The organism is Streptomyces sp. NPDC005070, assembly GCF_053600395.1.
Map to the genome: position 1 here is coordinate 1 of NZ_JBSFZS010000052.1, position 57,260 is coordinate 57,260.

Below are 57,260 nucleotides of genomic sequence, written 5' to 3' on the forward strand. Positions count from 1 at the left end.
GCCCGGGGCGGGCGGGGCCCCCGGGGCCGGTGCCGTCGTGTACGGCGACCGCGGCTGGTGTCGCCCGACAGGGAGCGGGTTCGGTGCCGCTCGGCGCGGCTGATTCCCGCCGACGTCTCTTTGGTATCCATTGACCTGCTCATGCCAGAGCCTTCACCATGAGCGCCACACCCGCACCAGACACGTCACCTTGAGCCACTCCCCAGCTCCACTCCCCCACAATTCCGGAGATCCCGGAATTTTCCGGAGAAACAAGGAGACTTCATGCGATTTCGCCCACGTGGCAGTGGCGGCGCCGACGGCAGGAGCAGAGGCGGCCGTCGCGGCGCCGCCCTCGCCGTCCTCGCGGCCCTCGCTCTCGCGGCTCCCCTGACGGCCACCGCCACCGACGCCACGGCGAGCGGGGCCAGGGCCCTCGCGCCCTCGTCCGACGACATCAGGCAGTACGAGATCCACCAGGGCTCGACCTCCGCGTCCCGGACGCAGATCCAGCGGTCGGGCGTCACCGTGGACGAGGCCGACGAGGAGACCGTCGTCGTCTCCGGCCGCGCCGACCAGATCGCCACGCTGCGCCGGCAGGGCTACGACGTCACTCCGCTCGGCTCGGCGCCCAACCGCTCGTCCGCCGGCGACGTACGGCTGTTCGACTTCCCGACGGCGGACTCGAAGTACCACAACTACGCCGAGATGAACACGGAGATCGACCAGCGGCTCGCCGCCTACCCGGGCATCATGAGCAAGCGGGTGATCGGCAAGTCCTACCAGGGCCGGGACATCGTCGCCATCAAGGTCAGCGACAACGTGGCGACCGACGAGAGCGAACCCGAGGTCCTGCTGACCTTCCACCAGCACGCCCGCGAGCACCTGACCGTGGAGATGGCGCTGTATCTGCTGCGCGAGCTCGGGGCCGGCTACGGCAGCGACTCCCGGGTCACGAGCATGGTGAACAACCGCGAGATCTGGATCGTCCCGGACCTCAACCCGGACGGTGGCGAGTACGACATCGCGAGCGGCTCGTACCGATCGTGGCGCAAGAACCGCCAGCCCAACTCCGGCTCCTCGTACGTCGGTACGGACCTGAACCGGAACTGGAACTACAAGTGGGGCTGCTGCGGCGGCTCTTCGTCCTCCAAGTCCTCCGAGACCTACCGCGGCGCGTCGGCCGAGTCGGCACCCGAGGTGAAGGTGGTCGCCGACTTCGTACGCGGCCGGGTCGTCGGCGGCAAGCAGCAGATCACCGCGGGAATCGACTTCCACACCTACAGCGAGCTGGTGCTCTGGCCGTTCGGGTACACCACCGCCGACACCGCGACGGGGATGACGGCGGACGACGCCGCCGCGTTCAAGGCCATCGGCCAGAAGATGGCCGCCAGCAACGGGTACACGGCCGAGCAGGCCAGTGATCTGTACATCACGGACGGCTCGATCGACGACTACCTCTGGGGCACCCAGAAGATCTTCGACTACACGTTCGAGATGTACCCGACGTCCAGCTCCGGCGGCGGCTTCTACCCGCCCGACGAGGTCATCGAGCGGGAGACCTCCCGCAACCGGGACGCGGTGCTCCAGCTCCTGGAGAACGCCGACTGCATGTACCGGTCCATCGGCAAGGCCGCCCAGTACTGCTCCTAGGGGGAACACCTCCGGCCTGACCGGCCGGAGCCGGGGATCCGCGTGCCCCACCTGACCGGGTGCGCGGATCCCCGTACCCCTTACGGCTTCTCGGCCTTGTCCTTCACTTCGGACTCGGACTCGACCTCGGCGGCCGTCTCGACCTCGACCTCGGTCTGGGCTTCGACCTCGGGGTCGGCCACTGCCTCGGGGTCGTCCTCGCCGTCCTCGAAATAGGCGTCCAGGACGGCGTCGAGCTGCTCCTCCCACTCCTTGAAGCGTGCTCGGGCGTTCGCCTCTATCTCGATCGGATACCACCGGCGTTCCGGCGTGTGCACCGTGATGGTGAACCGCTTGCCGAAACGCGGCGACTCCGTCTCGACGGCGCCGATCTCGTCCCAGCGGAACTCCGCCTCCTGGTCGTCCAGGCACAGCCGGACACCACTGTGGTCGGCTCTGATCGAGGCACGCCGGTCGGAGGCCTCGAAGACGGGACCGTCCGGGGCGGGACCGCTCTCCTCCGCGGACTCGGCCTCCTCCACGGACTCGGCCTCCTCCGGGATCTCGGCGGCGGGCGCCTCGTCGGAGACCGCGTCGTCGGAGACGGCCTCGTCGGAGACGGCCTCGTCGGAGACTGCCTCGTCGGAGACGTGCTCCTCCGCGGCGGCCTCCTCGGCCTCCTCGGTCTCCACGACCGCGTCCGTCGGCTCCGCCGGTACGGGTGACGTAAGCCCGGGGATGTACGCCGGGTTCACCGCGGCGGCGTCCAGGGGCTGGCTCTTCGAACCTATGCGCTGCTCCACAGCGGGAAGTATGGTCGAAGATCCTGTGCGGGGCACAGCCAGGCCCGAATTGGCGATGCCACTGTTACACGAAGAGACTCATCACGGCGGCCACGGCGAACCCGGCGACGGACAGCACCGATTCCAGGACGGTCCAGGTCCTCAGAGTGTCGCGCTCGCTGATGCCGAAGTACTTGGCCACCATCCAGAAGCCGCCGTCGTTGACGTGCGAGGCGAAGATCGAACCCGCCGAGATCGCCATGATGACCAGGGCGACGAAGGCCTGCGAGTGGTGGCCCTCGGTGAGCAGCGGCGCGACGATGCCGGCGGTGGTGACGATCGCGACGGTCGCCGAGCCCTGGGCCACCCGCAGGACCAGCGAGATCAGATAGGCCAGGACGATCACCGGGAGGCCGACGTCGTTGAAGGTGTCCGACAGGGCCTGGGCGACCCCGCTGGCCTTCAGTACGGCACCGAAGACGCCGCCCGCGCCGACCACGAGCAGGATGTTGCCGACCGGCTTGAGGGACGAAGTCGACACCTTCTCCAGGGACTTGCGGGACCAGCCGCGCCGGATGCCGAGCAGGTAGTAGGCGAGGACCAGGGCGATGGTGAGGGCGACGAACGGACTGCCGAAGAACGCGACGACCGAGCGGAGGGTGGAGGGGTCGAGGGCGATCGAGGAGAAGGTGGCCGCGAGGATCAGCACCAGCGGCGTACCGATGATGCCGAGGACGGTACCGAGCGGAACCGGCTCCTCCCGGGGCTCCACGCCCGATGCCCGCTGCTCCTCGACGACGGCCGACCTGGCCTCGGCGGCCGCCTCGACCATGTCCTGCGGTACGGGGACGAAGAGGCGCCTGCCGATCCAGGCGGAGTAGACCCAGGCGGCGAGCACGGCGGGGACGCCGCAGACGATGCCCATGAGGACGACCCAGCCGAGCTGGACGTGCAGCAGTCCCGCGGCGGCGACCGGGCCGGGGTGCGGCGGCAGGAAGGCGTGGGTCATCGACAGACCGGCGAGCAGCGGCAGGCAGTAGAGGAGGATCGACTTGCCCGACCGTTTGGCGGCGGCGTAGACGAGCGGCGCGAGGACGAAGATGCCGACGTCGAAGAAGACGGGGATGCCGAAGATCAGGCCGGTCAGGCCCATGGCGAGCGGCGCCCGCTTCTCCCCGAAGAGCCCGAGCAGCCGGGAGGCCAATACCTCGGCGCCACCGCTGACTTCGAGGATCGCCCCGAGCATCGTGCCGAGGCCGATGATGATCGCGACATGGCCGAGGATGCCGCCCATGCCCGACTCGACGACCGAGACGGCGTCGGACCTCTGGACCGTGCCGAACAGTTCCGTGACGGAGAGTCCGGCGGCGAGGCCGACGGCTATGGAGACGGCGAGCAGGGCGACGAACGGCTGGAGCCGGACCTTGATGATCAGGAAGAGAAGGAGCGCGATGCCGAGGGCGGCGACCGTGAGCAGTCCGGCCGTGCCGTCGAGGAGGAGCAGGAGACCGCCGGTGTGCGGTGGTGTCTCCGGGGCCGGGGCTGTCGCTGCGAGCGGGTACGACGACATGTCGGGGAGCCTCTTTTTCGTCAGTCCGTGGGGGCTTTCGGGCAGAGCGGATCGCGGTGCGGCTCCCCGGGGATGGCGGGGTGCCGCACCGTGACGTCGTACGGGGTGCGGGAGTCGCGCGGGTCGCGCGGGTCGCGCGGGTCGCGCCGGCTGTGCGGGTCGCGCGGGTCGCGCCGGCTGTGCGGGTTACGCGGTCGCGCGGGAGTCGCGCGGGCGTGGGCCCGGAGGGGGCGTCAGCCGAGGACGGCGAGTACGTCGATCTCGACGAGGAGTCCGGCCGGCAGGCCGACGTAGACCGTCGTGCGGGCGGCGGGGGGCGCGGTGAGGCCCTGCTCCTCGAAGTACTGGTTGTAGATCTCGTTCATCTCGGCGAAGTGGCCGGTGTCCGTGAGGTAGACGCGGATCATCATCGCGTCGTCCCAGGCGGCGCCGCCCTCTTCGAGGATGGCCTTGACGTTGGCGAGCGTCTGGAGGGTCTGCTCGCGCAGGGTGGGACCGGCGGGCGTCGGGGGCCTGCCCTCCTCGGCGGGCAGGAAGCCGACCTGTCCGGCGACCTGGAGGATGTTCCCCTTCCGCACGCCGTGCGAGAACGCGGCGGGCGGGGTGGTGTGGGTCGCGGGGGTGAGGGCGATCTTGTCGGTCATGCGGTGATCATTCCTTCGGTTCTTCCTTCGTGGGGGCTTTGCCGGAGTAGTCGCGGCTGATGGCGTCGGCCGTACGGCGTACCAGCGGGAGCAGGGCGAGGAGTTCCTCGGCGGTGACGACGACGTTGGGCGCGGAGACCGACATGGCGGCGGCGACGCGTCCGTCGGCGCCGCGGACGGGTGCCGCGACGCAGTTGATGGATTCCTCGTGGCCGCCGAGGTCGGTGGCCCAGCCCTGTTCGCGCACCATCGCCAGTTCCTTGAGGAAGGCGGGGGCGTTCGGCGTCGAACGGGCCGTGTACATCGGATAGTCGAGCTTGTCGGCGACGGAGCGGCGCTCGGCCTCGGGCAGGTCGGCGAGGAGGAGTTTGGCGACCGCGGCGACGGTGATGGCGACGGGTTTCCCGATCCGCGAGTACATGCGCACCGGGTAGCGGCTCTCCACCTTGTCGATGTAGAGCACCTCGTTCTCCTCGTACACGGCGAGGTGGACGGTGTGTCCGCAGCTCTCGTTGAGGCGGACGAGGTGGGGGTGGGCGATCTCGCGGACGTCGAGGTTCTCGACGGCCTCCTGGGCGAGGGCGAAGAGACGGGCGCCGAGCCGGTAGCGCTGGTCGGACTGGCGGTACACCAGGCCGTGTTCGTTCAGGGTGCGCAGCAGGCGCAGGGCCGTGGACTTGTGGACGCCGAGGCGGTCGGCGACCTGGCCGAGATCGGCGGGGCCCTCGGCGAGCAGCGGCAGGATGCTCAGCGCTCGGTCGACGGTCTGGCTCATGGCGTACGTACCTCCTCGGCGGCCCGTGCGTCGGCTTCGGTCCAGCCGGGGCCGAGACGAAGTGTCTCCCAGGCACGGTCGTCGAGAGCCGCCAGCCGGTCGGCGAGCCCCCGGGCGGGCGGCTCGGCGAGGTCGCCCGGGACGGTGAGGGCGGCGGCGGCCGTCAGATGGCCGTGCCGCAGGCGGTCACGGGCGGGAAGGCCGCGCAGGGTGGCGGAGAGGAATCCGGCGGCGAAGGCGTCACCGGCGCCGACGGCCGCGACGACGTCGACGCCGAGGGCCCGGACGAAGGTGGCGGTGCCGATGGCGTCCCCGGTCCCCTCGGGCCCCTCCTTGTCGGACTTGTCGAACACGACGGCTCCGCCGCTGCCGTACTTGACGACCAGGACGTCCGGTTCGGGCAGCGCCTCGCGGATCGCGCGCGCTCCGCGCAGTCCCCAGGCGTCGCGGGCCTCGTCGTCGCCGACGAAGACGAGGTCGGCGCGGCGCGCGAGGTCGAGCAGGACGCGCGGCCCCTCGGGGTGGCCGCGCCACAGGCCCGGGCGGTGGTTGACGTCGAAGGAGACGAGGGGACGGCCGGTCCGGGGGGCGGTCAGCTCGCGCATCAGGTCGAGACAGCCTTCGGAGAGCGCGGCGGTGATGCCGGACAGATGGAGCACGCGTCCGGAGCGGGCGGCGGCCAGGTCCGTGTTCCGTGCCGTCATGGCCGAGGCGGCGGACCCGGCCCGGTAGTAGGCGACTTCGTGGGCGTCGGTCGCCCGGTCGCCCGCGGTGCGGAAGTAGACGCCGGTGGGCCGGCCGGGGTCCCGGCGCACGGCGGAGGTGTCGACGCCGTACGCGGTGATCGCCTCGACCAGGTGGTCGCCGAACCCGTCGGCGCCGACCCGGCCGACCCAGCGGGCGGAGTGACCGGCGCGGGCGAGGACGCAGGCCACGTTCGACTCGGCTCCGCCGATCCCCCGCTCGAACGACGGCACGTCGGCGAGGCGACCGGGGCGCGTGGGCAGGAAGGTGACCATGGACTCGCCGAGCGCCACCACGTCGACGGTGCCGGTGCCGGTGCCTCCGACGACCGTGCCGGTTCCGGCGTCGGTCTCGGTGCCTGCGTCGGGGGACACGGCACCCTCGGGTCCGTTGCTGCTCACGGTGGTCGGGACTCCTCGCTCTGGCGGCCCCCGGCGGCGAACGGCACCGTTGACCCTGCGTCGGCTGGGATGTTAGACAGCAGTGAACGACATACGCAATGAGCGTTGCACATGATGCAACACGATCGAACAGGCCCAGGAGGCCCCATGAGCGCCGACACCGCCGCCGCACCGCTGGCCGCACTCGCGGCGGAGCGCGTCGACCACCGTTTCAAGGGCCTGCCGCCGGACGCCGGCGGCCTGAGCGTCGGCGAACTGGCCGCCCAGCGCCGCAACCTCTTCACGGACGGCTTCACCACCCCCGTCCTCGCCCTCTCCGCCGAGCGACTGACCCACAACCTCGAACTCATGGAGACGTACGCCGACCGGCACGGCCTCGCCTTCGCCCCGCACGGCAAGACGTCCATGGCGCCCCAGCTCTTCTGGCGGCAGATCGAGCACGGCGCCTGGGGCATCACCCTCGCGGTCCCCCACCAGGTGCGGGTGGCCCGGGAGTTCGGCATCGACCGGATCTTCCTCGCGAACGAACTCGTCGACCCCGCGGCCCTGCGCTGGATCGCCGCCGAACTCGCGGAGGACCCGGACTTCCGGTTCGTCTGCTACGTCGACTCGGTGCGCGGGGTGGAACTGATGGACGCCGCGCTGCGCGGGAGCGCCCGCCCGGTGGACGTCGTCGTCGAACTCGCCGCGGGCGCGGGCGCCCGTACCGGCGCGCGGACGGAGGAGGACTGCGCGGCCGTCGCCGACGCCGTCGCGGCGGCCGGGACGCTCCGGCTGGCCGGCGTCGCCGGGTACGAGGGCGAGGTGCCGGACGCGAACCCCGAGCGGGTGCACGCCTGGCTGCGGCGGCTGACCGCGCTGGCGGCGGCCTTCGACGGCGCCGGGCGGTTCAAGGACGTCGACACGATCGTCGTCAGCGCGGGCGGCAGCGCCTGGTTCGACGCGGTCGCCGACGTCTTCGCCGGGATCCCCGAACTCTCGCTGCCCGCCCTGAAGCTGCTGCGTTCGGGCGCGTACGTCTCGCACGACGACGGCCACTACCGAAGGCTCACCCCCTTCACCCGCGTCCCGCGGGAGGGCGCCCTGCACCCGGCCTTCCGTCTCTGGTCGCAGGTCGTCTCGCGACCCTCCCCCGAGCAGGCCTTCACCAACGCCGGCAAGCGGGACGCGGCCCACGACCTCGATCTGCCCGTCGCCCAGGTCGTGCGCCGCGGCGCGGCCGAGCGTCCGGCGGACGGCATCGAGGTGAGCCGGCTTTCCGACCAGCACACCTGGCTGCGCACGGACCCGGGAGCGGACCTGGAGGTCGGCGACTGGGTCGGCATGGGCCTGTCCCATCCGTGCACGTCCTTCGACAAGTGGCAGCTCATCCCGCTGGTCGAGGCGGACGGCACGGTCGTCGACTACATCCGTACGTTCTTCTAGAGATCCGTCCCCTACGACACGGGAGTCGCCCCATGGACCACGCCGACCTGGTCTTCCAGGACGTCGACGTCGCCGACGGCAGCGGCGCGCCGACGTATCGCGCGGACGTGGCCGTCAAGAACGGGCGGATCGCCGCGATCGTCAAGGAGGCCGCGGCGGCCGGCTGCCAGCGGCCGCGCGGCACAAGGGAACTGGACGCCGAAGGTCTGGTCCTGGCGCCCGGCTTCATCGACATGCACGCGCACAGCGATCTCGCGTTGCTGCGGGACCCGGACCACAGCGCGAAGGCCGCCCAGGGCGTGACGCTCGAAGTCATCGGCCAGGACGGCCTGTCGTACGCGCCGGTCGACGACCGTACGCTCGCCGAGGTCCGCCGGACGATCACCGGCTGGAACGGCGACGGTGACGACATCGACTTCGACTGGCGTTCGGTGGGCGAGTACCTGGACCGGCTCGACCACGGATTCGACGGCGAGGGCATCGCGGTCAACGCCGCCTACCTCGTCCCCCAGGGCACCGTCCGCATGCTCGCCGTCGGCTGGGAGGACCGCGAGGCCACGCCCCGGGAGCTGGACCGGATGCGGCAGTTGGTGGCGGACGGGCTGCGTCAGGGCGCGGTCGGCATGTCCTCGGGACTGACGTACACGCCGGGGATGTACGCGCGGGACGCCGAACTCACCGCGCTGTGCCGGGTGGTGGCGGAGCACGGCGGGTACTACTGCCCGCACCACCGCTCGTACGGGGCGGGCGCCCTGGAGGCGTACGAGGAGATGGTGGCCCTCACCCGTGAGGCCGGCTGCCCGCTCCATCTCGCGCACGCCACCATGAACTTCGGGGTGAACGAGGGGAAGGCGCCGGAGCTCCTCGCCCTGCTGGACAAGGCGCTGGCACGGGGCGCGGACATCACCCTCGACACCTATCCGTACACCCCGGGGTGCACCACCCTCGCGGCGATGCTGCCGAGCTGGGCGGGCGAGGGCGGCCCGGAGGCGGTGCTCGCCCGGCTGCGGGACGACGACACCGCCGAACGGGTTCGGCACCACATGGAGGTCGTGGGCGCGGACGGCTGCCACGGCGTGCCCATCGCGTGGGACACGATCGAGATCTCGGGGGTGAACGACCCCGGGCTCGGTTCGTACGTCGGCCGGACCGTCCGGGAGTCGGCCGACCTGCGCGGCGAGGAACCCTGGACCACCGCCCGGCGGCTGCTGGTCGAGGACCGGCTCGGCCCCACGATCCTCCAGCACGTCGGTCACGAGGAGAACGTCCGGGCGATCATGCGCCACCCCGTGCACACCGGCGGCTCGGACGGCATCCTGCACGGCACCAAACCGCATCCGCGCGCCTACGGCACCTTCCCGCACTACCTCGGCCGGTACGTGCGGGAGTTGGGCGTCCTGACGCTGGAGGAGTGCGTCGCCCATCTCACCGGCAGGCCCGCCGCCCGGCTGCGGCTGCCCGACCGCGGTCTCGTCCGCGAGGGGTACCGCGCCGACCTGGTCCTCTTCGACCCGGCGACGGTCGCGGCGGGCTCGACCTTCGCGGCGCCGCGCACCCTGCCCACCGGTGTCCCGCACGTCCTGATCGACGGGCGTTTCGTCGTCGAGGACGGGCGCCGGACGGATGTGCTGGCGGGACGGGCGGTCCGCCGGACGGCGTGACCGCCCGCCCTCCCGCGGTGTTACGGCTTGGGCAGGACACACCCGCTCAGGCTCAGGTCGAGCTTGTTGCCCGTCGTGAAGCAGGCCGGGATCTGGTAGGTCTCCTCGGCGTAGTTGATGCCCTGGCGGACGGTGACGGTGCCGTTCGCGTCGACCTCGCAGGGGTTGTTCACCGTGCAGCGTTCGCCGTCCTCGTTGCCGGTGTTGTTGACGGCGACGACCTTGCCGGTGGACTGGTCGACGACCGGCGAGCCCGAGGTGCCGCCGATGGTCTGGCAGGCGGAGGTGTAGCGGACCGAGTCCTTCCAGGTCCAGCCCCCCTCCTTGAGGCGGTACACGAACCCGTCGATGCTGCAGCTGTAGAGACGCTTCCAGTAACCGGAGGCCACGGTGATGGCGGTACCGGCGGTGGGGTGCGTGTTCTGCACCGTCAGGGCGCTGATGCCGTACGAGTTCCTGATGGTCGCGTAGGTGCTGGTGAGCTGGTAGATCGTGATGTCCGTGTCGGTCATGGTCGAGTAGGCGACCTTGCTCGCGCGCAGCGTCGCGACCCTGGTGCCCGCCGAGTTCAGCAGACCGAAGGTCCGGCTGGACGACTGGCCGACGATCACCTCACCGGGATCCGGGAAGCCGGTCTCCAGGCAGTGGCCGTTGGAGAGCACGAGCGCCGGGTCGGTGTCCGCCGAGTTGGGGAAGCGGACGACCGAGCCGGAGCAGTTGCTGAGCGCGACGGTCCCGGCGAGGCTGACGGCCTGGAGGGTGGGCGCCGCCCGGGTGCCGGCCGTGGTGACGGAGGCCTGCACGCGCGCGGGAGCCGCGTGGGACGCGGGTGCGGCGTGGGGAGCGGGTGCCGCGACCGCGGGTGCCGCGCCCGCCCCGGACAGCACCAGGGCGAACAGCGCGGCGACGAGAGGCTTTCTCATGTGGGGGTCCCCTCTTGCGACTTGGGACGGCCGAAGGTCGTCCGGCCGCCTTCCGCTGGCCGGAGGTCTTCCGGCCAGTTGTTGTCATGCGCATTGTGATGCGAGAGGGAAAAGTGAACAAGGAGCGCTTTCCGGCCTAAGAGCCGGAAACGGCGTACGTGCTCTCGGCGGCGTGCCTGTCTTCGGTGGCGTCCGTGCCCCCGGCGGCGTACGTGTCCTCGGCGCGGCGGAAGAGGACTGCACCGCTCACGGCGACCCGGCGGCTAGCCCCAGCCGTGTCCGTGGCCGTGACCGTGACCGCGCCCCGTGGCGCTCGTCGTCGACGGGGTCGGGACCGGGGCCGAGGTCGTGGGCGCGGGCGCCGTGGACGCGCTCGCGCTCGGGCTCACGGAGGGGCTCGCGGACGCGGACGCGCTCCGGGAGGCCGCGCTCGCGGACGCGAGGGCCGAGGCGGACGCCGAAGGGGCGGCCGGCGCCGCGGGCGCGGTGGTGACCGACGGCGGCGCCGAGGAGGCGGCCGGTTCCGCGGGCCCGGTCGCCAGGCGCACGGGCCCGGACGTCGACGCCGGCGCGCCGTCGCCGGACCCGTCGGCCGCGCCGGAGTCGAGGGCGCCCACGGCGACGACACCGAGGACGACGGCGACGGCCGCGCCCCCGGCCACGGCGACGCGCCGGTTGTTCCGGGCCCGCCTGCGGTGCCGCGACCGCTCCCGCCGCCCGGCAGGACCGCCGCCGATGACGGGCAGAACGCTCGTGTCGTCGCCGTCCGTGTACGCCTTCCGCCAGCCGTGCGCCTCGGCGGGATCGGCGTACGTCTCGTAGGCCAAAGGCGTCTCCCCGTCGCTCTGCGGGAGGTACACCGTCGGCCGGGCTTCGGGCTCTCCGGACTGCCAGGACATGATCGCGCATTGTAGGGACCACCTGGGGGTCGGACGCAGCCGGAGGACAAAGATGCCGGAACCGACCCGTCTCGCGTGGTGAAAAACACCCCCCGGCGCGCGGCGGGCGGCCGTAAGCTCACGGCATGCAGGTGATCCAGTCCACGAAGCTCGCCAACGTCTGCTACGAGATCCGGGGTCCGGTTCTCGAGGAAGCGATGCGGCTCGAAGCGGCCGGTCATCGCATCCTCAAGCTCAACACGGGCAACCCGGCCGCCTTCGGGTTCGAGTGCCCGCCGGAGATCCTCGAGGACATCCTCCGCAACGTCTCCTCGGCGCACGGCTACGGCGACGCCAAGGGCCTGCTCGCCGCCCGTCGCGCCGTCGTCATGCACAACCAGACCCTCGGCATCGAGACGGACGTCGATCACGTCTTCATCGGCAACGGCGTCTCCGAGCTCATCGTGATGGCGATGCAGGCGCTGCTGGACGACGGCGACGAGGTGCTCGTACCGGCGCCGGACTACCCCCTGTGGACCGCCGCGGTCTCCCTGTCCGGCGGCACGGCCGTGCACTACCGCTGCGACGAGCAGTCCGACTGGATGCCGGACCTCGCGGACGTGGAGCGGAAGATCACCGACCGCACCAAGGCGATCGTCATCATCAACCCGAACAACCCGACGGGCGCGGTCTACGACGACGCGATGCTCCGGGGGCTGACGGACATCGCCCGGCGGCACAACCTGCTGGTCTGCTCCGACGAGATCTACGACAAGATCCTCTACGACGGCGCCACGCACACCGCGACCGCCAAGATCGCCCCCGACCTGCTCACCCTCACCTTCAACGGCATGTCGAAGGCGTACCGGGTGGCCGGCTACCGCGTCGGATGGATGTCCGTCTCGGGGCCGCGCGCGCACGCCGCGTCCTACATCGAGGGTCTGACGATCCTCGCGAACATGCGGCTGTGCGCGAACATGCCGGGACAGCACGGCGTGGTGGCGGCGCTCAGCGGACGCCAGACGATCGACGACCTGGTCCTGCCGGGCGGGCGCCTGAAGGAACAGCGGGACATCGCGCACGAGCTGCTGACGCAGATCCCGGGCGTGACCTGCGTGAAGCCGAAGGGGGCGCTGTATCTCTTCCCGCGCCTCGACCCGAAGGTCTTCAAGGTCAAGGACGACCGGCAGATGGTGCTCGACCTGCTGCGCAGCGAGAAGATCATGGTCGTGCAGGGGACGGGCTTCAACTGGCCCGAACCGGACCACTTCCGGGTGGTGACCCTGCCGACGGTCGCGGATCTGACGGACGCGGTGACCCGGATCGGCTCGTTCCTGGACGGCTACAGCCAGCCGTGACGCCCGCCGGGACGCGCCCCACGCTCACCCTGCGTAGGCGCCGCGCCCCAATATGCGAACCAGCTCAACTTTAGACGAAATCCAAGCTAGGATGGCTTCCTGTCAGGCACAGGAGGCCATTCCATGTACGAACCGATCCGCTCGAAGTCGGTCCACACGACGGTCGGCGCCCCCTCCTCCGACTTCCCCCACCGGTCGCGCGAGGAGGAGCTGGACATCCAGCTCGCCGGCCACCTGGCGGCACTGCTCGCCGTCACGGACGAGATCCGCGCGCTCACCCCGTCCGCCGACCTGGACGCGGGTGCCGAACGGCTCACCGAGCAGGTCACCCGGCTGCGCGGCGGCGCCCCGCTCCGCGCGCAGGCCGCCCCGGCCGCCCCGGAGCCCGAGGAGTCCCACCTCGTGACCCTCCACCGGCGGGCCCACGCACTGGCGGGCCGTGCCCTGGTCGTCGCCGCCTCCCGCGCCGACACCGCCGCGGCGATCCTCTCCGCCGAGCGCATGGACGCCCACGCCTCCGCCACCGAACCGCGCGAGCTGGCGACCCGCTGAGACCCCCGGCTCCCCGCCGAACCTCAGGCCTCCGGGCCGAACCTCCGGCCTCCGCGCCGACCCCTCGGGCCCCGGCCCGAGGCCCCGTACGGCCCCGGTCCGCGCGTCTTCGAAGTGACGCGCGGACCGGGTGCCACACCCACCCCCTCCACCCGCGCAGGGCCCCCTGCCGCCCGGGTAGCGGCGGCCCCTCCTCCGGTTGCGTACCGGGACCCGGTGGTCACCCCGTGTTCACCCCCGGGGACGGGGAACGTTGGATTCCGAGGTGCACGCTCCAGGCGTGAGACGCATCGCGGGAATCGTCCTGGCGGTCCTGTTGATCGGCGGAGTGGCAGCAGCCGTCGTCGCAGGCCGCACTGGTCAGGACAAGGGCACGGCAACGAAGACCGTGCAAGGAGTGATCGGTTCGGAGAAGGCGGAGTTCTTCGCCGATCCGGATGTGGTGAAGGCCCTCGCCGCCAAGGGCTACACCGTGAAGACGGAGACCTCCGGGTCCTGGGCCATGGACGGCCTCGACCTCAAGGGGTACGACTTCGCCTTCCCTTCCAGCCAGGCCCCGGCCGACGAGCTCGCGGACAAGTACCACGTCCGCCAGCCGCTGCCCCGGCCCTTCTACTCGCCCCTCGTCGTGGTGGCCCACCGCAGCGCGGCCCAGGTCCTCGCTGCCAACGGACTGGCCACCCTCGACAAGAACACCGGCACGCTGAAAATGGCCGCCTACCTCGACGCGGCCCGGCACGCGCGAACCTGGCAGCAGCTCAAGGGCGCCACGGCACACGGTGAACTGACCGGCACGCTGTACATCGCCAGCACCGACCCGGAGACCTCCAACTCGGGTGCCCTCTACCTCGCCGCCGCGTCCTATGTCGCCGACGGCGGGCGCGTGGCCACCGACAACGCCGCCGTCGGCCGCACCGCGTCCCTGATGCACCGGCTCATCAGCGTCCAGGGCGCCCAGCAGTCCAGCACCGACGCCGCGTTCCGCGACTTCGTCAGCGGCGCCGGCAACCCGCTCGTCCTCGTCTACGAGTCGCAGGTCGCCGCGCTGCTCTCCGAGGGCCAGGACGCGGGAGACCTCACGGTGCTCTACCCGGACACCACCGCCAACAGCGACCACACGGTCGTACCGCTCACGCCCGAGGGCCGGGCGCTGGGTGAACTCCTCAGCACCGACCCGACGTTGCGCCGCCTGGCCGTCAAGCACGGGTTCCGTCCGCAGGGCGCCACCGGCGAGTTCACGGCGGCCACCGCCGACCGTGCCACCTATCTCAACCAGAAGCTGACCGGCGTCCGGCAGGCGCCCGTGCCCACCTACAAGGTGCTGCACGAAATGGCGCGCCGAGCCGGGAACTAGGGGGAAGAGCACATGAGCACCGACGACACGTTCACCCTCACACCGCCCGAGGCCGTGGCACCCGTGCCCCGCGAGAAGGCGGGCGGGCTCGTCCCCGTCGACCCGGGGGTGCAGGACGAAATGGCGCGCAGGGCCGCAGAGTACATCGACGGTCTCGCCGTCCTGGATGCCCGCTCCCCCGAATTCGCGGGCAAGGTAGGGGAGATCGCCGGCCTCGGGGCCACCGAGATGCGCGGCGCCGCCGCCCAGTCCAACCGCATGCTGGAGCGCACGATCCGCAGCCTGCCCTCCAAGGGCGAGGACGCGCAGTCGCACGTCGCCGGCTCGCTCGTCGAACTTCGGCGCGTGGTCGAGGACCTGGACCCGCGCGACCTGTCCGCGAGCAAGGGCAGGAAGTTCCTGTCCAGGCTGCCGGGCGGCAACAAGCTGCGCGACCACGTCGCCAAGTACGCCTCCGCACAAGGCACGTTGAACAAGATCGTCGGCTCGCTGCGCGGCGGCCAGGACGAACTGCGCCGGGACAACGCGGCCCTCCAGACCGAACGCGTCCGGCTCTGGGAGACGATGGGCAAGCTCCAGGAGTACGTCGTGCTCACCCAGGCCCTGGACACCGCGGTCGAGACGCACATCTCGGGAGTCGACGCCGCCGACCCCGCGCAGGCCGACACGCTCCGCTCCGACGTACTCTTCCCCGTCCGGCAGAAGCACCAGGACCTGCTCACCCAGCTCGCGGTGTGCGCCCAGGGCTATCTGGCGATGGACGTGGTCCGGCGCAACAACGACGAACTGATCAAGGGCGTCGACCGCGCGGCCACCACCACGGTCTCCGCGCTGCGTATCTCCGTCATGCTCGCCTCCGCGCTCGACAACCAGCGCAAGGTCGTCGAACAGGTCAACGCCCTGCGCGGCACGACGGAGGACCTCATCCGCGGCAACGCCGAGATGCTGTCCACCCAGAGCGGGGAGATCCAGCGCATCGCCGCCGACCCGGCCGTCGGCGCCGAGACCCTGCGCACCGCCTTCCAGGAGATCTACCGCACCCTCGACGCGATCGACACGTACAAGGTCAGGGCGACCGAGACGATGGCCGCGACCGTGGAGTCCCTGACCTCCGAACTCCAGAACGCCGGAGCCTACTTGGAGCGCAGCCGCACGCGGGGCGCCCTGGAGGGCGGGCACGGATGAGAGCGATCCGACGGGCGGCCGCCGCCGCCGTCGCCCTGCTCGCCCTGACGGCCTGCACGGCCCAGGGGGAGACACCGTCCGGGGACGACGGGAAGCCGCGGCCCGGCACCCTGCGGGTCCTGGCCTCCAGCGAACTCGGCGACATGAAGCCGGTGCTCGACCGGATCGAGCGGGAGACCGGCATCAAGGTCAGACCCACCTACATGGGCACCCTCGCCGCCGTGGACCTGATCGCGCGGGGCGCGTCGGACGGCCGGTACGACGCTCTGTGGCTGTCCTCCAACGCCTATCTGCGTCTGCGCCCCGAAGCCGCGAGGAAGGTCGTCTCGGAGACGCCCGTCATGTCGAGCCCGGTGGCCATCGGCGTGAAGCCGGCCACGGTGCGCGCCCTCGGCTGGAAGCCGGGGGACGTCACCTGGTCACAGGTGGAGAAGGCCGTGGCGGACGGGAAACTCACGTACGGCATGACCGATCCGGCACGCTCCAACTCCGGTTTCTCCACGCTGATCTCGGTGGCCTCCGCGCTGTCCGGCGCCCAGTCGGCGCTCACGGACGCCGACGTGGCCAAGGCGACACCCCGGCTGCGCGAGTTCTTCAAGGGACAGAAGCTCACGTCGGGTTCGTCGGGCTGGCTGGCCACGGCCTACGAACGCCGCGGCACCGTGGACGCCCTGCTCAACTACGAGTCCGTCCTCAAGGGCGTGAAGGGCCTGACCGTCATCCGCCCGCGCGACGGCGTCGTGACGGCCGACTATCCGCTCTCCTCCCTCGCCGCGTCCTCCAAGGACACCCGCGACGCCGTCCGGCGCCTCGCCGAGGCACTGCGCGCGCCGGCCGCCCAGAAGCTGATCACCGAGCGGACCAACCGACGTCCGGTCGTCGCCTCCGTCGCCCCGGCGGCCGGACTCGACACCGGACGACGGCGTGAACTCCCCTTCCCCGGCCGCCGGTCCGTCGCCGACCACCTCCTCGACTCCTACGAGAACAAGCTGCGCCGGCCGTCCCGGACGGTGTACGTCCTCGACACCTCGGGCTCGATGGACGGCGACCGCCTCGACCGGCTCAAGAAGTCCCTCGGCGATCTGACCGGCGACTTCCGCGACCGCGAGGAGGTGACGCTGATGCCGTTCGGCTCACAGGTCAAGAGCGTCCGCACCCATGTGGTCCGCCCCGAGAACCCGAAGGCCGGGCTCGACGCCATCCGCGAGGACACCCGCGCGCTGAGCGCCGACGGCGACACCGCGATCTACACCTCGCTGGAGAAGGCGTACGAGCATCTGGGCGCCGACGACGACACGTTCACCTCGATCGTGCTGATGACGGACGGCGAGAACACCAGGGGTGCGAGCCCCTCCGACTTCGACGACTTCTACGGCCGGCTGCCCGGCGGACAGCGGGAGATCCCGGTCTTCCCCATTCTGTTCGGCGACTCCGACCGCGGCGAGCTCCAGCACATCGCCGACCTGACCGGCGGCCGTCTCTTCGACGCCCGGAAGGGCTCGCTCGACGGCGCCTTCGAGGAGATCCGTGGCTACCAATAAGCTCCTCCGCTTCCTCGAGTCGCGCAAGAACCTCACCGGCAGCGCGTGCGGGATCGCCGGACTCGCGCTGACGTTCACCGGTCTCGCGGGCCCGTACTGGCCGGCCGTCGTGGCGGGCCTGTACGGCGCGGGCGCGCTGATCGCGCCGCCGGAGCGCCCCGCCCCGCCCGACTTCCCCGACCCCTCCGCCCAACTGGCAGAACTGCGCGTCGACTTCGGCAAGCTGCGGGAGTACCTGGACGGCGTCGAGCTGCCTCCGGCGGCGGCGGGCCGGCTCACCGAGCTGACCGGGATCCTCACCGCCCTGCTCGACCCGGGCTGGGTCGCCGAGATCCTCGCCCAGGACCCCGAGGGCGTACACGCCCTGTCGCGTGCCGTACGCCAGGACATCCCGGAAGCGGTCGACACCTTCGTCCGCACCCGGTGGTGGACCCGGCTGGCCCCCGGCACCGAACCGCCCGAGCGCCACCTGGAGCGTCAGCTCACCGTGCTCCAGGAGGAGTCGGACCGGCTCGCGGCGGCCCTGCGCGAGACGGAGGCACGGCGCCAGGAGTCCCACACCCGCTATCTGGAGGACCGCGGCCGCTCGCAGTGACCTGAAGGCCGCGCGCGGCTCAGGCGTTCGCCACGATCACCACCAGGATCACGACCGCCAGGATCAGCAGCGCCACCTTCAGCCCCGTGGGCCACGGCTCGCCCGGCGTCGGCACCGGCGGCTGCGGCCGGCCCTGCGGCACGCCGGACGCCGGGACCGAGGCCGGAACGTTGAACACGTCGTGCCCCGTGAGCGCCGCCCGGCCGCACCAGGGGCACGAGGACAGATGCGAGCCGAACGCGTGCAGCGGACGGGCCGGGCAGACCCGTACCAGCGCGCGTTCCTTGTCCAGGGCGCGCAGCCACGCCTCCGCGGAAGGCCGCGTGGCCGGGTCCTGCACCCCGGGACCGAACGCGGTGCGGGCCAGCGCGAGGAGTTCGGGCGGGAGCACGGAGGGGTCGATGGTGCCGCGCGGGATGACGACCCGCTCCGGGCGCACGACGTAGGAGATGCTGGCGGCGATGTTGTCCTTGACCGTCGACTCGGACGCGCTGTCGTGCGGCACCCCGCCGAAGGGGTGGTTCCCGGCCGTCAGGAGCTGGTAGACGAGGACGGCGAGGGCGAACTCGTCCGTGTCCCGGGTGGCGGGGCCGCCCGCCTGCCGCTCGGGGGACGAGTAGTCGGTGGTGTGCATCAGACAGGGGAACAGCTCCCCCGTCACCGGGTCGTTGAAGGCGATGGAGTCGCAGTCGAGGAAGGTGACGAACCCGTTGGCGTCGACGACGACGTTGCTGCTGGAGAAGTCGCCGATGACGAGATCGTCGTGGTGCATGCGCGCCGTCATGAAGGCGAGGTTCCAGGCGACGCCGAGCAGGAAGCGCCAGTCGGCCCGGTCGGCGAACAGCTTGAGCCGCTGGGCGCGCGTGAACAGGCCGATGAGCTGGACGTGCTGGGGCTCGCCGAAGCGGCGCATGGCGTAACCGAGGAACTCGCCCTGCGGGCCGCGCGCGAGCGCGGTCGGCCAGGCCAGCTCGGGCGGCTGGGAGGCGTCGGTGGGGCGGGTCACGAGCGGGGACATCGTCAGCATCCGCTTCAGCCGCTGCTCCTCCTTGGGCCCCGGCGCCTCGCGGTACAGCTTGACGACGATGCCGTCGTCACCGACGACCGGGAAGACGGCCGCCTGGCCGCCGCCCTTCAGGGGCAGCTCGGCGAGGGTCACCGGCTTGCCGTCCAGGAACACGGTGCGGCCGCTCATGGCCGCGCCTTGAGGACGGCTCGCAGCAGGGTCTTGTCGTCGGCGTTGAGCGCGGTGAGCCGGTCCGACCGGAGCAGGGTCCCCAGGCCCTCGTGGGCGCTCGCCGTCACCGGTCCGGGGACGTCGAGGGAGCGGAACACGGCCTCGGCGAAGGACGCGTTCGGGGACAGCGCGCCGCCCGACGACCGGTTGAGCGCGGCCTGCGCCAGTCCGTCGGTGGACAGCAGCACCCCGTCGATCCCGTCGTCGGACACACAGTCGGTGTGCACCCAGCGGGCCGCGTCCGGCGAGGTGAGGAAGACCGTCTCGTTGCTGTACTCGCTGGCCGCGGCCGGCTGCGGCAGCAGATGGAACTGCCGCTCACCGTCCTCCGTACCGGCCCGCAGGACGACGAAGCCGTCCCCCACGGACAGATGGCCGAGCCAGCCCCGCGCGAGCACGACCACCGTGAGCGTGGTCGCGAAGTCCGCCGCGTCGGAGCCCGTGCGGTCCAGGAACACCTTGCACACGTCGTGGAAGGCGTCCCGCAGCAGCTCACGCACCGCCTTGCCGGGACGCCGGTCCGCCACGGTGGCGGCCCGGCGCGCGAAATGCTCGGTGGCCAGCTCCACCGCGAGCCGGGCGCCCTCCTCGGAGCGCGGCCGGCTGCCCGCGCCGTCGGCGACGGCGAGGACCGCGACGGACGCCGTCACCGTGTGCCCGCAGGCGTCCTGGCAGGGCTGCCCCTGGCGGCGGTGCCGGTATCCCTCGACGCTCATTCCGTGGATCCGCCACGGCGTGTCCCGCTCGTCGACTGCGGTCATCACTCAGGAGTCCCATCGGGTCATCGGTCACGATTCCCAGGCCGGGCGCTGTGTCTTGAACTGGCTGAAGATCTTCTCGAAGACCTCGTCGCCCGCGCCCTTCTGCTCGGCGTTGGCGCTCGCGGACATCATCTGGAGCAGTTCGCGGAACGGGAATCCCTGCAGCCGGGCGTTGAACTTCGGCGCGAAGGACCGGAGCACCTGTTCGCCCCGGTCCGTGATGCCGCCGACGCCGATCGCGTACAGCCGGAAGCGGCGGGCCTGCTGCTCGTCGGCGAGGACCGGGATCAACCGTTGCCAGGAGTCGGTGAGATGGCCCGTGGCGTCGGTGGGCAGTCCATCGGTGACGAGGCAGATCTGCGGCCGGTAGTACTGGAGTCCGGAGGCGCGCAGCTCGGCCTTGCGGGCGGCGACGATGTTCATCGACAGTTCGAGCGCCTCGGTCATCAGGGTGACCCCGGCGGCGGCGAGCTGCGGCGGGTGGAACATGTGCGCCGGCACGAAGGGGCTCACGGGCGCGTGCGCGGGCAGGAGCTGGGGTCCGCGCCAGGCGGCGACGCCCTGGCCGCCGAAGGTGACCAGGGCGACCTCGACGCTGTAGCTGAGGCTGACGTCGTCGTGCAGTTCCCGGGTCCACTCCGCGAGCGCGTTGTTGAGCGTCTGGATGGGCTGACCCGCCATGGAGCTGGAGATGTCGAGGCAGAGGACGAGCGGCAGCCGCTGCGCGTTGTTCTCGAACTCGATGTCGGCGTACTCCGCCGGCAGGGTGGGCGGGTAGTCGCTGTGCATGTGGGTCTCTCCTGGTCTCAGGGCCGGGCCGCTTTGGCGTGCCGTCCGGGTGTCGGCGGGAACGCGTAGAGGACGTCGGAGTCCCGCTCCCCGGCCTCGGTGACGTCGACGAGTCCGCCGGGCGCGGGCGGCGGGCGGCCCGGCTCGGCCCACACCGCCCGGTACAGCACGTGGTCGACCTCGACATAGCCCTGCGGGTGCAGTTCGGTGCGTACGACGGCGGGCCGGGCGGGGCCCGGTACGTTGCCGACGCGCCGACCGTGGCTGCGGGGCGCCGGCGTGGCCCGGAGGCGGGTGGTGGCCTCGTCGGGCGCGGGGGCACGGGTGCGGGTGGTGGCCTCGTCGGGCACATGAGTACGGGTGCGGGTGGTGGCCTCGTCGTGCGCGGGCGTACGGGGACGGGTGCGGGGCCGGGGTGCCGTCCCGGCCGGTACGGCACCGACGCCCGACACGGCGAGCGAGCGCCGGGACAGCGTGCCGACGGCGACGGACCGGGCGGAGCGGCGGATCAGGAAGAGGAGCAGACCGAGCAGGAGGACGAGCACGGCGCACAGCACGGTGAGCACGGCGGTGGCGGTGTCCCAGCCGGAGTCGTCGCCCTGGTCGGTGGAGGTTCCGGGATCCCGGCCCGTGTCGCCGACGTTCCCGGTCTCCTGCTGCTGGTTCCGCCCCTGCCCCGGCGTCTGGCCCTGCCCCTGTCGCCCGGTGGCGGTCTCGTCACCGCCGGGGTTCGCGGACGAGCCGGCTCCGGAGCCGCTGACGGTGTCCGTGCGGGAGAGGCCGGTGGCGAGGCCGAAACGGATCAGCTCGGCCCCGGTCAGTCGCCCCTTGCCGAGCCGGGCGCACACGTCCTCCTTCTTACGGGGGTTGCAGGCCCTGCGGTCGGCGAGTTCCTTCACGGTCTCGGGCTTCAGCAGGTCGACGATGGCGTCGTCCGCGACGAACCTGTGGTCGTGGTCCGCGAGCACGAGGAGTGCCGATCCGCCCTCGCCGGTGTGGACGTCCGACGGCACCTCGACCAGGAGACTCCGGCTTCGCTCCACCAGGGTCTGCTCGAAGCCCTTGCGGTTCTCGGCCTTGCCGTCGAACGGCAGGGACCGGTCGAGGGTGACCCGAACCGTTCCCTCGTCGGTCCAGCCGGCCCAGCAGCCGAGGTGCCGGTCGAAGGTGCCGTCACACGGCTCGCCGGCCGCGGCGGGCACCGCCGGAGCCAACGCGGCCAGGAGCCCGGAAAGCATGATGAGGGAAAGCGAACGCCGCATGAAAAAGACCCCCCGTGGCCCTGACACAACACCCCCGTGGCCCTGAAAGGCACTCGCCCATAGTGGCGGAAACCGGCGGGTGTCCGGAAGGGTTTGAGGAACGCGGGGGACATCACTTCTACAACTCGAACACCTGATGGCATCGGGTGAACATCTGTCTCGCCCGCTCCACCCAATCACTGGCCAAAGCATCGAAATCTGTTTGCGTCATGCGGCAGGTCAGGGGAAGGTCGCACACACCCGCGAGACAGGGGCGCGGCCCCCGTACGTCCCACACGGACAGCATGGGATGGAGCTGTTCGGTGTTCCACGCGTTCGACGCGGCGGCGGCGAGGGCCAATTGGTCCTTGCGCAGGAAATGCCCGTCGGTGGCGAATGCGACCAGCAATCTCTTGGTCGTCATGAACCGGACGGTAACCATCCGGCCCGTTTCCTCGAGGTCGAATCTCATGGAGACGGAAACGGTGTCGGTCACCGTGTGGAAATTCCGTCTCGCCACCCAGGTCTGCACCAACTGCCGCCAGTGCGTTCCGATTTCGAGAATCTCCCGGCTCCGGCCGGAAAAGGAGTCAGGCGTCGCCACGGCCCACCGCCTCGGCGACCATCGCGTCGGTCAATCCGGCGTCGAGCAGCGCCTGGGCGTGTGACAGCAGACAGGAGGGTACGGACACGCTGGTGCTCTCCTTGCGGCGCTTCATCAGATCCTGGGTGCGCGCCCTGATGGTGTGGGCGACGGTGGGCGGCGGCCAGTCGGCCTGCCGGGGCTCCTGCTCCAGCAGCCCGGCCAGGAGTCGGTCCAGCCGGGGCCGGTCCTCGGGACGCTTCGCCAGACAGCGCGCGAGCAGTTCCCGCATCGGGCCCGCGATGCCGTCGAGTTCGGGGTCGTCGAAGGCCACGCGGTGGCGCACGGCCTCTCCGTTGCCGTGCGGCGGACGTCCGGTGAGCGCGTACACCAGGACCCCGCCGAGGGAGAAGACGTCGCTCTCCGGGCCCACCTTGGCGCCCCTGATCTGCTCGGGGGACATGAAGGGCGGGGTGCCGACGACGACGCCGACCTGGGTGAGGCCGGGGGCGCCGTCCACACGGGAGATCCCGAAGTCGATGACGCGCGGGCCGTCGGAGGCCAGGAGCACGTTGGCCGGTTTGAGGTCCCGGTGCACGACGCGTGCGGCGTGGATGGCCTGCAGCGCCTCGACCAGGCCCGCGCCGAGTCGCCGTACCTGCGGCTCGGGCAGGGGTCCGTCGGTGCGGACCGCCTCGGCGAGCGAGGGACCGGCCACGTACAGGGTGGCCAGCCACGGCAGTTCGGCCTCGGTGTCGGCGTCGACCACGGCCGCGGTGTAGGCGCCGCTGACCACGCGTGCCGCGGCGACCTCGCGCGCGAAGCGCTCCCGGAACTCACGCTCCGCGGCCAGTTCGGGCCGCACCACCTTGACCGCGACCTCGCGCCCGGCGGGCGAGCGGCCGAGATACACCCATCCCATGCCACCGGAGCCGAGCCGGCCCACGATGCGATACGGACCGATCTTCATGGGGTCACTGACAGGCGTACGCACCCCGCCCACCTCATTTCGGGGTCCAATGCAGGATGTCAGGAGTGTCCCTCGAAATCCGCGCTTTTTCAGCCGTTCCGGCACGGGCGGGGCGCGGAGGACGAAAAAGCCGGGGTCCCGCGCGGATGCGCGCGGAACCCCGGCGGGTGCGGTCACCGCGGCCGACCGCCGCAACGGTCGCAGGTCAGGGCAACTCGGGTCGGCCGCGGAGTGGTTGAGGGCGTCAGCCCAGGCGCTGCACCAGTGCGCGGTACTCGTCCCACAGCTCCGTCGGCGTGTGCTCGCCGAAGGTGTTGAGGTGCTCGGGGACCAGGGCGGCCTCCTCGCGCCAGACCTCCTTGTCGACCGTGAGCAGGAAGTCGAGGTCGTCGCCGGCCAGTTCGAGACCGTCGGTGTCGAGGGACTCCCGGGTCGGCAGGACGCCGATCGGGGTCTCGACGCCCTCGGCCTTGCCGTCGAGGCGCTCGACGATCCACTTCAGGACGCGGCTGTTCTCACCGAAGCCGGGCCAGACGAACTTGCCCGCGTCGTTCTTGCGGAACCAGTTCACGTAGTAGATCTTCGGGAGCTTCGACTGGTCCTTGTCCTTGGCGACGTCGACCCAGTGCCCCATGTAGTCGCCCATGTTGTAGCCGCAGAACGGCAGCATGGCGAAGGGGTCGCGGCGCAGCTCTCCGACCTTGCCCTCGGCTGCGGCGGTCTTCTCGGAGGCGACGTTCGCGCCGAGGAAGACACCGTGGTTCCAGTCGAAGGACTCCGTCACCAGCGGGACGGCGGTGGCGCGGCGGCCGCCGAAGAGGATCGCCGAGATCGGCACGCCCTTGGGGTCCTCCCACTCGGGCGCGATGATCGGGCACTGCGACGCGGGCGTCGTGAAGCGGGCGTTGGGGTGCGCGGCGGGCGTGCCGGACTCCGGGGTCCAGTCGTTGCCCTTCCAGTCGGTCAGGTGGGCCGGAGTCTCCTCCGTCATGCCCTCCCACCAGATGTCGTTGTCGTCGGTGAGCGCGACGTTGGTGAAGACGGAGTTGCCCCACAGCGTCTTCATCGCGTTGGCGTTGGTGTGCTCACCGGTGCCGGGAGCGACGCCGAAGAAGCCGGCCTCGGGGTTGATCGCGTAGAGGCGGCCGTCCTCGCCGAACCGCATCCAGGCGATGTCGTCACCGATGGTCTCGACCGTCCAGCCGGAGATCGTGGGCTCCAGCATGGCGAGGTTGGTCTTGCCGCAGGCGCTCGGGAAGGCGGCGGCGACGTACTTCGACTCGCCCTGCGGCGGCGTCAGCTTGAGGATCAGCATGTGCTCGGCGAGCCAGCCCTCGTCGCGCGCCATCACGGAGGCTATGCGCAGGGCGTAGCACTTCTTGCCGAGGAGCGCGTTGCCGCCGTAGCCGGAGCCGTACGACCAGATCTCGCGGGTCTCGGGGAAGTGGGAGATGTACTTCGTGGAGTTGCAGGGCCACGGCACGTCCGCCTCGCCCTCGGCCAGCGGTGCTCCGAGCGTGTGCACGGCACGCACGAAGAACCCGTCGGTGCCGAGTTCGTCCAGGACCGGCTGTCCCATGCGGGTCATGGTGCGCATGGACACGGCGACGTAGGCGGAGTCGGTGATCTCGACGCCGATCGCGGAGAGGTCGGAGCCGAGCGGGCCCATGCAGAACGGGACGACGTACATCGTGCGGCCGCGCATCGAGCCGCGGAAGACGCCGCCCTGGCCGCCCTCGCCCTGGAAGATCTCCCGCATCTCGGCGGGGGCCTTCCAGTGGTTGGTCGGACCCGCGTCCTTCTCCTTCTCGGAGCAGATGAACGTCCGGTCCTCGACCCGCGCGACATCGGTCGGGTCGGAGGCGGCGTAGTAGGAGTTGGGGCGCTTGATCGGGTCGAGCTTCTTGAAGGTGCCCTTGCGGACGAGCTCCTCACTCAGTCGCTCGTACTCGGCCTCGGATCCGTCGCACCAGACCACACTGTCCGGCTCGGTCAGTTCGGCGATCTCGTTGACCCACGAGATCAGTTCCTTGTGGTTGGTCGGGACGGGAGCCGCGATGTCGCGCGCCACGATTGCTCCTAAATGAGGGGTTTTGTTGTTGTGCCCCGTGGGGGCTGCGACCCGGATGCTTCACGGTGATTGAACCCCTGGCGCTCATCCGGTGCCGACCGCACTCATTTGATGATCCGACTGGTGCGCGCATATGTCCAGAGGGCCTCACACTTGAGCGGAGTGAGCATCGCCACTTCCAGGGAGGTTTCCGCCCGCTCACCCCGGGTTCACCGCGAGTACCCCGGCGGCGCCCGCCGACGCCGTGAGATCATGGCCACTATCGCGGCTCGCTTATGCGGGACTGACACGTAACTTACGGTTCCGTAGGTACGATTCGGCGCATGACTGCGCCCGTCCCCGACGCGCCTACGGACTCGCCGGCCGCCGGCCGGCCGTCCGTCGCGCCATCCTTGTCGGAAGAGATCAAGCCCAAGCTCCGCGGCTGGCTGCACCTCGGCATGTTTCCGGCCGCCCTCGTCTCCGGACTGGTCCTCACCGCCCTGGCGGACTCGACCCGGGGACGCATCGCCTGCGGGATCTTCGCCCTGACCGCCTGCCTCCTGTTCGGCGTGAGCGCCCTGTACCACCGCGGCAACTGGAGCCCGCGCATGGACGGCGTCCTGCGCAGGCTCGACCACGCGAACATCTTCCTGATCATCGCGGGCACCTACACCCCGCTGACCATGCTCCTGCTGCCGGAGGCCAAGGGGCAGTGGCTCCTGTGGAGCATCTGGGCCGCCGCGGCGGCGGGCATCGCCTTCCGGGTGTTCTGGGTCGGTGCCCCGCGCTGGCTCTACACGCCGTGCTACATCGCGATGGGCTGGGCGGCCGTCTTCTTCCTGCCCGACTTCATGCGCACGGGCGGCATCGCCGTCCTCGTCCTGGTGATCGTCGGCGGGCTGCTCTACAGCGCGGGCGGCGTGATCTACGGGATCAAGAAGCCCAACCCGTCACCGCGCTGGTTCGGATTCCACGAGGTCTTCCACTCCCTGACCCTCGCGGCGTTCATCGTGCACTACGTCGGCATCTCCCTGGTGGCCTACCGGCACGGCTGACTCCAGGCCCCACCGAACTCGCCCTTTCCAGTGGCCGCGGCTCCCCAGCCGCGGCCACTGCGCGTTTTCCGGCCACCGTCGGGCCACCGTGGGTCACCGTGCAGCTATCGCACTCCATCGCGCTCCATCGCGCTCCATCGCGACGACACCCGTCATCAACTGAAGGCCGCACCTGATTGACATCCCCCATCTTTTGAGAGTTACTCTCATTTCATGGTGACTCTCACACAGGACGGCGCCGTTCGGCGCGACCCCCGACGCTGGTGGGCCCTCGGGGCCCTGGTCGCGAGCATGCTCGTGCTCGGCTTCGACATGACGATCCTCAACGTGGCACTGCCGACGATGGCCCGGGACCTGGGCGCGTCCACCGGTGAGCAGCAGTGGATGGCGGACGCGTACGTCGTCGTCTTCGCCTCGCTGATGCTCCCGGCGGGACTGCTCGGCGACCGCTTCGGGCGGCGCCGGATGCTCATCACCGGGCTCGTGGTCTTCCTGGCCGGCTCCCTCGCGGGCGCCCTCGTCGACGACGTCACCTGGGTGATCGCCGCCCGGGCCCTGATGGGCGTCGGCGGCGCGCTCGTGATGCCGCTCGCGCTCGCCGTACTGCCCTCGCTGTTCGGACCCGACGAACGCACCAAGGCGGTCGGGGCCGTCTCCGCCGCCTCGGCGCTGGGTCTGCCGCTCGGCCCGATCATCGGCGGCTGGCTGCTGAACCACTTCTGGTGGGGCTCCGTCTTCCTGGTCAACGTGCCGATGGCCGCCATCGGCATCACGGCCTGCGTCCTCCTGCTCCCCGAGACCCGCGACCCCGCCTCACCCCGGGTGGACGCCCTCTCCACCGCGCTCACCGCGGTCGGTCTCAGCGTCCTCGTCTACGCGATCATCGAAGCCCCGTCCCGCGGCTGGGGCGACCCGCTCGTCCTCGGCTGCTTCGCCGCCGCCGTCGTCCTGATCGCCCTGCTCGTCGTCCGCGAGCGCCGCAGCCCCCGCCCGATGCTCGACCTGGCCCTGCTCGGGCAGCGCGGCTTCCTGCTCAACACCCTCGCCGCGACGCTCGTCATGTTCGTCCTGTCCGGCCTGATGTTCGTGCTGCCGCAGTACCTCCAGGCGGTCCTCGGCCACGACGCCCTCGCGACCGGCGTCCGTCTGCTGCCGATGATGGGCGGGCTGCTGATCGCCTCCCGGGGCGCGCAGCCGCTGGTCACCCGCTTCGGGCCCCGCGCGGTGATCAGCGCGGGTCTCCTCGTCCTCGCCCTGGCCGCGTTCCTCGGCAGCCGTACGACCGTCGACGACGGGTACGGGGCCACCGCCCTGTGGCTGACCGTGGCCGGACTCGGCTTCGGTTTCGCCGTGGTGCCCGCGATGTCCACCGCCCTCGGCGCACTCCCCCGCGACCGGGCCGGCAGCGGCTCCGGACTGCTGATGACGGTCCGCCAGGTGGGCAGCGCGATCGGCATCGCCCTGCTCGGCTCCCTGCTCGCGAGCACCTACGCCGACCGGCTCGACACCTCCGCGCTGCCGCGCGCCGCCGCGCGGGCCGCCGACGACTCGGTGGTCGGCGCCCACGTCGTCGCCGGCCGGCTCGGCGACCGGGCTCTCGAAGCCTCCGCGAACGCCGCGTACATCCACGGCATGGACCTGGTCCTGCTGGTCAGCGGGATCGCGGCGCTGGTCACCGCACTGCTCGCGGCGGCCCTGCTGCCGAACCCGCCGCGGTCCGCCCCCGCCTCGGAGGAGGGCACCGACATGGCACCGGCCACGGCCGATGCCGGACAATGAGACCCATGGCCGCCACCGCGCAGAGTTCCACTCCCGCCGCGGAGCCCCAGCCGGGGCTCCGCGAGCGGAAGAAGATCAAGACCCGCATCGCGATCCGCGAGGCGACGTACCGGCTGATCGAGCGGCAGGGGTACGACGCCACGACGATCGAGCAGATCGCGGAGGCGGCCGAGGTCTCCCCCTCCACGGTGTTCCGTTACTTCCCCACCAAGGAGGACATCGTCCTCACGGACGAGTACGACCCGCTCCTCGAACAGGAGCTGCGCGAACGCCCCGCGGACGAGCCGTGGTTCGACTCCCTGCGTCATGTGCTCAGGAAGGCCGTCGGCGTCGGCACCGCCGAGGATCCCGAGATCAGCCGGCTGCGCACCCGGCTGATGGTCGAGGTGCCCGCGGTGCGTTCGCGGATGATGGAGAGCATGTCCGTCACCGGGCGGCTGCTGAGCCGGGCCATCGGGGAGCGCTCCGGCCTGGACCCGGACGGCCTGGAGGTCCGTGTCTTCGCCATGTCGCTGATCGGCGGACTCATGGAGACCTCCCTGTACTGGGCCGAGACCGGCCAGGGGGACGACCTCGCCGACCTGGTCGAGCGCACGGTGAACGTCCTGGAGCACGGACTGCCGCCGCGAAACCCGCAGGACCGGGCCACACCCCGCATGACATCCTGACCGCGTGAACGGACCGGAGATCCACATCGAATTCGCCCCCGAACTGGGGCTGTTCGTCCCGCACGCCCGCCGCTCCGGGGTCACCCCCGTCGGCACCGACGGCTCCTCCACCCTCGGCCACGTCGTCGAGTCGCTGGGCGTCCCGCTGACGGAGGTCGGCGCCCTGGTCGTGGACGGGCGCGAGGTGCCGTTCTCCCACATCCCGGCCGCGGACGAGTCCGTACGGGTCCGCGCCGTCGAACGCCCCCAGCGGGTACCCGGCGCGCCGCTGCGCTTCCTCCTGGACGTCCATCTCGGCACCCTCGCCCGCCGGATGCGCCTGCTCGGCGTCGACACGGCGTACGAGTCCACCGACATCGGCGACCCGGCGCTCGCCGCCCGTTCGGCGGCCGAACGCCGCGTCCTGCTCAGCCGCGACCGCGGTCTGCTGCGGCGCCGCGAACTGTGGGCGGGCGGCTTCGTCTACAGCACCCGCCCCGACGACCAGCTCCGCGACGTGCTGGGCCGGTTCGCGCCCGAGCTGCGGCCCTGGACGCGCTGCACCGCGTGCAACGGCCTGCTCGCCAAGGCCACCAAGGAGCAGGTCGCGGACCAGCTCGAGAGCGGCACCGAGCGGTCGTACGACGTCTTCGCCCAGTGCGCCGAGTGCGGGCGCGCCTACTGGAAGGGCGCGCACCACGACCGGCTGGAGACCGTCGTGGAGCGCGCCCTCGCGGAGTTCGGCACCTGACGGAGGGCCCCCGAGCCCTCCGGACGGCGCCTACCGCCTGATCAGGTCCTTCGCGCCGCAGGCCAGTCCGTCCCCGCTGGGGTCGAGTCCCAGGGGATCGTCCTTGCCGTTGATCCTGAGCCGTCCGTAGTCGTTCTTCCTCAGCCACGCGCAGCGGGAGGCCGTCGTCTTCCTCACCCCCTCCGGGAAGACCGTCGGCACACAGACGTTGACCGAGCCGTAGTGGCGGTCGCAGCCGGAGACGGTGGTGGACACCTTCTGCGAGGTCCGCTTCCTGTCCGCCCCGGTGACGGCGCCTGTCAGGGAGTCGGCGAAGGAGTGGACGTGCGCCGACGCGGTGTCCGCCGCGAGCGCGGAGGGGCCCTGGAGATGCACCCACTCGGCCACCGAGGGAACGCCGTTGGCGTCCACCGCGAAGAGCATGTACCAGCCGGGCGGCGCCAGGCTCGGGTTGCTCGTCACGTTGAGGTCGACGTTGTTCCCGTCCACGCTCAGCGGCAGGTCCACGAACCGCTGGTTGGGGTCGGACGAGTGGGTGACCGCGGCGGGCCTGATCAACTCGGCCTTCACCACGGGCCGGTCGACGGTGATGCGCTGCGTGTCCCCGTACACCCATTCCTTGTCGATCACCGAAGTGATCGTCGGACGGCTGCCCTTGAGGAGGTACGGCGGGGTGTAGACGGACACGTCGTGGTTCCAGGTGCCGTTGCCCGGGTTGTCACCGGTGGCCATCACCCGGCCGTCGGGCAGCAGGAACGCGGAGGAGTGATAGCCGCGGGCCTCCGGGTCGGCGGCCACCGGGTCGAAGGTGGAGGTCGCCGGGTCGAAGATCGACGCCTCGAAGACCGGATCGGCGCGGTTGTGCAGTGCGCCGCCCGTCTCCAGGACCTTGCCGTCGGGCAGCAGCACGGCGGACACGTACATCTTGCCCTGGTCGCCGGTCTGGGCGACCTCGCCGTTGCCGAGGTCCACCGTGCCCCGCGGGATCGGCGGGCCCATCGTGTACGCCGGGTTCGCCGCCTTGAGGTCGATGATGTCGGTGAGCCGGCCGGCCGCAGGGTTGGAGTCGATGTTGCCGCCGCCGAGGGTGAGGACCTTCTGGTCCTGCGCGGGAGGCAGCAGCACACTCGCGGACTGGTCGCGTTCGTCCTTGTTCCGCAGACCCGGGACCGCGGTCGTGGTGTTGGCGTCGTAGTCGTAGATCGCGGAGCCCGTGCCCGGGGTGCCGTTGCCGAAGACATGGCTGCCCGAGTAGAAGAGCCGCCCGTCCTGCATCAGGATCATCGACGGGTACAGCCCCCAGAACGACCAGGTCTGGTTGACCTGCCACAGCGGCAGCCACTGCTGCTGTGCGTTCGACCAGCGCTCGGCCGTCACCGAGCCCGACGAGTCCTCGCGCAGACCGCCGAACGAGATGATGTCGCCGTTGCCCAGCTCGGTCGCGGACGGATACCAGTGACCGTCGTTGAGGTCGTTCGTCCTGCTGTACGTCTCGGTGACCGGGTCGAAGATGTACGAGTCCTTGTACCCCTCGTACCCGTGCCCGCCCACGACCGGGAACGCCTTGTTGCCGCTCATCACCAGCACCCGCCCGTCGGCGAGCTGGACGTGCCCGGCGCAGAACATGTCCTTGGGGGTGGGGATCACCTTGTACGAGCCGGTCGCCGGGTTGTAGACCGCCGACGTGAAGGTGCCCGCCGCGAAGTTCTCCTCACTGTTCCCGGAGCCCGCGATCAGCAGCACCTTGCCGTTGTTCAGGACGACGGAGTGCATGGAGCGGACCGGGTTCTGCGTGGGCAGGACCGTCCACCTCCCGTTCGCGCACTCCTCGGCCGTGCCCGTGCAGGTGGCGGGCGGAACGGGGACGGAGACCTGTTCCATCGTGTAGTCGTCGGTGGTCGCCGAGCCCGTGCCGTACACGGAGACACCCCAGGTGATGCGGTCGGTGCCCGCCGGGACGGCCGGGGTGCGCACCGTCGCCGGTGTCCAGGCCGCCGCCATGTCCAGGGTCTTGAGGTCGGTCCAGTACTGCCAGCCCGCCGTGGTGTCGTGCCGGAACAGCGTGATCGCCGCGTCGGGGGTCGTCGTCCTGTAGAAGAGCCCGAGGTCGTACTGCCTGCCCGCCGTGACGACCGGCGCGCACGCGGTGGACTCGGTGATCAGCGCCTTGCGGTCGCCGTCCACCCGGCGGGTCAGCGTGACCTTCATGGCCTTGGTGCCCGAGTGGGCGTCGGACACGGTCGCGAAACCGAAGTCGTTGTCGCCCCAGCCGGACTTCTCCCAGCAGGACGGCATGCCGTCGGTGCCGTCGGTCTCGAAGCCCGGGTTGGTGACGAGGTTGGCGGCGGACGCGGGCTGCGGCGACACCAGCAGCAGTCCGGCGGCCAGGCCCGTCACCGCCAGCAGAGCGGTCCTCCGTCGTGGTCCCGTCCTTGATCTCACGCCGTCCTCCTCGCCCTGCGGTTCCCCCGCCCGCCGCCGCTACGGCGCGGCAGATACACCAGCGCTTCGGTCCCGGCGAAGCGCAGGACGAAGGTCGTCACCAGGGCCAGGGCCGTGGCGGACAGCGCGCCCATCCCGAGGTGGCGGACGAAGAGCGCGATCAGCGGGATGCGCAGTACCAGATCGGCGTTGGCGAGCAGCGCGAAGCGGCCCGCCCGGTCCCAGCCCGAGCGGTGCCGTCGGCGTTCCCGGAACAGCAGATGCTCGATGAGCAGGAAGTTCCAGGCCACGCCGAGCTGGTTGGCGAGGATCTCCGCCGGTACGTAGTGCAGTCCGGCGGCGGTGAGCGCGTAGAGGCCGAGCAGGTTCGGCAGGAAGCCGGTGGCGCCGATCAGCCCGAAGACCGTCATGCGGGCCACCGGTGAGGCGGTGCGCAGCCCGACGAGATGGCGCAGGAACCGCAGGCCCTCCGCCGCCGACGACTTGGACTCGCCCGCGAAACGGTCCTGGAAGACGAAGGGCACCTCGGTGACCTGGCGGGGGCGGCTGCGCACGGCCAGTTCGAGGAGGATCTTGTAGCCGAGCGGCCGCAGGATCTCGGCGGTGACCGCGCTGCGCCGGATCGCGAAGAACCCGCTCATCGGGTCGCTGATGCCGCGCAGCCGGCGCGGGAAGAGCGCCTTGGTCAGCCAGGTCGCGCCGCGCGACACCGCGATCCGGTAACCGCCCGCGAGCCCTTCCCTGCTGCCGCCCTTGATGTACCGGCTGGCGACCACGAGGCCCGCGTGCGTGCGTTCCCCCGAGGCGATCAACTCCGGTATCAGGGAAGGCGGATGCTGGCAGTCACCGTCCATGACGACGATCCACTGGGAAGTCGCCGCCTTCAGCCCCTCCACCACCGCGCCGCCGAGCCCGCCCTCGGGCTCCTCGCGGTGCAGCACGCTCACCGGGAACGGGCAGTCCCGCGCGGCCTCGGTGATCACCTCGGGGGTGTCGTCCGTGGAGTCGTCCACGAAGACGACCTCGCAGGGCAGTCGCGCCGGCACCGACGCGGTGATCCGGCGCAGCAACTGCCGTATGTTCGCCGACTCGTTGAAGGTCGGCACGACGATGGTGACGGCACCGGGCTCCGGGATCCCGGCGGCGCGTACCGCCGGATCGCCCAGTGCCTCCGGGACCATGCTCTCGAAGCTGTTCATCGACCGCCTCCGGAACGGGCCGTGGTGGTGGTGCCGTTGATGTCTCCCGCGTCGCCGGACCCGTCGATCCGCCGGATCTCGATGCGGTCCTCGCCCGTGCCGAAGGTGGCGACGGGCGTGGAGTGCTCGATCGCGGCCTTCACGTTCGGCAGGTCGGCCGCGTCACGCCGTACCGTCGGGGAGGCGACCACGTAGTCGAGGTCCTTCCAGCCTCGCGGCATCGTCTTCGTGACGGCGGGGTCGAGGTCGGCTTTGTAGAACCAGATGGCGCCGAGGCCCGGCCGGTAGCCGTCGTGCACGAGGTCGAGCCAGAGCCCGTCGTCGACCAGGACCCGGGTGTCCTCGGGGTCCTTCACCTCGGTCCTCAGCCAGGAGGAGGCCGCCCGGTAGGGGGCGTTGGCGTCGGCCGTCACCGCGGTGCGGTCACCGTCGTACCACCGGGGCACGACATAGGAACCCGCGGCCACCACGAGCACCGCCGCCAGCCCCCGGCGCCCCCATGTGACGTGGGCGGGCTCCTGGGTCGTCCGCCGTCTGCGCAGCACGGCGTGGGCGACACTCGCGGCGCCCCCGGCGAGGACGAGGGCGAGGAAGGGCAGGGCCTGGACGACGTACATGGCCGGCAGGTAGCCGTTCGGGCGCAGCGCCACCAGGGCGAGGATCGCCACCGCGAGCGCGGGACCGGCCAGGGCGCGGGCCGTCACCGACCAGCGGAAGGTGACCAGGAGCAGCAGCGCGCCGGCGAGCCCGCCGAGCGGCAGCACCCGGTCGTAGTAGAGCCAGGAATGGAGGACACCGTACGAGCCGGTGCCGTGTTCCAGGAGGAATCCGGAACCGGGACGGCTCATCTGGTAGGTGATGCCCTCCCAGAGCGAGACATGTCCGCCGCCGGGGAGCAACTCCCCCTTGAGCAGGGCGAAGAGCGGATACGCGGTGCCGATCAGCACGCAGGCCGTGACGGCGCCGGTGAGCGCGAACTTGCGGGTGTCACGGTGGCTGTGCCGCCACATCGTGACGAACAGCGCGGGCAGGACGACCAGCATCGTCTCCTTGGTCAGCACGGCGGCGGCGGCCGCGAGGCCCGCGCCGAAGTGGTGCCACAGGTGACGGCTCGGCGACGCGGCCAGACAGAACGCGAGCAGCGTCCACGTCACCGCGATGTTGTCGAGGAAGATCTCCCGCTGCAGCACGACCGAGAGCGGGGACAGCCCGAAGAGGACCATCGCGAGCCCGGCCGCCCAGCGCGGGAGCGACAGCCGGCGCGCGAGGACGTACAGCAGGACCGCGCTCGCCGCGCTGACCACGAGCATCGCGAGGCGCATCGGGCCGACGGTCATCAGGGACGGGCTGAGGTGCGCGGGGACCCAGGTCAGCAGGGCTATCTGGATCCAGCCGAGCGGTGGATGGTCGTACCAGTACGTGTAGTGGGCCAGGCCCTTGCCCTGCTGGACGGCCCAGGCCTGGGCGAGGTAGGTGCCCTCGTCGTCGCTGAGGGCCGGATAGGCGGCGATGTTCCAGCCCTGCACGGCGAGGATCGCCGTGAGCAGCGCCAGGCACAGGATCAGATCGGGGCGTGAGCCTCGGAGAAGCGGGCCGGTGAGCCGTGCCGGGAGGTTTTCGGGCGCGGGTGGCCGCTGCGCGGGGGCCGTGGGTGTGGCCGCCGCGGGGAGGGTGGAAGTCACGCGGGAACGTCCTCTCGGATCGCCTCGGTGAGATGCGCGCCGGCGTGACTGGTCAACTCCCAGTCGTTGCGCCCCTGTTGTTCACGCCAGACGGCGCGTACGGCGGCACCCGCGAGCAGGACCTGGTAGAAGGGCCCGCCGGCGACGAGCTTCAGGTAGTGCACGGTGCGGACGCGCAGTCCGTACTGCTTGCCGAAGTCGTGCAGCCCGACGAGCTCGAACACGAAGGTGACCAGGGCGGTCACGGCCGGCAGGAAGGTGATGAACGCGATCCCGACGGGTACGTCGAGGAAGATCGCGACCGCCACGTTGAGCGGGATGATCACCCCGGAAACCGCCTGGAGGTACGGCGTCATGAGCGTGTAGCGGGCGAGCAACCGCTGTCCGAAGGTGGGCAGTTGCTTCCAGTCGCGCTTGCGGTAGACCTGAAGGAAGCCCTGGTTCCAGCGGGTGCGCTGTCTGAGCAGCGACATCAGCGAGCCGGGCGTCTCCTCCTTGGTCACCATGCCGGAGTCGTACGCGACGACGACCTTCTTGCCGACGCTGGACAGCCGTACGCCGAGATCGCAGTCCTCCGCGAGGCAGTCGGGGTCCCAGCCGCCGGCCTCCCGCAGGACCCGCGTCCGTACGAAGACGGTGTTGCCGCCGAGCGGGATGAACCCCTTCTGCGCGTGCAGGTGAAGGCGCGAGCGGAACCAGAAGAAGTACTCCAGGCAGTTGCGCAGGCTGTACCAGCTCGAATGGAAGTTGATGAGCTGCACCCCGCCCTGGACGACGTCCGCCTGCGTCGTGCGGAACGCGTGGTCGACGTGGGCGAGCAGCTCGGGATGCACCTGGTCCTCGGCGTCGAAGACCCCGACCACTTCGCCGCGGCAGTGCGGCAGGGCCGTGTTCATGGCCTTCGGCTTGTTCTTCCGCTCGTGGTGGTCGACGACGACCCGCACCCGCGGGTCGCGCGCCTCCGCGCTCCGGGCCACCTCGGTGGTCTCCGGGTCGTCGTGCCCCACGATGACGATGATCTCGAAGTCCGTGTGGCCGGATTCCAGCAGTCGCCGGATGGTGTGGTCGAGCACCGCCTGCTCGTGCCGCGCGGGCAGCAGCAGCGAGAAGGACAGGCTCTCACCCCCGTCCGGACGGCCGAACCGGGTGGAGGCCAGCACTTCGGGCGTACGCCACGCGTGCATCTGCCACCACAGGGTGAAGGCCGCCATCCAGAAGAGCGCCAGAGAAACGGCAACGATGAAGACAGACGTGAGCACAGATCCCCCCAGATCCCAAAACCCCCGTCGTGACAGCACGTAACGGCTGTCACGACCCCACGCAGAAGCTATGGGTGATCTGTGAAGGACACGGGTTGCCCCGATGAAGAGCGTGTTTCATCACGCTCGGTCAAATTGCCGAACAAACCGCTCTCTGGGGGCGTTTGGACCGGTTGGTGGTTACGTGTTTCGGCCGTTCAGGACCGCGCGGAGCCGCTCGGGATCGGTCGTCGGGACGTCGCAGACGAAGTTTCGGCAGACGTACGCGGCCGGCTTCCCCTCCACCAGCGGGCGCCCGGACAGCAGCGGCAGCTCGTCGCTCTCCGGAGCGCCCACCGCGACGACGGTGCCCGGCGCGGTGCCCAGAAGTGCCGCACGCCGCAAGGCTGTTGTGGCCGGATCGCCCGCCTCGCCCACCACCGCGACCTCCCGGGGGCCGTCGAGCAGCGCCTCGGCCACCGCGAGCCCCCACCCGATGAAACGGGGCGCCCGCGGCCCGAGCGCCTTCACGACACCGAGCGCCCGCTCGGCCGCGGTGCGATGGGGCTCCGCGCCGGTCTGCGCGCTGTACGACAGCAGCGCCCCGGCCGCCGCGCTCCACCCCGAGGGCGTGGCGTTGTCGGTGGGGTCCTGCGGGCGGCGGATCAGCCGCTCCGCGTCGGCCGCCGTGTCGTACAGCGCGCCCGACTCGGCGTCCGTGAACTGCGCGAGGACATGGTCGAGCAGGAACCCGGCGAACTCCAGCCAGACCCCCTCCCCGGTCACGGACGCCAGCGCGAGGAAGCCCTCGGCGACGTCCGCGTAGTCCTCCAGCACCCCGGCATGGGCGCCGGCCCGGCCGTCCTTGCTGGTACGGGCCAGCCTCGCCCGGTCGTCCAGGTGCAGCCGTACGAGGAGGTCGGCGGCGCCGATCGCGGCCTCCACCAGGTCGGGGCGGTCGAAGTAGGCACCGGTCTCCGCGAGCGCGGCCACCGCGAGCCCGTTCCAGGCGGCGACCACCTTGTCGTCGCGCCCGGGGGCGGGCCGCCCGTCCCGCGCCGCGAGCAGCCGCTCCCGCACCGAGGCGAGCCTGTCCGCGTCGAAGACCTCCTCCTGCTGCGGCAACTGCAGGACGGAGGCGCCCTCCTCGAAGGTGCCCTCCTCGGTGACCCCGAAGTACCGCGCCGCGAACTCGGCGTCCGCGTCCCCGAGCACCTCACGCAACCGCGCCGGCGTCCACACGTAGTAGGCGCCCTCGACATGCCTGCCCGTGCCGTCGTCGCTGTCCGCGTCGAGCGCCGAGGCGAACCCGCCCTCGGCGGTACGCAGTTCACGCACCATGAAGTCCGCGGTCTCCAACGCGACCTGCCGCGCGAGCTCGGACCCGGTGGAACGCCACAGGTGCGCGTAGACACGGCAGAGAAGGGCGTTGTCGTAGAGCATCTTCTCGAAGTGCGGGACCACCCAGTCCCGGTCGACGGAGTAGCGGGCGAAGCCGCCGCCGAGCTGGTCGTAGAGACCACCGCGCGCCATTCGCTCACAGGTGTCCACGGCCATCTGCAGAGCGCCCTCGGATCCGGTCCGGGCGTGGTGGCGCAGCAGGAACTCGATCACCATGGACGGCGGGAACTTGGGCGCGCCGCCGAATCCTCCGCGCGCCGCGTCGTAGTCCCGGGTGAGTCCGAGCAGCGCCCCGGCCAGCTCCTCCTCGCCCGGCACCCGGCTGTCCCCGAAGGACATCTCCCGGTCGGCGAGATCCCGCGTGATCTTCCCCGCGACCTCGGCGACCTCGTCCCGCCGGTCCTTCCAGGCGCTCGCCACGCCCTCCAGCACCTGCCGGAAGGACGCCATGCCGTGGCGGGGCTCGGGCGGGAAGTAGGTGCCGAAGTAGAACGGCTCGGCGTCCGGGGTCAGGAACACGGTCATCGGCCAGCCGCCCTGCCCGGTCGCCGCCTGCACGGCCTCCATGTAGACGGCGTCGACGTCGGGCCTCTCCTCGCGGTCGACCTTGACGCTGACGAAGTGCTCGTTCAGGTAGGCGGCCGTCGCCTCGTCCTCGAAGGACTCGTGGGCCATGACATGGCACCAGTGACAGGCGCTGTACCCGACACTCAGCAGAACGGGCCGGTTGCTTCTGCGGGCTTCGTCGAAGGCCTCGGCCGACCACGGCCACCAGTCGACGGGGTTGTCGGCGTGCTGGAGCAGATACGGGGACGTCTCATGGGCCAGTCGGTTCACTCCGCCACTCTCCCACGGCGTCCGGGACGGCGTGGAAGCACAGGGTGCACCGGACGTGCCCCGTCGGGGCATCTTCACGAGAGTGGCCGTATCGGTCCAGGGGCGCCCTGGCCTGCGCGGTGGCGGAGGCGGGGCTCGCCCGCGCCTGTGTTCCTCGCCCTCTCCCAAGGCCGGGCCCCACGCGAGGAACGGGCGGGTCGCGTGCGTCCCAGGGGGGCGGACTCCGACGGCCGGCACACGCGATCGCGGTGAATGATCGACGCCCCCTCGCGCTCGCGTCGCGGCCGAAGGACACTCATAGGCCAGGGAGTTGCTGCCGGAGGGGGACGTGACATGCGGGACGGCCATCGGGCTGAGGCCGAGCGGCTGTTGGTCCGGGCTGTCGAGGAGGAGGTGCGGCGCTCAGGGGGGCGTGCGGACGGGAGCGCCCTGTTGTCACGGGCGCGGGCCTCGCTCGACGCGATGGCGGAGACGGCCGCCGAGGAGTACACGGCGTACGCACGGGCGCTGGAGGAGTCCGAGGCGGGACGGCAGACCTTCGGGCAGCGGTTCGCCCGCGAGGGATCCGGAACTCCCCTGCTGGTGGCCGCGGTCGGCGCGCTCGCGGCCGTCGTCGCCGACCTGGCCCTCGGCACCGGCGCCGGCACGGCGGTGGGCACCGGAGCGACGGTGGCCGTGGCGGGCGCGACCGCCACGGTCCTCAAGGTGACGGCCACGCACGTGCCCGCCGCGAGCCGCCGCGCCGGAGCCCTGGGACAGCCCGGCGGCCCCGAGCAACTGCGCCTCCAGTGGCTGACGGCCCTGGAGGTACGGGGCGTCCGCCCGTTCCTCGACCAGCAGCGGGTGCTCAGCGCCACCACCGGCGCCAAGAAGGGCGCCCCCCAACTGCGGCGCACCGACAAGAGCGCCGCCGCCCGCCGCCGCAACGTGCTGGAGCAGTCGTTCGGTCAGCTCCCGGAGCAGGAAGGCCCGTTCACCGGACGCCGGAGCGAACTGTCACGGATCGCGCGGTGGGTTCACGCGGCCCGGGCGAGCACGGAGACGAAACCGACGGTCGTCGTGCTGCACGGCACCCCCGGCTCCGGCCGCAGCACCCTCGCGGTCCGGGCGGCGCACGCCCTCAAGGACCAGTTCCGCGGCGCGTGCGTGGTCGACCTGCGGGGCGACAGCCCGGACGATCCGCCGCTCACCACCCGCGACGCGCTGCTCCACCTGCTGAACCGGCTGGGCGCCCCGCGCGAGCAGCTCCTCTTCCGTGAGCGCTCCTCGCAGGACCAGCAGGTCAAACGGCTGAGCGAGCTGTATCACCAGCATCTGACGGGCCTGCCCGTCACGATCGTGCTGGACGACGCGAGCGACGCCGAGCAGGTACGCACCCTGGTCCCCGAGCGCTCCGACAGCCTGGTCCTGGTGACCGCCCGCGAACCCCTCGACCTGCCCGCCGGCCTGGCCGCCTGGGTGCACCAGCTTCCCGTGGAGGCGCTGGACGCGGCGGGCTCCGAGGAGCTGCTGACCGCGGCGGCCCAGGACGCGTCCGGCCCGTACGACGCCGAATCCGCCGAACACATAAGGGAGTTGTGCGGCGGTCTGCCGCTGGCGCTGCGGGTCGCGGGTTCCTCGCTCGGCCCCCGCACCCCGCGCGCCCTCGCCGGCGACCTCGCGGCCTACGGCCCGGTGGAGCCCGTCGAGCGGGTGCTGTGGCTGCGGTACACGGACCAGTCGGTCACGGCGCGCCGGCTGCTGCGCCGGCTGGCCCTGGCCGGCCGGGCCTCGCTGGGCGCGGCGGCGGCGGCCTCCCTGCTCGCGACGGACGAACCCGAGGCCCTCCGTCATCTGACCGCGCTGTCCCGGGCGGGTCTCATCGACCACGTGCGCGGCAGCCGCTACCGCCTGCACGATCTCGTACGGACCTTCGCGGCGGCGCGTCTGCTCGACGAGGAGGAGGCCTCGGAGCGCACGGCGGCGCAGGAGCGCCTGATCGTGAACTACGCGGAGCTCGCCGATTCGGTGATCCGCCTGGTGGACGGCAAGACGTCGACGCGCGCCGACCAGTTCGGGCCGCACGGCTTCACCTCCCTGGACGCCGCGCTGCGCTGGCTGGACGACGAGTCGAGCTTCATCACGGCGGCCCTCAGACACGCGGAAGGGGTCGACCAGGCGGCGGTGCTCCATCTGCTGGGCGCCCTGTGCGACTACTGCCTGCTGCGCGGCGACCTGTACCGGCTGGGCGAGATCAGCGAGCTGACCCAGGCCGTCGACCAGGGGCTCCTGGTCCGCTCGGTGCAGTGGCGCACCGGTATCGCGGCCCGCCAGCTCGGCGAGCTGGACAAGGCGCGGACGACCCTGGCCGCGGTGGTCGACCTGTATTTCGAGGCCCATCACGACGCGGGCGCCGCGCGAGCGCTGTGCTCGCTCGGCATCACGCTGCACCACCAGGGCGGCCTCGTCGAGGCGGCGGCCAAGCTCCAGGAGGCCATGGACCTCCAGGCCTCACCCGAGCTGGCGGCCGACCGTGCCTGGACGATGCACGCGCTCGCGGCGGTGGAGCGCGACAGGTCCCGGCTCGGCCAGGCTCTCGGGCTCCTCACCGAGGCGCTGGTCCTGCACCGTGAGAGCGGCTCCGTGCACGGCGAGGCCTGGGCCCACTTCCAGCTCGGCCAGCTCGGTCTGCGGATGGGCGACGTCCCGCGCGCGGAGCGTGAACTGCGCGAGGCGCTCGATCTGTACGGCCGTACGCGCGACGCCCGCGGGGAGGCCTGGGCGCTCACCCAGCTCGCCCGCGCGAGACTCGTCGAGGGCGACCCCTCCGCCGCGGTCGACGGGCTGCGCCAGGCGGCCTCCCGGCACCGCGACAACGAGGACGCGCGCGGCGAGGCCTGGACGGTCTACTACCTGGGCCAGTCCCTGGAGGAGACCGGCAGCCTGGACCAGGCGGTGCGGGAGCTGGAGCGCTCCCGGACGATGTTCTCGCGCATGCGGGACGTCTACGGGCTGGCCTGCGCCCGCCACCACTCGGCCCGCGTGACCCGCGACCAGCGCGCCGCGCAGACCGGCTCCCTGCGGAACTCGGGCTTCGCCCGCCAGCTCCTGGTCGACGCCCGCGCGGACTTCCAGCGCATCGGGGTCGCTCACGGCGAGGCGTGGACCTGCCTGGAGCTCGCCGTCGTCGACGCGGGCAACGCCCGTACCCAGCAGGCGCTGACCCTGTGCGACGAGGCCGTCGGCCTCTTCACCTCGTACGGCGACCGCCGCGGGGAGGACTGGGCCCGCTTCCTGCGCTGCACCCTGCTCCCCTACGCGGCGCCGGGCGGCCACGAGGTGGGCGCCGCGGTGGCCGTGGAGGAGCTGTCGCAGCTCGGGCGGGCCGGCCACGCCACCCGCGACGGCCGGCTGGACGACTTCATCGAGGCGTACCGGCTGCTGCTGGAACGGGGAGTGGACCTGGACGCCGGGTGGCAGGCCTGGCGCCTGGGCATGGTGCCGGGACGGCACGCCCGCGATGTGATGGGCGTGCCCGTGACGACGTGACGCGGCGGCGGCCTCCGACCGCGACGGCGGCGGCGTGAGGCGGGCGGCCCCGCGGGCACATGGCGAAGCCCGGTGTGCGCCCGCGGGGCCTCACACCGGGAGTCCGGTCATGGCTGACGGCCGCCGGTCAGGCCGGTGGCGTGATGGCCGCCGGTCAGGCCGGTGGCGCCGCTCAAGCCCGTGGCCGGGGCTCCCGCGGGTGCCTGCCCGGCCCCGCGCGGGCGCCCGCTCAGCCCTTCGCGGGAGCGGTCTTCCCGCCGGATCCGGAGCCGTCGGCGGACACCGCCTCGTTCTCGGGGTCCTGCTCGAAGGAGACCTTGCCCATGTGTTTGCTCATGGACTTCATCAGACCCCAGACGGCCAGGGCCATCACCGCGAAGACGATGAAGCCGAGGACGCCGGGGGTGACCTTGTTCTCGTCGACCTCCTTGGCGAGGGGGACGAGGTGCGTCAGTGCCAGGCTTGCGCTCATGTCAGGCATTGTCGCGGATGCCCGCAAAGAGGTCGTCCTCGGGGAGGGATGTGTCCACGAGGGACTTCGCGAGCTCGTACTCCTCGGTCGGCCAGACCTCCCGCTGGACGTCCATGGGGACCTTGAACCAGCCGCCGTCGGGGTCGATCTGCGTGGCGTGCGCGATCAGCGCCTTGTCACGGATCTCGAAGAAGTCCGCGCACGGAACGTGCGTGGTCAGCGTGCGCTCGGTGCGCTCGAACTCGCTCCAGCGCTTCAGCCAGTCCCCGTACGGCGACTCCATCCCGCGGTCCAGGAGCGCGTGGTGCAGCGCCTCGGTGCGCGGGCGGTTGAAGCCCTGGTTGTAGTAGAGCTTCCGCGGCCGGTACGCCGGGCCGAACTCGGACTCCGGGTACTTCTCGGTGTCCGTGGCGCCCTCGAAGGCCACCATCGAGATCTTGTGGGTCATGATGTGGTCGGGGTGCGGGTAGCCACCGTTCTCGTCGTACGTGGTGATCACCTGCGGGCGGAACGAGCGGATCTGCTTGACCAGCTCGCCGGCCGCCTTGTCGACGTCCTCCAGGGCGAAGCAGCCCTCGGGCAGCGGCGGCAGCGGGTCGCCCTCGGGAAGCCCCGAGTCGACGAAGCCGAGCCACTCCTGCTTGACGCCGAGGATCTCGCGGGCCTCGTCCATCTCCTTCTTGCGTACCTCGTGGATGTTCTCCTCGATGTACTTGTCGCCCTGAAGCTTGGGATTGAGGATGGAGCCGCGCTCCCCGCCCGTGCAGGTCACGACCAGCACGTCCACCCCCTCGGACACGTACTTCGCCATGGTGGCCGCACCCTTGCTCGACTCGTCGTCGGGGTGGGCGTGCACGGCCATCAGTCGCAGCTGGTCAGTCAAGACTCAATCCTCGGTCAGTCGGCTGTCGCCTGAGTCGGCTGTCGGCGCCCGGCGTGATTCCGCGCTGTGGGCGGCTTCTATAGTGACGGAATCGGGGGGCGATTAATTCCGGGGTCCGTCCCCGTGACCCGGCCGAGAGGACGATCATGAGTACGTCGAGCACGCGGCTGCCCGAGGGGCGGTACGGCCGCTCCGCGGACGAGCGGGCCGACCGGAAGCTCAGGATCATCGGCGGTGTCCTGGGGGTCGCCCTGATCGGCGTGGTCGGCTGGTTCGGCTACGACTACATCGCCGGGTCCAAGATCAGCGCGCAGGTGATCACCTTCAAGGCGGTCTCGGACCGCGCGGTCGAGGTGCACCTGGAGGTGCACAAGGACGCCGGTACGAAGGGCTACTGCACCCTGCGTTCGCAGGACGCCGACGGCCTGGAGGTGGGCCGCGCGGACTTCCGTTTCGACCAGGACTCCTCCCGCCTCGACAAGGTGGTCACCCTGCGTACGACGGCCCGGGGCACCACGGCGGAACTCCTCGGCTGTCACGCGGGCTGAGCTGCACCGCCGGCCCGGCCCCGACGCCATCGGCGCGGGCCGGAATCACTCTGGGCGACCAACGGCCGACCAGTGGCTGACCAGCGTTGATGCAATTCTGATGTCTTATGTCCTCCCCTCCGAGCCGCTGAATTGTTAGGCTCGTGGTTTCGCCCACCCGTGAGAGAACATGCTTCTGGGTAGGGCGATGCTTTGTATTCCCAGTACCTACGAGGAGCACCTGTGACCCAGACCAGTGAGAACGTCACCTGGCTGACCCAGGAGGCGTACAACCAGCTCAGGGCCGAGCTGGAGTACCTGTCTGGTCCTGCGCGCACGGACATCACCGCCAAGATCGCGGCCGCGCGCGAGGAAGGCGACCTGCGCGAGAACGGCGGGTACCACGCGGCCAAGGAAGAGCAGGGCAAGCAGGAGCTCCGCGTGCGCCAGCTCACCCAGCTCCTGGAGAACGCCAAGGTCGGCGAGGCTCCCGCGGCGGACGGCGTGGTCGCGCCGGGCATGGTCGTCACCATCGCCTTCGACGGCGACGAGGACGACACCCTGGACTTCCTGCTCGCCTCGCGCGAGTACGCGAGCTCCGCCATCGAGACGTACTCTCCGCAGTCCCCGCTGGGCTCCGGCGTGAGCGGCAAGAAGGTCGGCGAGGACGCCCAGTACGAGCTGCCGAACGGCAAGCTCGCCTCGGTCAAGATCCTGAAGGCCGTGCCGTACCAGGGCTGAGCCCAGGACCGGCGACGACGATGCCCCCGGCAGCACGCCGGGGGCATCGTCATGTCCGCGTCGGTCAGGGCAGGGGCGTCACGCCGTCGCCGAGCGGTACTTGCGGACGGCGAGCGTCCGGAAGATCACCACGATCAGGACCGAGTAGATCACCGAGGCCCAGACGGGGTGCTGCATGGGCCAGGCCTCGGACGTCGACACGCCCGGGTTGGCGAACAGCACCCGGCATGCCTGGACGGTGGCGCTGAACGGGTTCCAGTCGGCGACATGCCGCAGCCAGGGGGTCATGTTGCTGGTGTCCACGAACGCGTTCGAGATGAACGTGACCGGGAACAGCCAGATCAGGCCGCCGGACGTGGCCGCCTCGGGTGTCCGCACGGACAGGCCGATGAGCGCGCCGATCCAGGTGAACGCGTACCCGAGCAGGAGCAGCAGCCCGAAGGCTCCGATGACGCGGAACGCGTCGGTGCTGCCGTTCGAGCCGACCCGCCAGCCGACCAGGACGGCGACCACCGCGAGGACCAGCAGGGTCAGCGCGGTCTGCACGAGGTCGGCCAGGGTGCGGCCGGTCAGCACCGCGCCCCGCGCCATGGGCAGCGACCGGAAGCGGTCGATCAGGCCCTTGTGCATGTCGTCGGCGATACCCGCGCCGGCGCCCGCGGTCGCGAAGGTGACCGTCTGGGCGAAGATGCCGGCCATCAGGAAGTTCGTGTAGTCGGCGGCGCTGGTGCTGCCGCCGATCTTCATGGACCCGCCGAAGACATACGTGAACAGCACCACGAACATGATCGGCTGGATCAGTCCGAAGATGACCATCTCCGGGATCCTGGACATTCTGATCAGGTTCCGCTTGGCGATGACCAGGGAGTCCCGGACGGACTGGTAGACCGGGTTCGAGGGTGCCGTGACCCGCACGGCGTCGCTGACGGCGCTCACTTCACGGCCTCTTTCCTGCTCGTGTCGGTCCGGGCTTCCTTGCCCTTGGCGCCCCGGCCGTCCGCCCGGCCGTCGCCCTCCTCGGCCTTCTCCTCGGCCACGTGGCCGGTGAGGGAGAGGAAGACGTCGTCCAGGGTGGGACGGCGCAGGCCGATGTCGTCGATCTCGATGCCGCGGCCGTCCAGCTCGCGGATCACTTCCGCGAGGAGCTTCGCGCCGCCGGTGACGGGCACGGTGAGCTTGCGGGTGTGTTCCTCGACCGTCGTCTCGCCCTTGCCGAAGCCGCGCAGCACCTCGGAGGCGGTCGCGATGTGCTCGCGATCGTGCACGACGACCTCGACGCGCTCGCCGCCGGTCTGTGCCTTGAGCTCGTCGGCGGTGCCGCGGGCGATGACGCGGCCGTGGTCGACGACGCAGATGTCGTGCGCGAGGTGGTCGGCCTCTTCGAGGTACTGGGTGGTCAGCAGCAGGGTCGTCCCGCCGGAGACGAGCTGCTTGATGACGTCCCAGAGCTGCTGACGGTTGCGCGGGTCGAGGCCGGTCGTGGGCTCGTCCATGAACATCACCGGGGGCGACACGACCAGGGCCGCCGCGAGGTCGAGACGGCGTCGCATGCCGCCCGAGTACGTCTTCGCGGTGCGGTCGGCGGCGTCGGCGAGGTTGAACTGCTCCAGGAGCTCGTCCGCGCGGACCTTGGCGGCCTTCGCGCGCATCTGGTAGAGCTGTCCGACCATCTGGAGGTTCTCGCGGCCGGTCAGGTATTCGTCGACCGCCGCGAACTGCCCGGAGAGGCCGACCCTGCGCCGTACCGCGTCGGGGTCCTTGAGCACGTCGACGCCCGCGACGACGGCCTTGCCGCTGTCGGGGCGCAGCAGGGTCGTCAGACAGCGGACCGCGGTCGTCTTGCCCGCGCCGTTCGGCCCGAGCAGGCCGAGGACGGTGCCTTCCGGGACATCGAGGTCGACGCCGTCCAGAGCCCTTACGTCACCGAAGGTCTTCACCAGGCCTTCGGCGTAGATGGCGCCTGGCATGAGTGTTCTCCACGTCGTTGGGGATTTTGGGGTGTGCGCATGCTTTCGGATGTGCGTGTACTGGAGACTCGCGCACGACGAAAAAGTCATCGGCCCGGCCCCGTCGGCGCCGATCCGCGGACCCACCGTAACGCGATGTATCGCGTCACTCAATGGAATTTCCCGAAGCGGGAAGACCGGCCCCCCACGGGCTGCCGCGCCCTCAGTCGATGACCGTGTACCCCGCCTCGCGCAGCGCCGCGTTCACCTCGGCGCAGTGCTCGTGCCCCTTCGTCTCCAGGTGCAGCTCGACCTCCACCTCCGTGAGCCCGAGCCGTGGATCGGTCCGTACGTGGCTCACATCGAGGACGTTAGCGTCCGCCACTGACAACACCCCGAGAAGCGTGGCGAGGGCACCGGGCCGGTCGGTGAGCCGCAGCGTGACCGCCAGGTAGCGGCCGCCCGCCGCCATGCCGTGCCGCAGGATGCGCTGCATCAGCAGCGGATCCACGTTCCCGCCCGACAGCAGCGCCACGACCGGGCCCTCGAAGGTGCCGGGGTCGCGCAGCAGCGCCGCGACGGAGCTCGCGCCGGCCGGTTCGACGACCAGCTTGGCGCGCTCCAGGCACAGCAGCAGCGCGCTGGACAGATCGTTCTCGGAGACCGTACGGACCTCGTCGACCAGCTCCTCGACCAGGCGGAACGGCACGTCGCCGGGGCGGCCGACCTTGATGCCGTCGGCCATCGTCGCCGGGTTCTCGACCGACACCGGCCGCCCCGCCGCGAGCGAGGGCGGATACGCCGCCGCGCCCTCCGCCTGCACCCCGATGATCCGGACGTCCGGGCGCAGCGACTTCACGGCGACGGCCACGCCCGCCGCGAGCCCGCCGCCGCCGATCCCGAGGACGATCGTGCGCACCTCCGGGCACTGCTCCAGGATCTCCAGGCCGACCGTGCCCTGCCCCGCGATGATGTCGGGGTGGTCGAAGGGGTGGATGAAGACCGCGCCCGTCCGCTGCGCGTACTCCTGCGCGGCGGCCAGGGTCTCGTCGACCACCTGCCCGTGCAGCCTCACCTCGGCGCCATAGTCGCGGGTGGCCGCGACCTTGGGCAGCGGGGCCCCGTTCGGCATGAACACGGTGGACCGCACACCGAGGAGCGCGGAGGCGAGGGCGACGCCCTGCGCGTGGTTGCCCGCGCTCGCGGCGACGACGCCCGCGGCGCGCTCCTCCGGGAGCAGGCCCGCGATCCGCACGTAGGCGCCGCGCAGCTTGAACGATCCCGTCCGCTGGAGGTTCTCGCACTTGAACTGCACCGGTGCGCCCACGAGCTGGGACAGATACCTGCTGCCCTCCATCGCGGTCACCCGCGCCACACCCGACAGCATCTTCTGCGCGCCGCGCACGTCGTCGAGCGTCACACTGGGAAAGGAGTCAGCCCTGCTGTAGCTCATGACCGTCAGTCTCGCAGTTCACGCGGGCGCACTCCCGTGGTGACCACGCTCCGAGACTCGGTTTGCTCAGCGCCGGTACGGCCCGCGCCCCGGCCGCGTAACCTGTCCCCCAACCCAGCTCCCCACGCATGAATTGAGCCCCCGGCCATGCCCACTACACCAGAGATGTCGATGGACATGACGACCGTCGGTGACACCGGTCTTCTCGAAGCCCTTCAGCACGAGGTCGCGGTCTTCGCGCGCCGTGCGGAACAGACCCGGCTCGGCGGGGTGGGGCAAGTGCGCAACTCCATGGACCGGGCCGCCTACCTCCTGCTCAACCGCCTCGACAAGGAAGGCCCGATGGGCGTCAAGGCGCTCGCGGCAAGCATGGGGATCGACTCCTCGACGGTCACCCGGCAGGTCGCCCCGCTGGTCGACACCGGGCTCGTCAAGCGCACCTCGCACCCCGAGGACGGGCGCGCCGTGGTGCTCCAGCTCTCCCCGCGCGGCCAGTCCCGGCTGGACGAAGTGCGCACGTCCCGGCGTCAGTTGATGGCCGAGCTGACACACGATTGGGCGCCGGAGGAGCGTGAGGTGTTCTGCGCGCTCCTCACGCGCTTCAACGGCGCGCTCTCCGCCCGCCAGGCGGCCCAGGGAATGCCGGCGCCGGAGGCCGAACAGGCCTCCTGAGCCGCACCCGGGGCAGGCGGTGGGTCGTGCCCGGGACCGGGCAGCCGGCCGCACCCGGAACCGGGTACCAGGCCGCATCCGGAACCGGGCGGCGGGCCACGCCCAGGACAGGCCATGGGCCGCGCCGGTCGCAGGCCGCGGGCCGTGCCCAGCACCTCCGGGCGTCCGCCGCCCCGCACGCGCGCGTGCATGTGCTCCGAACTCTTGACCGGAAGGCGCCCCCTGGCCTCATATGAGACCGGGTCCTCGTCGTACGGGGTGCGACGGGTCGCACGGTCGCACGCGGCCGCGGGCCTTCTCAGGGGGCATCCTCAGGCGGGAGGCATGGTGCGAGAACGGCGTGCCTCCCAAGGCGTTCGCCGGGCCCGGGAGTTCGAGGCCTTCGTGGCGGGCGCGGCGGGGCGGCTGCTGCACACCGCCACGCTGCTCACCGCGGAGCCCCGGGACGCCAACCCGCGCGCGCGGCGGCTGCTGACGCAGGTCCTCGCCCATACGTACGCCTCCTGGGACCGGCTGCACGGCGAGGATCCCTACGACAGCGCCCGCCGGCAACTGGCCGCACGCTTCCAGCGCACCGCCTGGCACCAGTACGGGAGCTTCGGGCGGCGGCGCACCTCCCCGGACCACGTCCTGGCCGCCCTCACGCCCCAGGAACGGCTGATCCTCGTCCTCAGGCTGTACGAGGGGGTCGCCGAGGAACAGGCGGCGGCCCTGCTCGGGCTTCCCGCGGAACGGGTGGGGGCGATCTGCGCCCGTGCCATGGCGACGCTGCTGCACCCGCCCCGCGACCCGGCACCGGCCCTGGAGGTGGCGCCGTCGTGAACCTGTCGGAGCGCGAGGCCGCCGTACGGCGGATGCTGGAGCAGGCACCTGGGCCCGTGGTGCCGCCGGACCTGTACGGCGAGGTCGTACGCCGCGGACGGCGCGTGCAGCGCCGCGCGAGAGCGGTGCGGGGGCTGCTGTGGCTGGCGCTGCTCGCCGCGGCCGTCGTCTTCGCCGTCTGGGCGGCGACGGCCCGTCCGTGGGTGGAGCCGCCGTCGGACACGACTCCACCACTGACGGGCTGGTGACCGGGCCCCGCTGACGACGGGCTGGTGACCCGGGCCCCGCCGACGGGCCGGGTGAGCGGGATTCCGTCGCTGACGGGCCGGTGACCGTACGCCGCTGCCCGCGGGCCGGTGGTCCGGCGCGCGGGCAGGGGTGGCGGGTCCGGGCAGGCGGTGACTGTGGGCCGGTGGGGGCCCGGGAGCCGCCGCCCCCGGATCAGCCCAGGGCCTGCTGCAGATCCTGGAGCAGGTCGTCGATGTTCTCGATGCCGACGGAGATGCGGACGAGGTCGGCGGGGACCTCAAGGGCCGAACCGGCGACCGAGGCGTGCGTCATGCGGCCCGGGTGCTCGATCAGGGACTCCACCCCGCCCAGCGACTCACCGAGCGTGAACACCTTGGCACGGTTGCAGACCTCGACGGCCGCCTCCTCGCCGCCCTCGACCTGGAAGGAGACCATGCCGCCGAACGCCCTCATCTGCTTGGCGGCGATCTCGTGACCGGGGTGCTCCGGGAGACCCGGGTACAGAACACGCGTCACGCGTGCGTGCCGGGTGAGCATGTCGGCGATCCGGCCGGCGTTCTCGCTGTGCCGGTCCATGCGCACGGAGAGTGTCTTGGTGCCGCGCAGCACCAGCCAGGAGTCGAAGGGCCCGGCGACCGCGCCCATCGCGTTCTGGTGGTACGCCAGCTCCTCGCCGAGTTCCTGGTCGCCGGTGATCAGGGCGCCGCCCACGACGTCCGAGTGGCCGCCCATGTACTTGGTGAGGGAGTGCACGACGACGTCCGCGCCGAGCGCGAGCGGCTGCTGGAGGTAGGGGGTCGCGAAGGTGTTGTCGACGACGAGCCGGGCGCCCGCCTCGCGCGCGATCTGCGCGATCACGGCGATGTCGGTGATGCCGAGGAGGGGGTTGGAGGGCGTCTCGACCCAGATCGCCTTGGTCTTCGGGGTCAGTGCGGCCCGTACCGACTCGGGGTCGCTGGTGTCGGCCACCGACCACTCGACGCCCCACCGGGACACGACCTTGGCGAAGAGCCGGAAGGTGCCGCCGTACGCGTCGTTGGGGATCACCACGTGGTCACCGGGGCTGAGCAGCGTACGCAGCAGGCAGTCCTCGGCCGCGAGTCCCGACGCGAAGGCGAGCCCGCGGCGGCCGCCCTCCAGTGCTGCGAGGTTCTCCTCCAGTGCGGTCCTGGTGGGGTTGGCGCTGCGGCTGTACTCGTAGCCGCCGCGCAGGCCGCCGACGCCGTCCTGCTTGTAGGTCGAGACCTGGTAGATCGGCGGGACGACCGCTCCGGTGAGGGGATCGGCGGTGTTGCCCGCGTGGATCGCGAGCGTCTCGAAATGCTGACTGATGTGCCTGTCGCTCATGAGTCCCGAGCCTAGTGCTCCTTACGCGTTCGTGACGGCGTACACCCGGCCGCGGAGCGGACCTTCGCGCAGAGCGTGAGGTGTACACCCGGGACCGGAGCAGACCTTCGCGCAGAGCGTGACGGACCGGGTTGGCCAATTGTCGGACCCGTCTGGTTCGCTGGAGGCATGCAGATTCTCTGGGTCCTGATGGCGCTGGCCATGTTCAGCGTGGTCCTGCTGCCGGTGTTCCGGCGCAGGCGCTCCGGTATACAGCTCGTCACGCCCGGTGACCCGGACGCCGCGGACCCGGCGAACTACGGCTTCCTGCTCCAGGAGGAGCTGGACATCCGCATGCCGGGACCGGACGCGGATCTGCTGAACGTCCTGGACGTGGTGCAGCGGACCCAGGACTACCGCGCGGCCTCGCAGCTCCTGGCCGGCACGGAGACCGGGGGCGAGACCCGCTGGCAGCGGGTGCAGGCCTTCGCGGGCGCCGCGTCGCTGGAGCTCCAGCAGCGGCCCGGCGGGGTCAGCGAGACGCCCGGCGGACAGTGGCTGCGGGTGTGGCGTGCCGAGGCCCCCAAGGACGCGGGCGGCGCCGCGGTGCACGCCGAGTTCCTGGTGCAGCAGGCCTGGCGGACGTCGACGCCGGGTACCGACGACTTCCGGATCATCATGGAGGAGGCGCGGTCCGCGTGCGGCGACGCGGCGCTGCTGTCCCCCGGTGACCCGATCCCGTACATCATCGAACTGTCGGTGGCGCGTGGGCTCGGCTACTCCCAGCCGGAGTTCGAGAAGCTGTGGCTGAAGATCCTGGACCGCGCGCCCTCCCACATGGGCGCGCATCTGGCGGCCCTGCACTACTGGTGCGAGAAGTGGCACGGCTCGCGGGAGACGGCGTACGCCTTCGCGGAGGCCGCGGCGGCACGCGCGCCGGAGGGCTCCCTCCTCGCGGCGATGCCGCTGTTCGCGGTCTTCGAGCACCTGCCCGAGGTGAACCTCGTCCGCAGCTTCTACCAGAGCGAGGTCGTGACCAAGTCCGTCCACGGCGGGCTGTACGCGGTCCACGCCGCCCGCCCCGACGACCCGATGCTCGCGCACGTCCGCCATCTGCTGGTCTGCTTCCTGGTCCGCGGCGAGCGCTGGTCCGAGGCGATGGGCCAGTTGGTGCACGTGGACGGCCACGTCGGTGCCCTGCCCTGGACCCTGAGCCAGGACCCGGCCGCGGACTACGCGATATACCGCGCGCTGGCGGTCGCCGGGTACGAGGCCAACGGCGGCAGCCCGGCGACACTGTCGCACTGAGGGCGGCGCGCGAGGCGAGGGCGGCCCGCCCCGGGGCCGGATGAGCGCGGGGCCCTGGGATTCGGTTGCCCTCCGGGCGCTCCCGGGCTACAAACCACACATGGCCGACATCCAGGGCTCGTACGACGATCTCTTCATCGCTGTGCCCCTCGCACTGTCCACGATGCTGGACGAGGGCGACGCCGGTGCCTCGGTGGCCGTCTTCGTGGACGGCGAACCGGTGGTGGACGTCTGGGGCGGCTTCACCGACGCGGACCACACGAGCCCGTGGCAGCGGGACACGATCACCAACGTCTGGTCCGTGACCAAGACGATGACGACGCTGTGCGCGCTGATCCTGCTCGACCGGGGCGAGCTCGACCTGGACGCACCGGTCGGCCGCTACTGGCCGGGGTTCGCCCGGGCGGGCAAGGAGAAGGTGCTGGTGCGGCACCTGCTCGCGCACACCGCGGGCCTGCCCGACTGGGACGGACCGATCGAGGACCTGTACGACTGGCCGTCCGCCACGGCGCGCCTGGAGGCGCAGACCCCGCAGTGGGAGCCGGGCAGCGCGGCCGGGTACCACTCGCTGACCCAGGGGTTCCTGGTGGGCGAGGTGGTCCGCCGGATCACGGGCATCAGCCTGGGCGAGTTCTTCGCGCGGGAGGTCGCGGGCCCGCTGGGCGCCGACTTCCACATCGGGCTGCCCGCCGGACACGACCACCGGGTGGCCCTCACGATCCCGCCGTCCGGCCAGGACGAGAACTACACCGCGAGCGCGCCCGGCGGCACGGCACCGGGCACCACCACCGCGAGCGTACGGGTCCGTGACGGCAACAGCGTGGCCTGGCGCCGTGCGGAGATCCCCGCGGCGAGCGGCTACGGCAACGCCCGCTCGGTCGCGCTCGTGCAGTCGGTCATGGCCTGCGGAGGAGCGCTGGGCGGCACCCGGCTCCTGTCACCGGCGGGCTGCGAGCTCGCTCGACAGGAACAGTTCCGGGGCGAGGACCGCCGCCTGGGCATGCCCGTCCGCTGGGGCCTGGGCTACGGCCTGTTCGACACCGGCCTCGGCTGGGGCGGCTGGGGCGGTTCCCTGGTCGTGGTCGATCCCGACCACCGCATGGCGGTGGCCTACGTGACCCACCAGATGCGCGAACCGGCGAACGACCAGCGGGGCATGGAGTTGCTGATGTCCGCCTACGACGGTCTCCAGGGCCTGAAGCCCTGACGCAACGGATCTCAGGCCGCCGTCTCCGTCTCCGTCTCCGTTTCCGGCCCGGCCCGGCGCCGGCGGCCGCCCCTTCTCACCGCGGCGAAAATGCGTGGCCCTCGCTCCCGCCCCGCAGCACGATGTACTGCATGCAAGAACCGCACCGCGCCATCCGGGCACGCCACACGGCGTCCACGATCACCGTCTACCAGGCATACCGTCCCGAGATCGGTCTGCCCGCCGTCCGCGAGGGTCGTTTTCCCGCCGCGTGGAAGCGGGACCGCATGACATGGATCAAGCCCAGTTTTCTGTGGATGATGTACCGCTGCGGCTGGGGGACCAAGGAAGGTCAGGAGACCGTTCTGGGCGTCGAGATCAGTCGTGACGGCTTCGAATGGGCGGTGCGCAACGCGTGCCTGTCGAGTTACGTGCGCGGAGCGCATCCGGACCGTGCCGCCTGGCAGCGTGAGCTCAGGCGCGCGCCGACCCGCGTCCAGTGGGACCCCGAACGGGACCTGCGGCTGCGGCCCTTGACGTACCGGTCCCTGCAACTCGGCCTCTCGGGCGAGGCCGCGCGGCGTTACGCGGACGAGTGGACGGTCGCCATCCGCGACGTCACCCCACTCGCCCACGAGATCCACGCCCTCGTCGGGGAAGGTGACCTGGACTCAGCCGCCCGGCTGCTGCCCCAGGAAGACCGCTACCCCGGCCAGGACGAACTCATCGCCCACCTGCGGGGATGATCGGAGACGTGTCGGCTCTGCCCGGCCCTAGTGGGCCAGCTCGTAGTCGAACCAGATCCGGTGGGTGCCGTCCGGGTCGACCGCGATGCCGCCCGTCCCGGTGATCCCGGCCAGCGCACCCGTCCCACTGGCCGGCACGATGACGAAGAACTCGCTCTCCCTCCCCTCGCCCAGGGTCGTCGCGGAGTGCGCGAAGTTGAAGGCGCCGGCCTGCCCGTGGAGCGTCCCCTCGAAGGACTCCATGGCGACGTACGTTCCCACCCCGTCGGACTGGTCGAACGCGGCGGTGAACAACGTGGCGGAGCGTCCGGCGATCTCGCCTTCGTACTCCTTCTCCATCGTGGCCACGCCGACGGGCAGCGCCGTCTCGATCGCGGGGCTCGGCACCGGTGCCGGAGTGAAGCCGGAAACCTTGAACGTTCCTGAAGCTCGCATCCCCGGATCGTATGCCGCGCCACTGACATCGCCGCCGAGTTGCGCGGACGGCCTCAGAGTCCCTGGAGCAGGCCCACCATCCCGCCGATGAACGCGCTGGTCAGCGTTGCGGTGACCAGGACGCCCAGCAGAACCCGCCGTCGGCGGGATCCGGTCTCCGGGCCGGTTCGGGCACGTACGGCCGTGGCTCCCAGGGTCAGCACCAGCAGGCCGGACAGGGAGAGCGCCAGCCAGCCGAACGCGGCGGCCACACCGATCTGTTCGTAGCCGTCGGAGGACGTCCGCCGCAGCGCGACCGTGCTGCCGACGGGCAGGTCGCTGTCGACCGTGGCGTCGGTGTCCACCACGGTCCCGTCGTCGGAACGGAAGATGCCGTGGCAGTGCGGGTACCGGTGGCCTCCGGTCTCGCTGTACGAGCAGGCCTGGACGCTGAGGTGGCCGGACGTGCCCGCCATCCCCGTGGCGTAGGCGAGATGCGTGACCGCGAGCCAGGTCACGGCGGTGCCCGCGACGAACAGACCCGTGATCACCAGCAGTGGGCGCCCTGCCGTCCGGCGGCGCGACACCCGCGACCGGCTCCGGAACGGGGACCGGCTCCGGTCGCGGTTCGCCTTCCGGAGGTTCGTCTTCCGGAAGTTCGTCCGTTCCGTCATCCCGTCCCCCGTTCCCGGTCCCCGCCTGTCCCGATCTCCCACGACGTACAGCAGACACACCAGTGCGCCCGATGGTTGTGGGCCGCGATGCCCGCGGCATGCCCGGCCCCCGTGGCTCCGATCGAGTGGACTTGCCGGAACGTTGATCGGACCGGGGCTCGCGGCGGGGGCGCGGGTGGTGGTGTTGCCGTCTGTTCCCGTGACGGGGACCTGAACCTGATCCGGAAGAGGCGCCCCATGCGACATACCTCCTACCGCCGTCCCCTCGCCGCGGCACTGCTCGCGGCGTCCGTGCTGGCCCCGATGACGACGACGCCCGCCGCGGCCCTCCACGCGTCAGGTGTCCGCCCGACAGGCGTCCACGCGGCGGGCGCGGACGGATACGGCGAGGACGACGACGCGAGCGACAGCCTCGGCCCGGCGCTGAGCGCCCGGCTGGACAAGGCCATCGCGGACGTCCGCGAGCAGGCCGGCATCCCCGGTGTCGTCGTCGGGCTGTGGATGCCCGGCAAGGGGAACTACGTCCGCGCGACCGGAGTCGCCGACAAGACCACCGGCAAGCCGATGTCCGTCGACTCCTACGTCCGGATCGGCAGCGAGACCAAGACGTTCACCGTCACCGCGCTGCTCGAACTCGTCGACCGGCACCGGGTCCGGCTGGACGACCCGATCTCCAAGTACATCCGGGGCGTGCCGAACGGACGTCACATCACGCTGCGCCAGCTCGCCGAGATGCGCAGCGGACTGTTCCCGTACACCTCCGACGCGGACTTCGACCACGACCTGCTCAGCAACCCGCAGCGCGTCTTCACCCCGCGGGAACTGCTCGCGTACGGGTACAGGCACCCCAACACCTTCGCGCCCGGCACGCAGTTCGAGTACTGCAACTCCAACCTCATCCTGCTGGGCCTGGTCATCGAGAAGGTCACCGGTCACAAGCTCCGGGACGTCATCGACGGGCGGGTCCTGCGCCCGGCTCGGCTGCGCCACACGCTGTTCCCGAAGGGGAACGAGTTCCCCGAGCCGCACCCGCAGGGCTACACCGACCAGACGCTGAGCGGCGAGGTCGCGAACTCCACGAACTGGAACCCGAGCTGGGCCTGGGCCGCCGGGGCGATGATCTCGAACCTCCAGGACCTGCGGCACTGGGCCAAGGTCGTCGCCACCGGCACGCTGCTCAGCCCCGAGACCCAGGCACAGCGCCTCAAGACGCTGCCGACCGGCTTCCCGGGAACGACGTACGGCCTCGGCATCTTCAACGCCAGCGGATGGATCGGGCACAACGGCTCCCTGCCGGGATACGAGACCGTGACCGTGTATCTGCCCTCGAAGAAGGCCACCCTGGTCATCATGCTCAACACCGACATCACCTACCAGGGCCAGGAACCGTCCACGCTGGTCGCGAGGGCCGTCACAGAGATCGTCACTCCGGACAACGTCTACGCCGGCGCGGTCGTCGGCCCCTGAGGGGCCGAGCAGCCGGCTGCCGGCGCCCGTGAAGCCGGAGAGGCCGGCAGGGCGTCGAAGGAGAGGTCGTCTCCGGTCGAGAAGCACCGAAGGCGCCGTTCCCGTCGTACGACGGGAACGGGGCCCTCGGGGTGACACCCCCGGGTGTGGCCCAAAGCGGGGGTAGGGAGAGGGGCGGGTGG

General features: G+C 71.3%; 50 protein-coding genes. 23 read left to right on the top strand and 27 right to left on the bottom strand.

The genetic code is table 11. The annotated features are described in order from the left end of the window. The first annotated feature begins 264 nt into the window (after positions 1-264). Positions 265-1,632, top strand: coding sequence for a M14 family metallopeptidase (locus ACWEBX_RS19255; protein ID WP_451886029.1), 1,368 nt, complete (start codon positions 265-267; stop codon positions 1,630-1,632). Positions 1,633-1,712: 80 nt separating this feature from the next. Here the strand turns inward: ACWEBX_RS19255 and ACWEBX_RS19260 are convergent, their stop codons facing one another. From ACWEBX_RS19260 to ACWEBX_RS19280, 5 genes are all read right to left on the bottom strand, one after another. Further along, positions 1,713-2,414 carry a hypothetical protein gene (locus ACWEBX_RS19260; protein ID WP_451886030.1) on the bottom strand — a complete coding sequence of 234 codons (702 nt, stop codon included), beginning with the start codon at positions 2,412-2,414 and terminating at the stop codon, positions 1,713-1,715. A 64-nt stretch (positions 2,415-2,478) separates the two neighbouring features. Continuing rightward, the gene (locus ACWEBX_RS19265; protein ID WP_451886031.1) at positions 2,479-3,963 is read right to left on the bottom strand and encodes a GntP family permease; all 1,485 of its coding nucleotides are present in this window, start codon (positions 3,961-3,963) and stop codon (positions 2,479-2,481) included. A gap of 233 nt (positions 3,964-4,196) precedes the next feature. After that, positions 4,197-4,607, bottom strand: a complete 411-nt coding sequence (locus ACWEBX_RS19270; RefSeq protein ID WP_451886032.1) for a RidA family protein — start codon at positions 4,605-4,607, stop codon at positions 4,197-4,199. A gap of 7 nt (positions 4,608-4,614) precedes the next feature. Further along, positions 4,615-5,382 carry an IclR family transcriptional regulator gene (locus ACWEBX_RS19275; RefSeq protein ID WP_451886033.1) on the bottom strand — a complete coding sequence of 256 codons (768 nt, stop codon included), beginning with the start codon at positions 5,380-5,382 and terminating at the stop codon, positions 4,615-4,617. Next, positions 5,379-6,401 (bottom strand): sugar kinase, encoded by a 1,023-nt coding sequence (locus ACWEBX_RS19280; protein WP_451886071.1) that lies wholly within the window; start codon positions 6,399-6,401, stop codon positions 5,379-5,381. The genes ACWEBX_RS19275 and ACWEBX_RS19280 overlap by 4 nt, the downstream gene beginning before the upstream one ends. Before the next feature lie 273 nt (positions 6,402-6,674). Between ACWEBX_RS19280 and ACWEBX_RS19285 the strand changes: the two genes are divergently transcribed. Both ACWEBX_RS19285 and ACWEBX_RS19290 read left to right on the top strand, forming a co-directional pair. Next, positions 6,675-7,952, top strand: a complete 1,278-nt coding sequence (locus ACWEBX_RS19285; RefSeq protein WP_451886034.1) for an alanine racemase — start codon at positions 6,675-6,677, stop codon at positions 7,950-7,952. A gap of 32 nt (positions 7,953-7,984) precedes the next feature. Next, positions 7,985-9,613 carry an N-acyl-D-amino-acid deacylase family protein gene (locus ACWEBX_RS19290; RefSeq protein ID WP_451886035.1) on the top strand — a complete coding sequence of 543 codons (1,629 nt, stop codon included), beginning with the start codon at positions 7,985-7,987 and terminating at the stop codon, positions 9,611-9,613. Between the two features lie 20 nt (positions 9,614-9,633). On the opposite strand, the gene ACWEBX_RS19295 is transcribed toward ACWEBX_RS19290, so the two are convergent. After that, positions 9,634-10,536 (bottom strand): S1 family peptidase, encoded by a 903-nt coding sequence (locus tag ACWEBX_RS19295; protein ID WP_451886036.1) that lies wholly within the window; start codon positions 10,534-10,536, stop codon positions 9,634-9,636. Positions 10,537-10,799: 263 nt separating this feature from the next. Continuing rightward, a complete protein-coding gene (locus tag ACWEBX_RS19300; protein ID WP_451886037.1) occupies positions 10,800-11,435 on the bottom strand; it encodes a hypothetical protein in 636 nt (211 codons plus the stop codon). Between the two features lie 125 nt (positions 11,436-11,560). Here ACWEBX_RS19300 and ACWEBX_RS19305 point away from each other — a divergent pair, with 125 nt between their 5' ends. The 6 genes from ACWEBX_RS19305 to ACWEBX_RS19330 all read left to right on the top strand — a co-directional run bounded on the left by ACWEBX_RS19305 (position 11,561) and on the right by ACWEBX_RS19330 (position 17,999). Beyond that, a complete protein-coding gene (locus ACWEBX_RS19305; protein ID WP_451886038.1) occupies positions 11,561-12,772 on the top strand; it encodes a pyridoxal phosphate-dependent aminotransferase in 1,212 nt (403 codons plus the stop codon). 123 nt (positions 12,773-12,895) lie between these two features. Then, on the top strand, positions 12,896-13,324 hold the full coding sequence (locus ACWEBX_RS19310; RefSeq protein WP_451886039.1) for an SCO4983 family protein: 429 nt from the start codon (positions 12,896-12,898) through the stop codon (positions 13,322-13,324). Between the two features lie 280 nt (positions 13,325-13,604). Beyond that, positions 13,605-14,678 carry a hypothetical protein gene (locus tag ACWEBX_RS19315; RefSeq protein WP_451886040.1) on the top strand — a complete coding sequence of 358 codons (1,074 nt, stop codon included), beginning with the start codon at positions 13,605-13,607 and terminating at the stop codon, positions 14,676-14,678. A 12-nt stretch (positions 14,679-14,690) separates the two neighbouring features. Continuing rightward, complete coding sequence (locus ACWEBX_RS19320) at positions 14,691-15,863, top strand: toxic anion resistance protein (RefSeq protein WP_451886041.1); 1,173 nt, start codon at positions 14,691-14,693, stop codon at positions 15,861-15,863. After that, entirely contained in the window at positions 15,860-17,404 is a 1,545-nt protein-coding gene (locus ACWEBX_RS19325; protein WP_451886042.1) for a substrate-binding and vWA domain-containing protein, read from the top strand. Before ACWEBX_RS19320 ends, ACWEBX_RS19325 begins: the two co-directional genes overlap by 4 nt. Then, positions 17,391-17,999, top strand: coding sequence for a hypothetical protein (locus ACWEBX_RS19330; protein WP_451886043.1), 609 nt, complete (start codon positions 17,391-17,393; stop codon positions 17,997-17,999). The genes ACWEBX_RS19325 and ACWEBX_RS19330 overlap by 14 nt, the downstream gene beginning before the upstream one ends. A 19-nt stretch (positions 18,000-18,018) precedes the next feature. On the opposite strand, the gene ACWEBX_RS19335 is transcribed toward ACWEBX_RS19330, so the two are convergent. From ACWEBX_RS19335 to ACWEBX_RS19365, 7 genes are all read right to left on the bottom strand, one after another. Further along, entirely contained in the window at positions 18,019-19,194 is a 1,176-nt protein-coding gene (locus ACWEBX_RS19335) for a hypothetical protein (protein ID WP_451886044.1), read from the bottom strand. Then, positions 19,191-19,997, bottom strand: a complete 807-nt coding sequence (locus ACWEBX_RS19340) for a PP2C family serine/threonine-protein phosphatase (RefSeq protein ID WP_451886045.1) — start codon at positions 19,995-19,997, stop codon at positions 19,191-19,193. Before ACWEBX_RS19340 ends, ACWEBX_RS19335 begins: the two co-directional genes overlap by 4 nt. 27 nt (positions 19,998-20,024) lie before the next feature. Further along, positions 20,025-20,786, bottom strand: a complete 762-nt coding sequence (locus tag ACWEBX_RS19345) for a vWA domain-containing protein (RefSeq protein WP_451886046.1) — start codon at positions 20,784-20,786, stop codon at positions 20,025-20,027. A 17-nt stretch (positions 20,787-20,803) separates the two neighbouring features. Beyond that, a complete protein-coding gene (locus ACWEBX_RS19350) occupies positions 20,804-22,024 on the bottom strand; it encodes a hypothetical protein (RefSeq protein ID WP_451886047.1) in 1,221 nt (406 codons plus the stop codon). Between the two features lie 142 nt (positions 22,025-22,166). Continuing rightward, positions 22,167-22,631: a hypothetical protein gene (locus tag ACWEBX_RS19355; protein ID WP_451886048.1), complete on the bottom strand. Its 465-nt coding sequence runs from the start codon at positions 22,629-22,631 to the stop codon at positions 22,167-22,169. Then, a complete protein-coding gene (locus ACWEBX_RS19360) occupies positions 22,618-23,580 on the bottom strand; it encodes a serine/threonine-protein kinase (RefSeq protein ID WP_451886049.1) in 963 nt (320 codons plus the stop codon). Before ACWEBX_RS19360 ends, ACWEBX_RS19355 begins: the two co-directional genes overlap by 14 nt. A 244-nt stretch (positions 23,581-23,824) precedes the next feature. Continuing rightward, entirely contained in the window at positions 23,825-25,651 is a 1,827-nt protein-coding gene (locus tag ACWEBX_RS19365) for a phosphoenolpyruvate carboxykinase (GTP) (protein WP_451886050.1), read from the bottom strand. A gap of 323 nt (positions 25,652-25,974) precedes the next feature. Here ACWEBX_RS19365 and trhA point away from each other — a divergent pair, with 323 nt between their 5' ends. The 4 genes from trhA to ACWEBX_RS19385 all read left to right on the top strand — a co-directional run bounded on the left by trhA (position 25,975) and on the right by ACWEBX_RS19385 (position 29,865). Further along, positions 25,975-26,688 carry a PAQR family membrane homeostasis protein TrhA gene (gene trhA, locus ACWEBX_RS19370; protein ID WP_451886051.1) on the top strand — a complete coding sequence of 238 codons (714 nt, stop codon included), beginning with the start codon at positions 25,975-25,977 and terminating at the stop codon, positions 26,686-26,688. A 213-nt stretch (positions 26,689-26,901) separates the two neighbouring features. After that, entirely contained in the window at positions 26,902-28,467 is a 1,566-nt protein-coding gene (locus tag ACWEBX_RS19375; protein WP_451886052.1) for an MFS transporter, read from the top strand. After that, positions 28,464-29,135, top strand: coding sequence for a TetR/AcrR family transcriptional regulator (locus tag ACWEBX_RS19380; RefSeq protein WP_451886053.1), 672 nt, complete (start codon positions 28,464-28,466; stop codon positions 29,133-29,135). Before ACWEBX_RS19375 ends, ACWEBX_RS19380 begins: the two co-directional genes overlap by 4 nt. 4 nt (positions 29,136-29,139) lie before the next feature. Further along, positions 29,140-29,865 (top strand): Mut7-C RNAse domain-containing protein, encoded by a 726-nt coding sequence (locus ACWEBX_RS19385; RefSeq protein WP_384787890.1) that lies wholly within the window; start codon positions 29,140-29,142, stop codon positions 29,863-29,865. A gap of 30 nt (positions 29,866-29,895) precedes the next feature. Here the strand turns inward: ACWEBX_RS19385 and ACWEBX_RS19390 are convergent, their stop codons facing one another. The 5 genes from ACWEBX_RS19390 to ACWEBX_RS19410 all read right to left on the bottom strand — a co-directional run bounded on the left by ACWEBX_RS19390 (position 29,896) and on the right by ACWEBX_RS19410 (position 38,664). Then, positions 29,896-32,160: a galactose oxidase-like domain-containing protein gene (locus tag ACWEBX_RS19390; RefSeq protein WP_451886072.1), complete on the bottom strand. Its 2,265-nt coding sequence runs from the start codon at positions 32,158-32,160 to the stop codon at positions 29,896-29,898. Between the two features lie 143 nt (positions 32,161-32,303). Further along, entirely contained in the window at positions 32,304-33,506 is a 1,203-nt protein-coding gene (locus ACWEBX_RS19395) for a glycosyltransferase (protein WP_451886054.1), read from the bottom strand. Next, on the bottom strand, positions 33,503-35,188 hold the full coding sequence (locus ACWEBX_RS19400) for an ArnT family glycosyltransferase (protein ID WP_451886055.1): 1,686 nt from the start codon (positions 35,186-35,188) through the stop codon (positions 33,503-33,505). Before ACWEBX_RS19400 ends, ACWEBX_RS19395 begins: the two co-directional genes overlap by 4 nt. Next, the gene (locus ACWEBX_RS19405; protein ID WP_451886056.1) at positions 35,185-36,447 is read right to left on the bottom strand and encodes a glycosyltransferase; all 1,263 of its coding nucleotides are present in this window, start codon (positions 36,445-36,447) and stop codon (positions 35,185-35,187) included. Before ACWEBX_RS19405 ends, ACWEBX_RS19400 begins: the two co-directional genes overlap by 4 nt. A 180-nt stretch (positions 36,448-36,627) precedes the next feature. Further along, positions 36,628-38,664 carry a thioredoxin domain-containing protein gene (locus ACWEBX_RS19410; RefSeq protein ID WP_451886057.1) on the bottom strand — a complete coding sequence of 679 codons (2,037 nt, stop codon included), beginning with the start codon at positions 38,662-38,664 and terminating at the stop codon, positions 36,628-36,630. Positions 38,665-38,997: 333 nt separating this feature from the next. Between ACWEBX_RS19410 and ACWEBX_RS19415 the strand changes: the two genes are divergently transcribed. Next, positions 38,998-42,192, top strand: a complete 3,195-nt coding sequence (locus ACWEBX_RS19415; RefSeq protein WP_451886058.1) for a tetratricopeptide repeat protein — start codon at positions 38,998-39,000, stop codon at positions 42,190-42,192. A gap of 229 nt (positions 42,193-42,421) precedes the next feature. Here the strand turns inward: ACWEBX_RS19415 and ACWEBX_RS19420 are convergent, their stop codons facing one another. Together ACWEBX_RS19420 and mca are read right to left on the bottom strand one after the other, a co-directional pair. Continuing rightward, positions 42,422-42,673, bottom strand: a complete 252-nt coding sequence (locus ACWEBX_RS19420) for a hypothetical protein (protein ID WP_384800233.1) — start codon at positions 42,671-42,673, stop codon at positions 42,422-42,424. After that, positions 42,666-43,526 carry a mycothiol conjugate amidase Mca gene (gene mca, locus ACWEBX_RS19425; RefSeq protein ID WP_451886073.1) on the bottom strand — a complete coding sequence of 287 codons (861 nt, stop codon included), beginning with the start codon at positions 43,524-43,526 and terminating at the stop codon, positions 42,666-42,668. The genes ACWEBX_RS19420 and mca overlap by 8 nt, the downstream gene beginning before the upstream one ends. Positions 43,527-43,693: 167 nt before the next feature. On the opposite strand from mca, the gene ACWEBX_RS19430 reads away from it, so the two are divergent. Together ACWEBX_RS19430 and greA are read left to right on the top strand one after the other, a co-directional pair. After that, on the top strand, positions 43,694-44,095 hold the full coding sequence (locus ACWEBX_RS19430) for a DUF4307 domain-containing protein (protein ID WP_386982704.1): 402 nt from the start codon (positions 43,694-43,696) through the stop codon (positions 44,093-44,095). Between the two features lie 222 nt (positions 44,096-44,317). Then, positions 44,318-44,815, top strand: a complete 498-nt coding sequence (greA, locus tag ACWEBX_RS19435; protein ID WP_451886059.1) for a transcription elongation factor GreA — start codon at positions 44,318-44,320, stop codon at positions 44,813-44,815. A 78-nt stretch (positions 44,816-44,893) separates the two neighbouring features. On the opposite strand, the gene ACWEBX_RS19440 is transcribed toward greA, so the two are convergent. The 3 genes from ACWEBX_RS19440 to ilvA form a co-directional block, all read right to left on the bottom strand. Continuing rightward, positions 44,894-45,751 (bottom strand): ABC transporter permease, encoded by an 858-nt coding sequence (locus tag ACWEBX_RS19440; protein ID WP_451886060.1) that lies wholly within the window; start codon positions 45,749-45,751, stop codon positions 44,894-44,896. Further along, complete coding sequence (locus tag ACWEBX_RS19445; protein WP_451886061.1) at positions 45,748-46,782, bottom strand: ATP-binding cassette domain-containing protein; 1,035 nt, start codon at positions 46,780-46,782, stop codon at positions 45,748-45,750. The genes ACWEBX_RS19440 and ACWEBX_RS19445 overlap by 4 nt, the downstream gene beginning before the upstream one ends. Positions 46,783-46,984: 202 nt before the next feature. After that, positions 46,985-48,214 (bottom strand): threonine ammonia-lyase, encoded by a 1,230-nt coding sequence (gene ilvA, locus ACWEBX_RS19450; protein ID WP_451886062.1) that lies wholly within the window; start codon positions 48,212-48,214, stop codon positions 46,985-46,987. A 165-nt stretch (positions 48,215-48,379) separates the two neighbouring features. Between ilvA and ACWEBX_RS19455 the strand changes: the two genes are divergently transcribed. The 3 genes from ACWEBX_RS19455 (at position 48,380) to ACWEBX_RS19465 (ending at position 49,956) form a co-directional block, all read left to right on the top strand. Then, positions 48,380-48,886: a MarR family winged helix-turn-helix transcriptional regulator gene (locus ACWEBX_RS19455; RefSeq protein WP_451886074.1), complete on the top strand. Its 507-nt coding sequence runs from the start codon at positions 48,380-48,382 to the stop codon at positions 48,884-48,886. Between the two features lie 327 nt (positions 48,887-49,213). Then, the gene (locus tag ACWEBX_RS19460; RefSeq protein WP_451886075.1) at positions 49,214-49,708 is read left to right on the top strand and encodes a sigma factor-like helix-turn-helix DNA-binding protein; all 495 of its coding nucleotides are present in this window, start codon (positions 49,214-49,216) and stop codon (positions 49,706-49,708) included. After that, entirely contained in the window at positions 49,705-49,956 is a 252-nt protein-coding gene (locus ACWEBX_RS19465) for a hypothetical protein (protein ID WP_451886063.1), read from the top strand. The genes ACWEBX_RS19460 and ACWEBX_RS19465 overlap by 4 nt, the downstream gene beginning before the upstream one ends. A 193-nt stretch (positions 49,957-50,149) precedes the next feature. On the opposite strand, the gene ACWEBX_RS19470 is transcribed toward ACWEBX_RS19465, so the two are convergent. After that, positions 50,150-51,304: a cystathionine gamma-synthase gene (locus ACWEBX_RS19470; protein WP_451886064.1), complete on the bottom strand. Its 1,155-nt coding sequence runs from the start codon at positions 51,302-51,304 to the stop codon at positions 50,150-50,152. 168 nt (positions 51,305-51,472) lie between these two features. Between ACWEBX_RS19470 and ACWEBX_RS19475 the strand changes: the two genes are divergently transcribed. From ACWEBX_RS19475 to ACWEBX_RS19485, 3 genes are all read left to right on the top strand, one after another. Beyond that, positions 51,473-52,591, top strand: a complete 1,119-nt coding sequence (locus tag ACWEBX_RS19475) for a hypothetical protein (RefSeq protein WP_451886065.1) — start codon at positions 51,473-51,475, stop codon at positions 52,589-52,591. Positions 52,592-52,691: 100 nt separating this feature from the next. Beyond that, complete coding sequence (locus tag ACWEBX_RS19480; RefSeq protein WP_451886066.1) at positions 52,692-53,798, top strand: serine hydrolase domain-containing protein; 1,107 nt, start codon at positions 52,692-52,694, stop codon at positions 53,796-53,798. A 131-nt stretch (positions 53,799-53,929) separates the two neighbouring features. Beyond that, positions 53,930-54,523: a DUF4291 domain-containing protein gene (locus ACWEBX_RS19485; RefSeq protein WP_451886067.1), complete on the top strand. Its 594-nt coding sequence runs from the start codon at positions 53,930-53,932 to the stop codon at positions 54,521-54,523. Between the two features lie 27 nt (positions 54,524-54,550). On the opposite strand, the gene ACWEBX_RS19490 is transcribed toward ACWEBX_RS19485, so the two are convergent. Together ACWEBX_RS19490 and ACWEBX_RS19495 are read right to left on the bottom strand one after the other, a co-directional pair. Further along, the gene (locus ACWEBX_RS19490; RefSeq protein WP_451886068.1) at positions 54,551-54,958 is read right to left on the bottom strand and encodes a DUF3224 domain-containing protein; all 408 of its coding nucleotides are present in this window, start codon (positions 54,956-54,958) and stop codon (positions 54,551-54,553) included. A gap of 53 nt (positions 54,959-55,011) precedes the next feature. Further along, positions 55,012-55,488, bottom strand: a complete 477-nt coding sequence (locus ACWEBX_RS19495; RefSeq protein ID WP_451886069.1) for a hypothetical protein — start codon at positions 55,486-55,488, stop codon at positions 55,012-55,014. Positions 55,489-55,848: 360 nt separating this feature from the next. Here ACWEBX_RS19495 and ACWEBX_RS19500 point away from each other — a divergent pair, with 360 nt between their 5' ends. After that, entirely contained in the window at positions 55,849-57,078 is a 1,230-nt protein-coding gene (locus ACWEBX_RS19500) for a serine hydrolase (RefSeq protein WP_451886070.1), read from the top strand. Positions 57,079-57,260 lie beyond the last annotated feature (182 nt).

Coding starts and splice junctions, on each gene's coding strand:
- mca (WP_451886073.1), bottom strand. CDS start 43,526: ATGGCCGTGCACGCCCACCCCGACGACGAGTCGAGCAAGGGTGCGGCC.
- ACWEBX_RS19265 (WP_451886031.1), bottom strand. CDS start 3,963: ATGTCGTCGTACCCGCTCGCAGCGACAGCCCCGGCCCCGGAGACACCA.
- ACWEBX_RS19475 (WP_451886065.1), top strand. CDS start 51,473: ATGCAGATTCTCTGGGTCCTGATGGCGCTGGCCATGTTCAGCGTGGTC.
- ACWEBX_RS19420 (WP_384800233.1), bottom strand. CDS start 42,673: ATGCCTGACATGAGCGCAAGCCTGGCACTGACGCACCTCGTCCCCCTC.
- ACWEBX_RS19320 (WP_451886041.1), top strand. CDS start 14,691: ATGAGCACCGACGACACGTTCACCCTCACACCGCCCGAGGCCGTGGCA.
- ACWEBX_RS19390 (WP_451886072.1), bottom strand. CDS start 32,160: ATGCCGTCCTGCTGGGAGAAGTCCGGCTGGGGCGACAACGACTTCGGT.
- ACWEBX_RS19395 (WP_451886054.1), bottom strand. CDS start 33,506: ATGAACAGCTTCGAGAGCATGGTCCCGGAGGCACTGGGCGATCCGGCG.
- ACWEBX_RS19430 (WP_386982704.1), top strand. CDS start 43,694: ATGAGTACGTCGAGCACGCGGCTGCCCGAGGGGCGGTACGGCCGCTCC.
- ACWEBX_RS19305 (WP_451886038.1), top strand. CDS start 11,561: ATGCAGGTGATCCAGTCCACGAAGCTCGCCAACGTCTGCTACGAGATC.
- ACWEBX_RS19335 (WP_451886044.1), bottom strand. CDS start 19,194: ATGAGCGGCCGCACCGTGTTCCTGGACGGCAAGCCGGTGACCCTCGCC.
- ACWEBX_RS19380 (WP_451886053.1), top strand. CDS start 28,464: ATGAGACCCATGGCCGCCACCGCGCAGAGTTCCACTCCCGCCGCGGAG.
- ilvA (WP_451886062.1), bottom strand. CDS start 48,214: ATGAGCTACAGCAGGGCTGACTCCTTTCCCAGTGTGACGCTCGACGAC.
- ACWEBX_RS19270 (WP_451886032.1), bottom strand. CDS start 4,607: ATGACCGACAAGATCGCCCTCACCCCCGCGACCCACACCACCCCGCCC.
- ACWEBX_RS19485 (WP_451886067.1), top strand. CDS start 53,930: ATGCAAGAACCGCACCGCGCCATCCGGGCACGCCACACGGCGTCCACG.
- ACWEBX_RS19340 (WP_451886045.1), bottom strand. CDS start 19,997: ATGACCGCAGTCGACGAGCGGGACACGCCGTGGCGGATCCACGGAATG.
- ACWEBX_RS19350 (WP_451886047.1), bottom strand. CDS start 22,024: ATGCTTTCCGGGCTCCTGGCCGCGTTGGCTCCGGCGGTGCCCGCCGCG.
- ACWEBX_RS19455 (WP_451886074.1), top strand. CDS start 48,380: ATGTCGATGGACATGACGACCGTCGGTGACACCGGTCTTCTCGAAGCC.
- ACWEBX_RS19325 (WP_451886042.1), top strand. CDS start 15,860: ATGAGAGCGATCCGACGGGCGGCCGCCGCCGCCGTCGCCCTGCTCGCC.
- ACWEBX_RS19295 (WP_451886036.1), bottom strand. CDS start 10,536: ATGAGAAAGCCTCTCGTCGCCGCGCTGTTCGCCCTGGTGCTGTCCGGG.
- ACWEBX_RS19445 (WP_451886061.1), bottom strand. CDS start 46,782: ATGCCAGGCGCCATCTACGCCGAAGGCCTGGTGAAGACCTTCGGTGAC.
- ACWEBX_RS19375 (WP_451886052.1), top strand. CDS start 26,902: ATGGTGACTCTCACACAGGACGGCGCCGTTCGGCGCGACCCCCGACGC.
- ACWEBX_RS19290 (WP_451886035.1), top strand. CDS start 7,985: ATGGACCACGCCGACCTGGTCTTCCAGGACGTCGACGTCGCCGACGGC.
- ACWEBX_RS19490 (WP_451886068.1), bottom strand. CDS start 54,958: ATGCGAGCTTCAGGAACGTTCAAGGTTTCCGGCTTCACTCCGGCACCG.
- ACWEBX_RS19500 (WP_451886070.1), top strand. CDS start 55,849: ATGCGACATACCTCCTACCGCCGTCCCCTCGCCGCGGCACTGCTCGCG.
- ACWEBX_RS19255 (WP_451886029.1), top strand. CDS start 265: ATGCGATTTCGCCCACGTGGCAGTGGCGGCGCCGACGGCAGGAGCAGA.
- ACWEBX_RS19360 (WP_451886049.1), bottom strand. CDS start 23,580: ATGAAGATCGGTCCGTATCGCATCGTGGGCCGGCTCGGCTCCGGTGGC.
- ACWEBX_RS19285 (WP_451886034.1), top strand. CDS start 6,675: ATGAGCGCCGACACCGCCGCCGCACCGCTGGCCGCACTCGCGGCGGAG.
- ACWEBX_RS19415 (WP_451886058.1), top strand. CDS start 38,998: ATGCGGGACGGCCATCGGGCTGAGGCCGAGCGGCTGTTGGTCCGGGCT.
- ACWEBX_RS19280 (WP_451886071.1), bottom strand. CDS start 6,401: ATGGTCACCTTCCTGCCCACGCGCCCCGGTCGCCTCGCCGACGTGCCG.
- ACWEBX_RS19480 (WP_451886066.1), top strand. CDS start 52,692: ATGGCCGACATCCAGGGCTCGTACGACGATCTCTTCATCGCTGTGCCC.
- ACWEBX_RS19345 (WP_451886046.1), bottom strand. CDS start 20,786: ATGCACAGCGACTACCCGCCCACCCTGCCGGCGGAGTACGCCGACATC.
- trhA (WP_451886051.1), top strand. CDS start 25,975: ATGACTGCGCCCGTCCCCGACGCGCCTACGGACTCGCCGGCCGCCGGC.
- ACWEBX_RS19310 (WP_451886039.1), top strand. CDS start 12,896: ATGTACGAACCGATCCGCTCGAAGTCGGTCCACACGACGGTCGGCGCC.
- ACWEBX_RS19470 (WP_451886064.1), bottom strand. CDS start 51,304: ATGAGCGACAGGCACATCAGTCAGCATTTCGAGACGCTCGCGATCCAC.
- ACWEBX_RS19275 (WP_451886033.1), bottom strand. CDS start 5,382: ATGAGCCAGACCGTCGACCGAGCGCTGAGCATCCTGCCGCTGCTCGCC.
- ACWEBX_RS19300 (WP_451886037.1), bottom strand. CDS start 11,435: ATGTCCTGGCAGTCCGGAGAGCCCGAAGCCCGGCCGACGGTGTACCTC.